46 protein-coding genes, 1 tRNA gene and 1 pseudogene are annotated in these 57,671 nt (G+C 57.5%); 25 read left to right on the forward strand and 23 right to left on the reverse strand.

What is annotated here, in order from left to right; genetic code table 11:
* Positions 1-38: 38 nt before the first annotated feature.
* On the forward strand, positions 39-292 hold a 254-nt coding region (locus ASE80_RS31335; protein WP_236708813.1), incomplete at its 3' end, for a transposase.
* A gap of 890 nt (positions 293-1,182) precedes the next feature.
* Complete coding sequence (locus ASE80_RS06025) at positions 1,183-1,668, forward strand: hypothetical protein (RefSeq protein WP_053253752.1); 486 nt, start codon at positions 1,183-1,185, stop codon at positions 1,666-1,668.
* A gap of 297 nt (positions 1,669-1,965) precedes the next feature.
* On the opposite strand, the pseudogene ASE80_RS29880 reads toward ASE80_RS06025, so the two are convergent.
* The 3 genes and pseudogenes from ASE80_RS29880 to ASE80_RS06030 form a co-directional block, all read right to left on the reverse strand.
* Positions 1,966-2,826 (reverse strand): annotated as a pseudogene (locus ASE80_RS29880) (IS4 family transposase); the annotation flags it as partial.
* A gap of 171 nt (positions 2,827-2,997) precedes the next feature.
* On the reverse strand, positions 2,998-3,423 hold the full coding sequence (locus tag ASE80_RS30645) for a hypothetical protein (RefSeq protein ID WP_111452832.1): 426 nt from the start codon (positions 3,421-3,423) through the stop codon (positions 2,998-3,000).
* A gap of 234 nt (positions 3,424-3,657) precedes the next feature.
* Positions 3,658-3,915 (reverse strand): hypothetical protein, encoded by a 258-nt coding sequence (locus ASE80_RS06030; protein ID WP_056858113.1) that lies wholly within the window; start codon positions 3,913-3,915, stop codon positions 3,658-3,660.
* 677 nt (positions 3,916-4,592) lie between these two features.
* On the opposite strand from ASE80_RS06030, the gene ASE80_RS06035 reads away from it, so the two are divergent.
* From ASE80_RS06035 to ASE80_RS06050, 5 genes are all read left to right on the forward strand, one after another.
* On the forward strand, positions 4,593-7,157 hold the full coding sequence (locus tag ASE80_RS06035) for an autotransporter family protein (RefSeq protein ID WP_056858114.1): 2,565 nt from the start codon (positions 4,593-4,595) through the stop codon (positions 7,155-7,157).
* Between the two features lie 324 nt (positions 7,158-7,481).
* Positions 7,482-8,024 carry an alpha/beta fold hydrolase gene (locus ASE80_RS29890; protein ID WP_082463570.1) on the forward strand — a complete coding sequence of 181 codons (543 nt, stop codon included), beginning with the start codon at positions 7,482-7,484 and terminating at the stop codon, positions 8,022-8,024.
* A 374-nt stretch (positions 8,025-8,398) separates the two neighbouring features.
* Positions 8,399-9,079: a CsgG/HfaB family protein gene (locus ASE80_RS06040; RefSeq protein WP_056858115.1), complete on the forward strand. Its 681-nt coding sequence runs from the start codon at positions 8,399-8,401 to the stop codon at positions 9,077-9,079.
* Between the two features lie 28 nt (positions 9,080-9,107).
* Positions 9,108-9,470: a DUF4810 domain-containing protein gene (locus ASE80_RS06045; protein ID WP_056858116.1), complete on the forward strand. Its 363-nt coding sequence runs from the start codon at positions 9,108-9,110 to the stop codon at positions 9,468-9,470.
* Complete coding sequence (locus ASE80_RS06050; RefSeq protein ID WP_017136674.1) at positions 9,467-10,117, forward strand: DUF799 domain-containing protein; 651 nt, start codon at positions 9,467-9,469, stop codon at positions 10,115-10,117. The genes ASE80_RS06045 and ASE80_RS06050 overlap by 4 nt, the downstream gene beginning before the upstream one ends.
* A gap of 81 nt (positions 10,118-10,198) precedes the next feature.
* Here ASE80_RS06050 and ASE80_RS31340 read toward each other — a convergent pair whose 3' ends face one another.
* The 3 genes from ASE80_RS31340 to ASE80_RS06065 all read right to left on the reverse strand — a co-directional run bounded on the left by ASE80_RS31340 (position 10,199) and on the right by ASE80_RS06065 (position 15,227).
* Entirely contained in the window at positions 10,199-10,939 is a 741-nt protein-coding gene (locus ASE80_RS31340; protein WP_236708807.1) for a M10 family metallopeptidase C-terminal domain-containing protein, read from the reverse strand.
* Positions 10,940-11,823: 884 nt separating this feature from the next.
* Positions 11,824-13,209, reverse strand: a complete 1,386-nt coding sequence (locus tag ASE80_RS06060) for a M10 family metallopeptidase C-terminal domain-containing protein (RefSeq protein ID WP_056858118.1) — start codon at positions 13,207-13,209, stop codon at positions 11,824-11,826.
* A gap of 101 nt (positions 13,210-13,310) precedes the next feature.
* Complete coding sequence (locus tag ASE80_RS06065) at positions 13,311-15,227, reverse strand: M10 family metallopeptidase C-terminal domain-containing protein (protein ID WP_165822992.1); 1,917 nt, start codon at positions 15,225-15,227, stop codon at positions 13,311-13,313.
* Between the two features lie 516 nt (positions 15,228-15,743).
* Between ASE80_RS06065 and ASE80_RS06070 the strand changes: the two genes are divergently transcribed.
* The 3 genes from ASE80_RS06070 to ASE80_RS06080 all read left to right on the forward strand — a co-directional run bounded on the left by ASE80_RS06070 (position 15,744) and on the right by ASE80_RS06080 (position 18,615).
* On the forward strand, positions 15,744-17,366 hold the full coding sequence (locus ASE80_RS06070) for a vWA domain-containing protein (protein ID WP_056858119.1): 1,623 nt from the start codon (positions 15,744-15,746) through the stop codon (positions 17,364-17,366).
* A 92-nt stretch (positions 17,367-17,458) separates the two neighbouring features.
* The gene (locus tag ASE80_RS06075) at positions 17,459-18,031 is read left to right on the forward strand and encodes an RNA polymerase sigma factor (RefSeq protein WP_056858120.1); all 573 of its coding nucleotides are present in this window, start codon (positions 17,459-17,461) and stop codon (positions 18,029-18,031) included.
* On the forward strand, positions 18,028-18,615 hold the full coding sequence (locus ASE80_RS06080) for a hypothetical protein (RefSeq protein WP_056858121.1): 588 nt from the start codon (positions 18,028-18,030) through the stop codon (positions 18,613-18,615). The genes ASE80_RS06075 and ASE80_RS06080 overlap by 4 nt, the downstream gene beginning before the upstream one ends.
* 518 nt (positions 18,616-19,133) lie before the next feature.
* On the opposite strand, the gene ASE80_RS06085 is transcribed toward ASE80_RS06080, so the two are convergent.
* A complete protein-coding gene (locus tag ASE80_RS06085) occupies positions 19,134-19,355 on the reverse strand; it encodes a hypothetical protein (RefSeq protein WP_056858122.1) in 222 nt (73 codons plus the stop codon).
* A gap of 2,311 nt (positions 19,356-21,666) precedes the next feature.
* Between ASE80_RS06085 and ASE80_RS06095 the strand changes: the two genes are divergently transcribed.
* The 3 genes from ASE80_RS06095 (at position 21,667) to ASE80_RS06105 (ending at position 29,088) form a co-directional block, all read left to right on the forward strand.
* Positions 21,667-26,541: an ATP-binding protein gene (locus ASE80_RS06095; RefSeq protein WP_056858123.1), complete on the forward strand. Its 4,875-nt coding sequence runs from the start codon at positions 21,667-21,669 to the stop codon at positions 26,539-26,541.
* Positions 26,490-27,941: a hypothetical protein gene (locus tag ASE80_RS06100; RefSeq protein ID WP_133257336.1), complete on the forward strand. Its 1,452-nt coding sequence runs from the start codon at positions 26,490-26,492 to the stop codon at positions 27,939-27,941. The genes ASE80_RS06095 and ASE80_RS06100 overlap by 52 nt, the downstream gene beginning before the upstream one ends.
* A gap of 247 nt (positions 27,942-28,188) precedes the next feature.
* Positions 28,189-29,088: a DUF4238 domain-containing protein gene (locus tag ASE80_RS06105; RefSeq protein ID WP_056858125.1), complete on the forward strand. Its 900-nt coding sequence runs from the start codon at positions 28,189-28,191 to the stop codon at positions 29,086-29,088.
* A 389-nt stretch (positions 29,089-29,477) separates the two neighbouring features.
* Here ASE80_RS06105 and ASE80_RS06110 read toward each other — a convergent pair whose 3' ends face one another.
* From ASE80_RS06110 to ASE80_RS06145, 10 genes are all read right to left on the reverse strand, one after another.
* A complete protein-coding gene (locus tag ASE80_RS06110; protein ID WP_236708808.1) occupies positions 29,478-29,687 on the reverse strand; it encodes a hypothetical protein in 210 nt (69 codons plus the stop codon).
* A 63-nt stretch (positions 29,688-29,750) separates the two neighbouring features.
* Entirely contained in the window at positions 29,751-30,593 is an 843-nt protein-coding gene (locus ASE80_RS06115) for a hypothetical protein (protein WP_056858127.1), read from the reverse strand.
* 98 nt (positions 30,594-30,691) lie between these two features.
* Entirely contained in the window at positions 30,692-33,580 is a 2,889-nt protein-coding gene (locus ASE80_RS06120; RefSeq protein ID WP_056858128.1) for a DUF927 domain-containing protein, read from the reverse strand.
* Positions 33,577-33,849: a DUF3077 domain-containing protein gene (locus ASE80_RS06125; RefSeq protein WP_056858129.1), complete on the reverse strand. Its 273-nt coding sequence runs from the start codon at positions 33,847-33,849 to the stop codon at positions 33,577-33,579. The genes ASE80_RS06120 and ASE80_RS06125 overlap by 4 nt, the downstream gene beginning before the upstream one ends.
* Complete coding sequence (locus ASE80_RS06130; RefSeq protein WP_017846196.1) at positions 33,846-34,130, reverse strand: hypothetical protein; 285 nt, start codon at positions 34,128-34,130, stop codon at positions 33,846-33,848. Before ASE80_RS06130 ends, ASE80_RS06125 begins: the two co-directional genes overlap by 4 nt.
* On the reverse strand, positions 34,127-34,612 hold the full coding sequence (locus tag ASE80_RS30650) for a hypothetical protein (RefSeq protein ID WP_133257337.1): 486 nt from the start codon (positions 34,610-34,612) through the stop codon (positions 34,127-34,129). Before ASE80_RS30650 ends, ASE80_RS06130 begins: the two co-directional genes overlap by 4 nt.
* A 47-nt stretch (positions 34,613-34,659) precedes the next feature.
* Complete coding sequence (locus ASE80_RS06135; protein ID WP_056858130.1) at positions 34,660-34,965, reverse strand: hypothetical protein; 306 nt, start codon at positions 34,963-34,965, stop codon at positions 34,660-34,662.
* The gene (locus ASE80_RS29895) at positions 34,962-35,279 is read right to left on the reverse strand and encodes a helix-turn-helix transcriptional regulator (RefSeq protein ID WP_082463571.1); all 318 of its coding nucleotides are present in this window, start codon (positions 35,277-35,279) and stop codon (positions 34,962-34,964) included. Before ASE80_RS29895 ends, ASE80_RS06135 begins: the two co-directional genes overlap by 4 nt.
* A 557-nt stretch (positions 35,280-35,836) precedes the next feature.
* Positions 35,837-37,072, reverse strand: coding sequence for a tyrosine-type recombinase/integrase (locus ASE80_RS06140; RefSeq protein WP_012721617.1), 1,236 nt, complete (start codon positions 37,070-37,072; stop codon positions 35,837-35,839).
* Positions 37,073-37,239: 167 nt separating this feature from the next.
* Positions 37,240-37,316, reverse strand: a tRNA-Arg gene (locus ASE80_RS06145).
* A gap of 369 nt (positions 37,317-37,685) precedes the next feature.
* Between ASE80_RS06145 and gabD the strand changes: the two genes are divergently transcribed.
* The 3 genes from gabD to ASE80_RS06160 all read left to right on the forward strand — a co-directional run bounded on the left by gabD (position 37,686) and on the right by ASE80_RS06160 (position 41,930).
* Positions 37,686-39,128, forward strand: a complete 1,443-nt coding sequence (gene gabD, locus ASE80_RS06150; RefSeq protein WP_056858131.1) for an NADP-dependent succinate-semialdehyde dehydrogenase — start codon at positions 37,686-37,688, stop codon at positions 39,126-39,128.
* A gap of 182 nt (positions 39,129-39,310) precedes the next feature.
* Positions 39,311-40,588 (forward strand): 4-aminobutyrate--2-oxoglutarate transaminase, encoded by a 1,278-nt coding sequence (gene gabT / locus ASE80_RS06155; RefSeq protein WP_056858132.1) that lies wholly within the window; start codon positions 39,311-39,313, stop codon positions 40,586-40,588.
* Between the two features lie 139 nt (positions 40,589-40,727).
* The gene (locus ASE80_RS06160) at positions 40,728-41,930 is read left to right on the forward strand and encodes an HDOD domain-containing protein (protein WP_056858133.1); all 1,203 of its coding nucleotides are present in this window, start codon (positions 40,728-40,730) and stop codon (positions 41,928-41,930) included.
* A gap of 215 nt (positions 41,931-42,145) precedes the next feature.
* Here ASE80_RS06160 and ASE80_RS06165 read toward each other — a convergent pair whose 3' ends face one another.
* On the reverse strand, positions 42,146-43,147 hold the full coding sequence (locus ASE80_RS06165; RefSeq protein ID WP_056858134.1) for a GGDEF domain-containing protein: 1,002 nt from the start codon (positions 43,145-43,147) through the stop codon (positions 42,146-42,148).
* 188 nt (positions 43,148-43,335) lie between these two features.
* Positions 43,336-44,520, reverse strand: a complete 1,185-nt coding sequence (desA, locus tag ASE80_RS06170) for a delta-9 fatty acid desaturase DesA (protein ID WP_017136693.1) — start codon at positions 44,518-44,520, stop codon at positions 43,336-43,338.
* A 166-nt stretch (positions 44,521-44,686) separates the two neighbouring features.
* On the opposite strand from desA, the gene dibA reads away from it, so the two are divergent.
* From dibA to ASE80_RS06200, 6 genes are all read left to right on the forward strand, one after another.
* A complete protein-coding gene (gene dibA / locus ASE80_RS06175) occupies positions 44,687-46,600 on the forward strand; it encodes a phosphodiesterase DibA (RefSeq protein ID WP_056858135.1) in 1,914 nt (637 codons plus the stop codon).
* 299 nt (positions 46,601-46,899) lie between these two features.
* Positions 46,900-47,082: a sulfur starvation response protein OscA gene (gene oscA / locus ASE80_RS06180; protein WP_003170956.1), complete on the forward strand. Its 183-nt coding sequence runs from the start codon at positions 46,900-46,902 to the stop codon at positions 47,080-47,082.
* A 75-nt stretch (positions 47,083-47,157) separates the two neighbouring features.
* Positions 47,158-48,168 carry a sulfate ABC transporter substrate-binding protein gene (locus ASE80_RS06185; protein ID WP_003170959.1) on the forward strand — a complete coding sequence of 337 codons (1,011 nt, stop codon included), beginning with the start codon at positions 47,158-47,160 and terminating at the stop codon, positions 48,166-48,168.
* A gap of 200 nt (positions 48,169-48,368) precedes the next feature.
* Positions 48,369-49,187: a sulfate ABC transporter permease subunit CysT gene (gene cysT / locus ASE80_RS06190; protein ID WP_056858136.1), complete on the forward strand. Its 819-nt coding sequence runs from the start codon at positions 48,369-48,371 to the stop codon at positions 49,185-49,187.
* A 13-nt stretch (positions 49,188-49,200) separates the two neighbouring features.
* A complete protein-coding gene (gene cysW, locus ASE80_RS06195; RefSeq protein ID WP_056858137.1) occupies positions 49,201-50,073 on the forward strand; it encodes a sulfate ABC transporter permease subunit CysW in 873 nt (290 codons plus the stop codon).
* Between the two features lie 3 nt (positions 50,074-50,076).
* Positions 50,077-51,057 carry a sulfate/molybdate ABC transporter ATP-binding protein gene (locus tag ASE80_RS06200; protein WP_056858138.1) on the forward strand — a complete coding sequence of 327 codons (981 nt, stop codon included), beginning with the start codon at positions 50,077-50,079 and terminating at the stop codon, positions 51,055-51,057.
* A gap of 126 nt (positions 51,058-51,183) precedes the next feature.
* On the opposite strand, the gene ASE80_RS06205 is transcribed toward ASE80_RS06200, so the two are convergent.
* The gene (locus ASE80_RS06205; RefSeq protein ID WP_056858139.1) at positions 51,184-51,711 is read right to left on the reverse strand and encodes an Mpo1 family 2-hydroxy fatty acid dioxygenase; all 528 of its coding nucleotides are present in this window, start codon (positions 51,709-51,711) and stop codon (positions 51,184-51,186) included.
* An 83-nt stretch (positions 51,712-51,794) separates the two neighbouring features.
* Between ASE80_RS06205 and ASE80_RS06210 the strand changes: the two genes are divergently transcribed.
* Positions 51,795-52,481 carry a Crp/Fnr family transcriptional regulator gene (locus ASE80_RS06210; protein ID WP_056858140.1) on the forward strand — a complete coding sequence of 229 codons (687 nt, stop codon included), beginning with the start codon at positions 51,795-51,797 and terminating at the stop codon, positions 52,479-52,481.
* A 38-nt stretch (positions 52,482-52,519) separates the two neighbouring features.
* The gene (locus ASE80_RS06215) at positions 52,520-52,879 is read left to right on the forward strand and encodes a response regulator (protein ID WP_056858141.1); all 360 of its coding nucleotides are present in this window, start codon (positions 52,520-52,522) and stop codon (positions 52,877-52,879) included.
* An 84-nt stretch (positions 52,880-52,963) separates the two neighbouring features.
* Here ASE80_RS06215 and ASE80_RS06220 read toward each other — a convergent pair whose 3' ends face one another.
* Positions 52,964-53,968 (reverse strand): AraC family transcriptional regulator, encoded by a 1,005-nt coding sequence (locus ASE80_RS06220; RefSeq protein WP_056858142.1) that lies wholly within the window; start codon positions 53,966-53,968, stop codon positions 52,964-52,966.
* Positions 53,969-54,069: 101 nt separating this feature from the next.
* Here ASE80_RS06220 and ASE80_RS06225 point away from each other — a divergent pair, with 101 nt between their 5' ends.
* Positions 54,070-55,140: a fatty acid desaturase gene (locus ASE80_RS06225; protein WP_056858143.1), complete on the forward strand. Its 1,071-nt coding sequence runs from the start codon at positions 54,070-54,072 to the stop codon at positions 55,138-55,140.
* Here the strand turns inward: ASE80_RS06225 and ASE80_RS06230 are convergent.
* On the reverse strand, positions 55,127-55,942 hold the full coding sequence (locus ASE80_RS06230) for an ABC transporter ATP-binding protein (protein ID WP_056858144.1): 816 nt from the start codon (positions 55,940-55,942) through the stop codon (positions 55,127-55,129). The genes ASE80_RS06225 and ASE80_RS06230 overlap by 14 nt on opposite strands.
* Positions 55,939-57,525: an ABC transporter permease gene (locus ASE80_RS06235; protein WP_056858145.1), complete on the reverse strand. Its 1,587-nt coding sequence runs from the start codon at positions 57,523-57,525 to the stop codon at positions 55,939-55,941. The genes ASE80_RS06230 and ASE80_RS06235 overlap by 4 nt, the downstream gene beginning before the upstream one ends.
* Positions 57,526-57,671: the final 146 nt, after the last annotated feature.

Below are 57,671 nucleotides of genomic sequence, written 5' to 3' on the forward strand. Positions count from 1 at the left end.
CTGAACTGTATGGCTGTAAAGTTCACGCATTGTGCTGGATGACAAATCATGTTCACTTGTTGTTGACTCCGACCTGCTGCGCGGGGGCTGGCCTGCTTATGAAGGGGCTGGGGCAACGCTACGTTCAATATGTCAATCGAACATATCAACGTACGGTCACGTTGTGGGAAGGCCGTTTCCGCTCCTATTTGGTTCAACAAGACAACTATGTTTTAGCTTGCTATCGATATATCGAAATGAACCCGGTCAGAGCGGGTATGGTTGCTCATCCGGGCGACTACCGTTGGACCAGNTTTGGTTCAACAAGACAACTATGTTTTAGCTTGCTATCGATATATCGAAATGAACCCGGTCAGAGCGGGTATGGTTGCTCATCCGGGCGACTACCGTTGGACCAGCTATAGGACAAACGCGCAGGGCGAGCTATCAGGCTTTATAAGCTCGCATGCAGTTTATAGCGACTTAGGTAGCGGCAGCGCGCAACGAGCCGAAGCTTACCGGTCTTTATTCAATGATCGACTTTCACCTGGGCTGATAGAACAAATCCGATCTTCTACAAACGGTAATTATGTTTTGGGCGATCAGAAGTTTGCGTCCGAGATCCAATGATCGACTTTCACCTGGGCTGATAGAACAAATCCGATCTTCTACAAACGGTAATTATGTTTTGGGCGATCAGAAGTTTGCGTCCGAGATCGCGCACGCATTAGGTAAAAGAGTTTCGCAGGGTGTGTCAGGACGCCCAAAAAAGTATGAGTTAAAAGAATAGAAGAATAGTGGTCTGACCCCTATTTTCCGTTGCAAAAGTTAATAACGGACGCAGCCCATATTCTGAGTTAAACGGAGCAATTGGGGAGGCTCGTGGCTGGAGTCAGGCTATTGAATCGGGGCAAACACCAATTTCCGGACCTGGGAAAGCGTCACTTCCAGGTGCAGATTACATTACGTATGATCCATCATCGCGATCTGTGATCGTCTGGGACGCCAAGTATCGTGCTCCTGGCGGAAGCTATCCGACTTCCTTACCAGATTCAAAGTTAAAGGCCTGGCAGTCAGAGATCATAAACTCCGTTAAAAATATGCCGGAGGGATCGGCCAAAGCAGCCGCGGAGAGCGCGCTTAAGGCTGGCAGGGTCGAAGGTCGAATATTCAAATGGCCACAGTAGGCTTGAGGTATTTAACATGAAAGAATGGTCATCGCTGTGCAAGTCAAAGGTAGGGGACGTCGTTGTTGAACGGGAGCAATGCGTTATCGCTATGGGCGACGGTGCATACAAAATTTCAGACGATCAGTATTTTTTAGCTGACGCTTTTTCTGATGAGGGAGAGGAAAAACTTCGTTTGCTATCCCTCTACTGGGCCTGCAGTGAGCCTGCATTTAGAAGAGCCTACTACAGGGATGTTGAAAATGATGACATGGCCGTATGCCGGCCGCCGCCTGAATTGCTTCCAGTTGGGGCGGGGGAGACCTATAGTCAGATAAAAAATGCTCTTGGCTCTCTTGGTTCTGACAAATTTATTGAGTACGCCTCCTATCGTGTTATGTCTGATGGTGCATTTGTTCATAAGGGCTTAGAAAGCTCATTGGCTGTTTATTATTTTCGCTTGCATGATATTGTTGATGAAGAGCTGCCTTACGCGATACTGTGGAAGCTTTCTAATGTGTGATTTGATGGAGGGGAAAGGGGACGGATTTATTTAATTTTACGAGTGCTTTGTTAATTAAATAAATCTGTCCCCTTTCCGCCCGTGGCAAGTACACCGGCACCATCGTGAAAGGCTGGGAGCAGATTTGCGCCGGGAGGAAATAGTGATCGATTGAAGGAATAAAGGTTTTGGACGCGAGGCCGTAAAATGAATAACTATGAGAGTGCTGTACTGGTTCTTGAGGAGATGGCTACCTTGCTCGATATGGCGGGAACTCGGGACTGAGAAGAATAGTGGTCTGACCCCTATTTTTTACTATTTTTTACGGCGCTTATAAATCGCTACGATTTTTGCTGGATTCCATTTGCCTTGCTTAAGATTGCTGGCAAGCAACCATGGCTCCCGTTCACGCCTGGCTGACTGTCGGCTGAGCTTACTTTTGGCGATTGAGCCGGTCACTCGTTGATGCTTGCGGCCCTTGGCTGAATGTCGCAAGCAGTACAAATCGATCAAGTGCGGAGCGCTACGTGTCATCTCGACCCGGCCAATCGACTTGGGTGACGAGATGGCCAACGCATACAAATTTTTCACGGGCAGCCACTCATTTTCGTCACCACGATATAGCTCACGATTTCGTATGCGAGCCACGTAGTACCAGCCCTGCGCAGCCACTGCTTTCATCCATGGTCGCCGGAAACCTGCATCGGTAACCATCACTGGAACACATCCATCGGGCAGTAGTTCAGCCAGTGTTTTGAGCAGGTGGTTTTGATATTTGGGGCAACCCTCACGCTCATGAACACTTTCATAAATAGGAAATGAGCGCCCCGCCAGCGGTATCGCGGCTCTCAACAAAAAAGCGTTGCCGGGAGCATCAATCCGGGACCAGTCAACCAAGACTAATGGGTGCTTCACCGACCCCAGCAATGCCCGCAGGATCACCCAGTAGAACAGCGGGCGCTCTGCTCTGTGGTGTTGATTGCCCAGCAACCGATCAACCCGCTTGATCGCATGTTTGGGAAACGCCTGACCTGGCATAAAACGTCCGAGCGCTGTCAGCGTCAAGCGGCGGCCTTGCAGTAACGAACTGACACAACTCATCAGTGTTGTCAGGCGACGAGAATGGATTGAAGGCAGTGCTTGAGCGAGCGCTCTGTGTAAAAATCGGATGGCTTGCATGGGTCGGGGATCTTGTTTTTGTGTGGTGCAAACCAAGTTGCCGACTCATGCAGGCTTCTTCAATAATTCCAACTTCTTGATTTTTCGTAAGAAAAATCGGGGATCCCTCAGGGTCTGACCCCTATTTCCCTAAGGGTCTGACCCCTATTTCCTTCCTATTTTCTCCATCTATTAGTGCCCGCTTGTACTACCAAGAACGGTGTCCCAATACCAAGTCCACCAAGAGTTTTCTTTATATTCTGGTTTTTTATCTTGAGGTTTTAGGTAGGGTTTCCACGTCATCATTAGTTCAAATCGCCGGATTGTGCCTGGCACCTCATCAATAACTTCCATACGGTAGAATTGGTTCTCGGATAAGTTTTTTGACACGTGCTGCAAATATTGCTCTAGTGTGGTTGTTAAGTTTGCGCTTCCGCCAGGTTCCATTGAGAGCAGCCACAAACGGCTATCTCCAGTTGTTACTATTTGTGCATTACGCCTCCAACCACTTTCATGCATCTTCTGTGGGTCGTCGGCAAGGTCCGTATGTACTTTTCTAATGAATGAAATAGCTTCCGGCAACAATGTGAATGATTCTTCGCCAAAGTACTTGTCCATTTATGAGTCCTCATATCTACTATGTTTGCTATCCGGCTCACCGGTGTCGTATGAAAGACTATGGAACTCTGCGTTTTTATAAACCTGTGAGAATTGACAGTTTTTTAGAGTTTTTTGTTATAGCTGTTATACAAGAACTGTCGCGAAAATCCTGATGTAAAAAATTGATTGGTCAAGAAAGCCCCCACGCCTATATCCGCAAGCCGGGCGGCATGCGAGCCGCCCGGTTGTTACTCAGGATGGATCGGCATTGAGCCTGCGAATGATGACATCCAGCAAATCACACCCATCACGCAGCGGTATAGCCAGTAGTTGGGCGAAGTCTTGAAGCACCACAGCATCGCTGCTTAGCTGTTCGCGGAAGGCAAGGTTTTCCAACAGTTGGGTGACGGCTCGAATCCGGTACGCGGCGGCGTCGTGGAGCACGTCGAGGGGCGCGCGGGTGTCGATAAGCAGAGCGGGGACGGTGCAGTCGTGGCCCGTTAGGGGCATGTATTGGTTCATTTTCAGTACTCTGTTGGTGGATTAAGCCACCACGCATTCGTCGCCAAACGAATGGGTGGCAGCTGTACGCAGGTTGGCGAACCGGAACAGAGTAACCGGCAGACCCGAGGGTCTCCCGCGCACAGCCGCCATAACATGCACAGCTTTGCGGGTGCAAAAACACCTGCATAGAAGCGGGTTGCTTTTGCACTCTGTTGTCAGGTCGCCAAACCTGATCGCCATATGGGCGACGGGCCGGACTATAAGCCCCCCACCCAAACCCACGCAAGGCACCAACGCCCTGACTTAACCCCCTTTCGCCTATTCCCAACCCCACCATCCCCAACGCATTCCGCCGTCTGCTCACGGATATCAGGCAAACCCTCGGTAATTTGGGGAGGTTTCCTACCGCAAAAGGAACCATTTCCCTCAAACCCGGGTCTTTACCCCGCCCACCCGCAACCGGTCGGGCTGCATGGACTGCAGCGTTTTAAAACGACATTAAGGATTAATGTGAACTTCGCCTCCCCATTCCCTTGTCTGCCACCGGCTGCGGTGCGATTGCCCGCGCCTGTGGTTCAGCAAAGTGCCTTGGGGAATGCATTCGGATCATCTGATCCCTCGCTCAGCACACCTACAGCCGCCGGGCGTATTGGCGGCTTTGACTGTAGTTCATGGAGTTTGAAATGAAGCGTAAGCCGTTCCAGAAAACCCTGCTGGCCCTGATGGTCAGCGCAGGCGCCGCGCATGTTGCAGCGGTGGAATTCGACGTGAGCAGCGGCCAGAACAAGTGGAAAGGCCAGGTGTTCAACGAGCCTGTCACCTTGGTCGGGTCGCGCAATGTGGTGGCCACCCAGCGCAATGTCGATGGGGCCAGTGTGGCCGAGACCAATGTTCAGGGTTCGCTGATCAACCGCGCCGACTACAACATTGATGGCAGTGGCCTCAACATCCGTGGTTTTGTGGTGGATGGCGCGCTGGACTCTGATCTGCGGGCCCGTGGCGGCACGATCACCGGTGATGTGATCCAGGCCGGTACGATCAGGCTTACCAACCAGACCTGGGCCGAAGGTTTTGAGGTGGGCGCCGCGAACATCGGCGGCAGCGTGATCAACTCCGGAACTATCGTCGCCGTTGACGTGCCGGGGTCGGACAGTGACGGCGAGGGCATGTACCTCAATGGTACGACCGTTGGTGGTGACGTGATCAACTCCGGCCTGATTGATGTCACTTCCATCTACGGCTACGGCCTGATCCTGGATACCCATAACAACATGCCGGTGACCGTCGGCGGCAAAATCCTCAACTCCGGCACCATCCGCGTCACGGGTGAAGAGGCGTTGGGCATTGAAGTTGAAACCGACACCAGTGACCTGCGCATAGAAAACAGCGGTGTGGTGACGGTTAACGGTGGCATGGCCAGGGCCGTACAGTTCAACTCCGGTACCTTCGATTACTTGCTCAACACCGGCACGATTGAAGCCAACGGCGCCAATGCGGTGGCTGTGCATCTGACCGGGGCGACCTTTACCCAGAACCCGCAGCCGGGCGCGCGCGGGGTTATCAACCGTGGCCTGATCAGTGCCGACAGCACCGCGATCCTGGTCGATGCCCGTGACCAGACTTCGCCGTTCGAGATCAACCAGCAAGCAGGCGAGATCCGCAGCAAATCCGGCACGGCCATCGACGCTGCCAACCTTGCCACGCTGAACTGGACGGGCGGCAAAATCACCGGCGACCTGCTCAACCTGAGTGCGGTGAACGTCGCTGGCCAAGCTGATTTTGTCGGCCAGCGCATCATCGCGCCGGTCTCGATTAATTCCGGCTCGTTGAACCTGGCCGCGCCCGGTACCACGATCAGCGGCAACCTTAACGTCGCCAGCGGTGCGGGCATTGATATGCACCTGGCCGACAGCGTGGTGCCGACCACGCCGTATCTGTCGGTCAACGGTACGGCTAATTTCGCCCAGGCGTCGAAGCTCACGGTGAGTGCGCAGCCAGGCGACTTTGCGCGTACTAATAACGGCACTCAATACACGCTGTTGCAGGCTACCAGTGTGCAGAACAACGGCTTGTCGGTTGCCAGTTCGTCATCGCTGCTCAACGTGCTGAGCTACTCGGCGGATGCGCAAACGGTCAAGGCTGTCGTCGCAGTTAAAGACAACCAGCAAGTGCAGCAGGAACTTGCCGGTGCAGGTGCCAGCGCCGCAGCGGCCACGGCGGTGAATACGTTCAAGAACGATGTGCTCGGCGGCCTGAACCAGAACGACCCAGTGTTCCAGTCCCTCGCCAACGCCGGGACTGCGCAACAGCTTGCTCAGGTGAGTGAGCAACTCAAGCCGGACGTGAACCGTGGCGCGCTGGATGTGGCGTTGTCGGGGCAGACTGTTATCAATGGCGCGATCTTCAACCGCCTCACTGATCAGCGCGAAGGCCATCAAACCGGCGGCGTGTGGGTGCAGGGTTTGAGCAGCAACATGGACCAGGACGGGCGCGGCGGTAACAACGGCTACTCGGCCAACAGCAGCGGCATGGCCGTGGGTGTGGATGGGCGTTTGAACGACACCACCACCTTGGGCGTGGCTTACAGCTACCTCAATTCCAACATCCATTCGGACCTGGGCAACAAGACCGATGTGGAGGGCCACGCGCTGTCGTTGTATGGCAACTGGGCGCTGCAAAACTGGTTTGTGGATGGCAGCCTCAGCTACGGCCACAACGACAACGACAGCAAGCGCCATGTGGCCGGCACCACGGCCAAGGGCAGTTACGACAGCAACGTGTTGGCAGCCAGTGTGATCGGCGGCTACAGCTTCAAGCCATCGCAGGCGGTGGTGATCGAGCCACGCGTGGCGGCGCGTTATGCCAATGTGCGCATGGACGGTTTTGACGAGAAGGGCTCGGCCGCCGCGTTGAGCACGCGCTCGCAACGTTATGAAGTGGGTGAGCTGGGCGCGGGTGTGCGTTTGGCCGGCAACTTGCCGATGGGCGCAGGCAGCCTGCAACCGGAAGCGACTTTGATGGCGTATCACGACCTGATGGGTGATCGCGTCGCGCAAACCTCCAACTTTGTCGCGGGTGGTGCGGCGTTCACCACCACCGGCGCGTCGGTGGCGCGTGACAGCTACGAGGCGAGTGTGGGCGTGAACTACCACGTATCGGACTTCACCGTGGGCGCCAGCTACACCCGCCAGGCACGCAGTGGCTTTGACGCCGATGGCGTGATGCTCAAAGCGCGTTACGCGTTCTAAGCCCCAGCGCTGATCGTTCCCACGCTTTGCGTGGGAATACCGCCCTGGACGCTCTGCGTCTGCTTTTAAGGCCGTGACGCAGAGCGTCACCGGATGCATTCCCACGCGGAGCGTGGGAACGATCGGTAACACCGCCGAACCCCTGTGGGAGCGGGCTTGCTCGCGAAAGCGGCAGGTCAGTCGATACATGCATTGGCTGACACACCGCCTTCGCGAGCAAGCCCGCTCCCACATGTGGATGTGCGGCGCACCGTAGCCCCGGAATAATCCCCGCCCCTCAAGTGTTCATCTTACTGAACAGACCATTCTCCGAGGCCTACCTGCATGAACCGACGTCCTGATAACACCTACGTGCTGGTCGCGGGGGCGTGGCATGGTGCCTGGGTTTGGCGCGATGTGATACCGGTGGTGCGCGGCATGGGGCACGCGGCGAGCGCACCGACGTTGAGCGGTTTGGGCGAGCGTCGTCACACCGCCGATGCGTGCGTGGGCCTGGGTACGCATATCGAGGATGTGGTGGCGCACATCGAGATGGAGGACTTGCACGCGGTCACGCTGGTGGGCTGGAGTTATGGCGGCATGGTCACCACGGGTGTGGCGGCGCGCTTGCCTGGGCGGATCCAATCGCTGATCTACCTGGATGCGTTCGTACCCGAGCCGGGCAAGGCACTGGTGGATTACGTGCCCGCCGAGCGCCGCCGGCGCACATTCCGACCAGCAATGTGTATTGCGAAGGCTACCTGGGCAGTGACTTCGGGCAGTTTTACAACCGCTTCAAAAATGACCCGCACGTGCGCACGGCGGTGCTGGGCAGCGGGCATCACTGTATGTTGCTCGACCCTTTGGCCACCGTCGAAATGCTCGTGAGCCTGGCCTGACCTGGCAGTAAAGGGCCGCTGCCGTTGGGCGGGGAACGCCCCCGCAGCAACGAAACCGCTTGAGTACACAGGGCAACCCCGTAAAATACCGCGCACTGGATACAAGGCATTTTTCAAGGACGAATCAAGCAATGCGCCTCTCTGCTTTTCTCCCTGCCACCCGCCTCACCGCGGGCCGCATGTTTCAACCGCACTGCTGCATGGCAGTCACTCTTCCTGATACCGCTATTGGCGGGCTCGACACTATTGATGTTGAGGCCGTGTGCAAGCATTCGCGCTTTTTCAGCAAAATCTGATCGCCGCCACTTGGTTGATAACGTACACCACAGCCCTTTCCGTTGGTTTCACCTCTAGGAGCACCCTGTGAAAACACTGTCCAAAATTCTGCTGTCGGGCTTTGCCGCCGCAGCGCTGCTGAGCGTGGCCGGTTGCGCCACCGAGAGCAACCGTGCGATGCCGGTGGAGCAAGTTGCCAGCGCCCACGTCGCTTATTCCGGCGTGCGTGTGCCAATTGCCGTGGGCAAGTTCGATAACCGTTCCAGCTACATGCGCGGCATCTTCTCCGACGGCGTTGACCGCCTTGGCGGCCAGGCCAAGACCATCCTGATCACCCACCTGCAGCAAACCAACCGCTTCAGCGTGCTGGACCGCGACAACATGGGCGAAATCTCCCAGGAAGCCGCGATCAAAGGCGCCGTGCAGAAGCTTAAAGGCGCCGACTATGTGGTGACGGGCGACGTCACCGAGTTCGGCCGCAAAGAGACTGGCGACCGCCAGTTGTTCGGCATTCTCGGCCGTGGCAAAACCCAAGTGGCCTACGCCAAGGTTGCGCTGAATATCGTCAACATCAGCACCTCCGAAGTGGTGTATTCCACCCAGGGCGCCGGTGAGTACGCGCTGTCAAACCGTGAAGTCATCGGCTTTGGCGGCACTGCCAGCTACGACTCCACCCTCAATGGCAAGGTTCTGGACCTGGCCATGCGCGAAGCGATCAACCGCCTGGTAGACGGCATCAACGCCGGCGCCTGGAACCCGCGCAACTAATAACAAAACGCCAAGGAGCACTACACGGATGAGCAAGGCAGTTAAGTTGGCGCTGATGCTGACAGCAATCGCGACGGTCGCCGGGTGCCAGACGGCGCCCCAACCCCTGTATCAATGGGAAAGCTACCAGCCGCAGGTTTACGAGTACTTCAAGGGCGAGCCCAAGGAAGCGCAGGTGGAAGCCCTGGAACGCGACCTGCAAAAGATCAACGCCAGTGGCCGCAAGGCCCCGCCGGGTTACCACGCGCACCTGGGCATGCTGTACATGAGCATGGGCAAGGATGACCAGATGGTGCAGGAGTTGCGCACCGAGAAGGCGTTGTTCCCTGAGTCCGCTGCGTACATGGATTTTCTGCTGAAAAACGCCAAGGCTGGAGTCGCCACTAAATGAACCTGTTAAAACTCACCGGCGCCTTGCTGGCCCTGGCGTTGCTCGGCGGTTGCGCAGCGCCCAAGACCATTGATTACACGGCCTTCAAACAGGCTCGGCCGAAGTCGATCCTGGTACTGCCACCCATCAATGAATCGCCGGAAGTGCAGGCGTCCTACAGCCTGGTTTCGCAGGTCACCTACCCGTTGGCCGAAGCCGGTTACTACGTGCTGCCGATTGCCCTGGTGGACGAGACCTTCCGCCAGAACGGCCTGACCACCGCCAACGATATCCAGGGCGTGGCACCGGGCAAGCTGCATGATATTTTTGGTGCGGACGCGGCGCTGTACATCACCATCAGCGACTACGGCACCAAGTACATGCTGATCTCCAGCGACACCTCCGTGACGGCCTCGGCCAAGCTGGTGGACCTGCGCACCGGCACCACGCTGTGGACCGGCTCGGCACGCGCTTCCAGCGAGGAAGGCAACAACAATGGCGGCGGCCTGGTGGGCATGCTGGTCTCGGCAGCGGTGAAGCAGGTGATCAACAGCTCCACCGATGCGGCGCACCCGATTGCCGGTATTGCCAGTGTCCGACTGCTGTCGGCGGGGCAGCGTACCGGCATTTTGTATGGCCCGCGTAACCCGAAATACGGCACCGACTGAGTGCCTGTTCAACCGTGAACAACCTTTGCTGGCCGCTCGGGTCCGCAAAGGCTTCGCGGGTTTGGTATCCGCGCGTTGCAGTCAGTTTACAAGCACGTCCGGTGGCCTGATCACTTGCGTACTGGTCACCACGAAGTCTGCTGTGCGGTTGCCGGTCAAGTCGATGGCGATGAAATGGCGCTGGGTCTGGGGGTTGAAACCCACGATCGCGTCGCCAATGCGCCCGCTGAATGCCTTGACGGGCTTGAATTGCGTATTGGTTCTTCGCTCCAGCCCGCGCAGGTCAATCTTGTCGGTGCCGCTGGTGAAGTCCATGATTTCATCCGGGTTGGCAGGTGTGGAGTCGCTGGCGTAGTTGTAGACGAAACTGTCGGCGCCGCCGCCGCCGCGCAAACGGTCTGCGCCCGCCCCACCGGTGAGCCGGTTATCGGCCTCGTTACCGATCAGCACATCGTGGCCCGAGCCACCGATCGCGTTTTCGATGAGGCAGTTGCGGGCGATAGAGACGTTGCCTCGCCCGTTGCCCACATCGGAGAACGAGCCCGCCCTCAGGTTAATGACTTGGTTGGTGTGATAACCCGATACGTCCAGTGTGTCGTTGCCGGCGCCGTCCCATATGCAAAAATAGGCGGAGTCCTGAGGGTTTCTCAGGGAGTAATAGTCCCTGCCGGTATTGGAGTTGAAGCCATAGGTGTTGTTTTCTCTACGCGTTTGGTAATTGGCACCGTAAAAATGTTGGATTGCACTGATGTCGTCCATCATGCCGGCCAATGGCCTGTCTTTTGCATTTTTGCCACTTTCAGCAGCCGTGTAATAGCTCATGAGGGTATGGGCTTTAGAGTCTTGGGCATATACGCGCGTAGAACTGTGGGGGTCCCCCCTGTTGTAATCGCCAGGGTGAGTCAGGCCGAGCGCGTGCCCGATTTCGTGGGTTAGGACTGGGCGCTCCACTGCGTGCGGTCGGTAACGTGTATCACCGGCCTCACTGTCCAAATTGTGTGTGTAGGGGTATTGGCCAGCGGCATAGTCGACGGTGTTGGACATTCGGAAGGTCAACCGTCCTTCCGCCGGGCCACCGTTTTCAGTAAAGGTCAGGTTGGCCACGTCGGCCCAGGATTGGAGGGAGCGACGGGCTTCTTGTCTCTGGTGGTCATTGAATCCCATGCCTCGCTCGTGAGTGAAGTAGTAGGAAACCTCAGTCTTATTGTTTCGGTTCCTGTCCTCCCATCTTCTTGTTCCTCGCGTGAGCTGCCTGACGGCCTGCTCTTTGTTAAAAGACGGGCTATTGACGTTGCGTATGTAGGGGTCGTCCGGGCGTTGAGTCGCGTCATAGCTGCCCCCGTTGGTGTCGTGTTGGCGACGTTGGGCCAGTGGGGCGGTACTCGGATGAGGGTGATAGAAGGGCGTACTCGGATTTATTCTCAAGGTCGTTGTTCTCACTGGGTAATAACACTTGTCCTTCTAGATGACGCAGGCAGATTCCATGTTGCTAAGTGTGAAGTTGCCAGTGTTGGCGTTACTTTCCAAAGCTCGATGTGTGTCCGAGTGAGTCGGTTTTCTGGTAGGTAAAGTGTTCCTACACAGGCTTAAGCCAATGCCCAGTCCTGGGCTGAATTTTCGCCCTGCATCAGAAAAAACGGCCATCGCCGATGGCCGTTTTTCACACGTGTTCAGGTACAATGTTGAACCCTGGCGCGACCGCGTGCTTAACCGGAGGCATACCGTGAGGTCGTCAGCCCACTGATATCCTGGGGCCTTATCAACCGCGTGCTTTTCAGCAGAAAGTCCGTCTGGCCGTTGCCGGTCAGGTCAATGGCGACAAAGTACCGATTACTGTAGGCGTTGAACCTCACTACCGTATCGCCCGCGCGACCTGTATAGGCGTGCACCAGCCGCAGTTGAGTGCGGGTGTCCTGGCTCAACCCGGTAAGGTCGATCCTGTCTCGGCTGCTGACAAAATCGGTGATCAGGTCGGCGTTCGCTACGGTCGAGTCGCTCGCCTTGTCGTATACAAAAACATCCGCGCCCCCGCCGCCCCTTAAGGTATCTGCGCCGCCCCCGCCCTTGAGGCGGTTGTTAGCGTGGTTGCCGATCAACGTATCGTCATGGCTGCCGCCAATGGCATTTTCCATGATCACGCCCTTGGCGATGGAAACATTGCCTTTCATACCGCCCACATCAGAGAAGGCCTCGGCGTTCAAGTTGATGGTTTGTTTCTGACTGAAACCGGAACAGTCCAACGTATCGTTGCCGCCGCCATCCCATATGCAAAAAACCGGCGCGTCCTGCGAGGACGTCAGGCTGAAATAGTCGCGCTCGGTGTTGGAGTTGAAACCGTAAACGGTATCGCCGCTACGGGTCTGGTAGTTGGCGCCGTAGGCGGCCTGTATAGCGGCAATGTCATGCATCAAGGGCGCCACCGAATAGTGGGTCCACTGTGCGTTTTTTGCGAAGTTTTGCCCGCTGCTGATTTCGGGGTTATAGCTCATCAGGCTGTAGGCTTGAGAGTCTTCAACGTATCCGCGCTTGGCGGGTTGCCGGTTATAGTCACCGCTATGGTCAAGGCCCAGCGTATGCCCAATTTCGTGGGCCATGACATGTTGGTCGTAACGGTCAGTCCTCGGCTGTGCGTGCCCTGAGTCCAGCCATGCCTCACCGCCTTTTTTGAAGCTTCTGGGAAAGGGCAGGGTTGCATAGGATTCCTCGTTGCCCTCGTAAAGACCCAGGGTCAGCCGCCCCTCGGTACTGGCGCTTTTGTGCGAGAACTTTATACGGGCGACATCCGCCCAGGCTTGCATCGACGTAAGCGCCCGTTTCTTTTGTTGTTCATTCAACTCACGGGCACCCTGGGGCACATGACTGACCCGGTGCGGCTCATCCTGCGTAAAGAACTCATAGGCAATATCAATGACGCCGTCGCGGTTGTGGTCTTGCCATTTCAATCCCATTTCCCGGCTGGCGCGTAGCAGGTGCCTGGCGGCTTGGGCGCTGGTGTAGGACACCAGTGGCGTGTCCTTGACGCCACCGGGTAGTTGATACACAGGTTCAAATAGTGCAAGCGCCGTATAAGGCTTGTTATTAACGGGGAGCATCTACTTGAATCCTTTTAATAGGCGAACGGAGGCGTGAACGTTAAAGCTCATGGGCAATTAAATTTCTCAGTGGGGCGGGTGGGGTTAAACCTTTGGAAGTGCTACCCGCGTGAAAATAACTTGGTGGGTGTTTGAATGTTTGCAGTCAAACCCATAATGTCCTCGGGTTTTATCGGTTGAGTGCTTTTGACCAGGAAGTCGGTGCGGCGATTGCCCGTAAAGTCCACGCCCACAAAGTATCGACCACTGCGTGCATTTAACTTAACGACGGTATCGCCAATGCGGCCTGTATAGTTATCGACAAGCCGCAGCGGTGTGCCGGTATTCTTGGCCAAGGCAGTGAGATCGATCTTGTCTTTGCCACTGACAAAGTCCTCAATCAAGTCGGCATTCTGATAGGACGAGTCACTGACCTTTTCGTAACTGTGTGTCATTGAACGATGGGAGGGGCGGGTGGGTGTGAGTGTGGATCGAGTAGTGGGGGTGTCAGGCTGTTGATGATGGGCTGTGGTGTTTGCGGAGGCGACAATATCGTCTGCTTTGACTTGCCCATAAGTGCGGATCAGCAGGTCGGCTTTGCCGTCGCCCGTCAGGTCAATCGCCACGCTGCCCTTGCCGCTTTGTTGATCGTAGGTGAGCACGGTCTGACCGGCCTTGCCTGTCATCTCACTGACGAAAGCCAGGGCGCCGACATTGGCGTGCTTCATGGCCACGGACACATTGATTTTGTCGGTGCCGCTGACAAAATCCATAATCGTATCGGGGTTGTCGGGCGTGGAGTCACTGGCACTGTTGTAGTCAAATGTATCCGCGCCGCCGCCTCCGCGCAGCCGGTCTCCACCCGCGCCGCCGGTGAGCCGGTTATCGACATCGTTGCCGATCAGCGCGTCGTCGCCTGAGCCGCCGATGGCGTTTTCCATGACGACACCCCGGGCAATGGACACGTTGCCCCTGAGCCCGCCGACATCGGAGTACGAGCCAGCCTTGAGATTAATGGTCTGGTTGGAACGGTAGCCGGAAACGTCCAGGGTATCGTTGCCACCGCCGTCCCATATGCAGAACACGGCAGTGTCCCGGTTGGAATTGAGGGTGTAGTAGTCGCGCTGGCTATTGGAGTTGAACCCGTAGGTGGTGTTGTCCTGACGGATCTGGCGGTTGACGCCATAGAGCGCCTGGATGGCGGAAATATCATCCATCATGGCTGACGCTGGTTCGGCGCCGCCATGGCTTTTGCCGCTCAGTGCCGCCCCGAAATAGCTCATGACGCTATGAGCCTGGGAATCCTGTACGTGACTCCTTCGGTTCTCGTCATAGCCGCCATCGTAGTTTCCGGTATGCGACAAACCCAGGGCGTGACCCGTTTCATGAATCAAGTCGTAGCGCGTGACCCTGGTGGGGTTATACAGAGTGTTACCTCCATTGGGATGGTTACTTGGGAAAGCGCCTACGGCGCTGGGGACTGCGCTCGATATGCCAAATGACATTTTGCCTTCTGTGCGTGGCCCATTCTTCTGAAAGGTGAGATTGGATACATCGCTCCATGACTGCATGGCCCGTCGTGCCATTTCTCTCTGGCGCTCATCGAACCGCCGGGCGGCGCCGTCGAACGAGTAGGAAACAGAGACTTTGCCATCGCCATTTCGGTCATGCCATTTAGCGTTTGCTCGAGTGAGATTCTCGCTTGCCTGGCGTTCATCGAACGAACGCACATTAATGTTGGCCGCGTAGGGGTCGTTGGCGCGCAGGGTTGGATCCTTGCCGTCCCAGTAGCGTTTGGTGGCGGTGTCGAATGTCGTCGGGTTGGTTGTTGTGGTTGGATTAAATGGCCGCCGTGTGGGTGGCTGAATAAAGGGCTGTACGAACTTACGCACGAATGGGTGTTTGAGAAATGGCTGCACGAAAGGTCTGAAGACCGGGTGGTTGAGAAAGGGTTGGGTAAAAGGCTGAATAAACGGGCGCAGAAAGTTTTGGCTGTAGTCGGGTTGCTGGAAGATAGACGGGCGCGAGTCGATTCTCATAAGATTAATCCTGGTTCTTGTTGTTGGGCTATTCCTTGTGTAGGGAAGTGCATGTCCGTGTGCTGGAAATACCTTCGCACCCTATAAGTTAATTTCCAATAGGGTATTTATTTCTAGTGTGTGTCAACAGGCCGGTATGACATGGTTTGCAACGGCTGTTTTGTTTATCCGGTTTTTAAATTTAGTATCGAAGAGGCGGGTTCCCCAAGTATTACTCGTCTTGTTGAAAGCTGATATGTCGTTTGTGTTTAACGTGTTTTTTTTGGAAATATAGAATTGCTTACAGTGTGAGTATTTTCGTTAAGACCTTTCTGGGGTTTCTCCGTAGTCGTCAGTTATTTCGGGCTCGGCATCGTTGAGTGACCTACAGGGCTCGATGCTTCCAGCTGACGCCCGAAGGCTTGGTGCTCTGTAGGGGAAGCGTGTCGTATGCGTAAATTCCGGGATTTAACCCGAACCCGAAGTGCTTTGCGTCTGAGCCTATGAACGGATTATTCACTGTTGAGGTTCTGCGCCATGTCACATGCTCGTTTAGTGCTGCGTCCCCTTGTCTGCAGCGTTGCGGTTGCCGTACTGGCTTCGCTGGCCGGCTGTGGGCTTTCATCGTCCCGAGAGGCGGCCAAGCCTCCCGTGCCAGCGGCCGCCGAGCCTCAGGCTGAGGGTGCCTTGAGCAAGCAGGCCGCGATGCCTGTGCTGATGGCCGCGCCAATGGCCATGCGCGACGCCGTGGCCTATCGGGCCGAGCCTCAGGAACGCTACCAGGACCTGCCCGACAACCCGGTCCACAGCGTTGCGCAAACCCCGGTCTCGACCTTCAGCGCCGACGTCGACACCGGCAGCTACGCCAATGTGAGACGTTTCCTCAACCAGGGGCGGCTGCCACCTGACGGTGCCGTTCGACTGGAGGAAATGCTCAACTACTTTCCTTATGACTACGCGTTGCCCACTGACAGCTCGCCTTTCGGCGTGACCACCGAAGTTGCCACCACACCCTGGAACCCGCACACACGACTGCTGCGCATCGGCATCCAGGCCTCTGACCGTGCGGTGGCCGACCTGGCACCGGCTAACCTGGTGTTCCTGGTGGATGTGTCGGGCTCCATGGACCGCCGTGAAGGCTTGCCGCTGGTGAAAAGCACGCTGAAATTGCTGGTGGATCAGTTGCGTGATCAAGACCGTGTGTCGCTGGTGGTTTACGCCGGTGAATCGCGTGTGGTGCTTGAACCCACCAGCGGGCGAGACAAAACCAGGATCCGCAACGCCATCGACCAACTCACCGCCGGCGGCTCTACGGCAGGCGCCTCCGGCATCGAGCTGGCTTACCAGATGGCCCGTGCCGGCTTTATAGAGAAGGGCATCAACCGCATCCTGCTGGCCACCGACGGTGACTTCAATGTGGGCGTCAGCGACTTTGACAGCCTCAAGCAGATGGCCGTCGACCAGCGCAAAAGCGGCGTGTCCCTGACTACCCTGGGTTTCGGTGTGGATAACTACAACGAGCACCTGATGGAGCAACTGGCCGACGCCGGCGACGGCAACTACGCCTACATCGACAACCTGCGTGAAGCCCGCAAAGTCTTGGTAGACCAGCTCAGCTCGACCCTGGCGGTAGTGGCGCGGGACGTGAAATTACAGGTGGAATTCAACCCGGCCCAGGTCAGCGAGTACCGCTTGCTGGGTTATGAAAACCGCGCACTCAACCGTGAGGATTTCAACAACGACAAGGTCGACGCCGCAGAGATCGGCGCAGGGCACACCGTGACCGCCCTGTACGAAATTGTGCCCAAGGGCGAAAAGGGCTGGTTGGAGCCGTTGCGTTACGCCGCCGCGCCTGCGGCCGAAAACACCTCCGCTGAGCTGGCCATCCTGCGTGTACGCTACAAACCGGCCGCGGGCGGTGCCAGCCAACTGATCGAACGGCCCATCCGCAACGAAACCACCCCAGCCAGCGCCGACCTGCGCTTTGCGGCAGCGGTGGCCGCCTTCGCCCAACAGCTCAAGGGCGATGGCCGCTACACTGGCAGCATGAGCTTAAAGGACACCGCCGCACTGGCCCGCTCGGCCCGCGGCGATGACCCGTTCGGGTTGCGCAACGAGTTCGTGCAACTGGTGGAACTGTCGCAGAGCCTCAAACACTGATCCCGAACATGGCACCAATCAACTGTGGGAGCTGGCTTGCCTGCCCCCACAGTCAATGTGCATCGATCCATCGAAAGGAGTTCGCGACCTACATGGCCGTAACAGATGACTCACCCAGCGACGAATCGCTGCTGGCCCGCTACCGAACCGGCGACGCTGCCGCGTTCGAAGTGTTGTACGCGCGGCACCGCCAAGGCCTTTACCGATTCCTGGTATCACTGAGCAACAAGGCCGAACTGGCCGAAGAGGTGTACCAGGAAACCTGGCTCAGCCTGATCCGCAGCACCACCCAGCCACAGGGCCGGGCGAGTTTTCGTACATGGCTGTTCCAGATTGCCCGCAACCGCCTGATCGATCACTGGCGCAAGCACGGCACCCACAAACCCTTACATGACAGCTACGACGAACAACTGCACGCCCAGGCCGACGACAGCGCCGGCCCTGAACAGCAACTGAGCCTGAGCCGCGACCAGGCGCGCCTCGACGCCGCTTTGCAAGACTTGCCCGAAGACCAGCGCGAAGTCTTCCTGCTACGCCTGCACGGCGACCTCGAAGTGCCGCAAATCGCCGCCCTCACCGGCGCCCCGCTGGAAACCGTAAAAAGCCGCCTGCGTTACGCCCAGCAGAAACTGCGCCGCCTGCTGGCCGAGGAGATACTCGTATGACCCACTCCCCACACACACCTGACGACGAGCTGATCCAGCATTTGCGTCAACACAGCACCGGCGAACCGCCTGCGTCCCTCGACGCCTTCCTCCTCGCCACCGCCCGCCGCGAAGCCCCCAAGCCGCAACCCAGCCTGTGGCAACGCTGGCTGCAAGCCTGCCGCCAACCGCGCTGGCAGATGGCATTCGCCACCGTCGCCGGTGTGGCACTGATGATCGGCGTGGTGATGCGCGTGCCCGTGTCGCAGCCGGAGATATCCACCGCCACGTTTTCCGCGGCGCCGGCGCCACAGATGTATGCCGCGCCTGCGCCTGCGCCCATGGCGCGGATGGCGATTGCGCCGAGGGTAGAGTCTGCACCGGTTCAGGCTGAAATCGCCGGTGCGACGGCGGATGCACCCGTGGCGAAGCTGAGCAAACGCGCACCGGTCGTTGTGCCTTCGTTGGAGGAAGGGTTGCAGGAGATTGTGAATCTGCGCGTGGCGGGGCAAGCCAAAGCGGCGGATGAAAAGCTGTTGACGCTGCATGAGCGCTTTCCTGAGGAGGATTTGCCGGCGCGGTTGGAGGCGTTGCAGAAGCGGTAAATGCCTTCAAAAAAAGCCCGCCACCGACTACTCGGTGGTGGGCTTTTTAATGGAATCTTGAAAACAACTTTGCCAAAAATGTGGGGCTTGCCCGCGAAAGCGGTGTATCAGTCATACCTGTATTGGCTGACACGCCGTCTTCGCGAGCAAGCCCGCTCCCACATTTTGATCATCGTTTGCCTGGAAAGGCGCTGGGGGGGAATGGGCACAGATTTATTGACACCCGCAAGTCAACTATTCAGACATTGCGGATACTCGAAACTCAAGACATACAAAAACTCGCCCACAAAAAAGCCCCAAATCTTTCGACCTGGGGCTTTTTCATCTGTATCTGGTGCCCCGGCGTCGTTTGAACTGGGCAGTAATATGCCCGTATTCATTGGGTGTCTTTGGTGGTGCTTCGGTTAGGCATACATGTGGGCATACACGGCGCTTCCGTCTGGCCACTTTTTTCGAGGTATCCCGTAGGGTAAAGCAACACCAAATGGTTGCTGATGTGTTGCCATCCGGCTTAGTGGTTACTTCTTCGTTCGACCTTCTGCTGCCAGTGAGGCGAGCGCAAGGGTGATGAATCCTGCATTTCCATCCAGGGTATCCAGTGCCCCTCGAATGTTCTGTGCCACTTCTGTAGATCCTCTTTGCTCAACCCAGTTTGACAGCTCCTCGATAGCTGCCCCCAGGGCCAGTTGGTTTTCATTCATGCGCTTGAGCAATGACGCAAGCAAAGGGGTGTCTTCCATGATGTTCTCCCGCCCTGTTATCAGGTAGTCAATCTACCTCTAGTCAGTAGCATTGCATATCAGCTGTCCTTACCACCTGGTGATCAGAAATCACGCCGACCATCTTGATTCCCTAGATGCGTAGTTGCATGGACTTGTCCACCCATTTGCATTCGACTTGACCAATCGTTTGCATCGGATTTGACCAGCACACTGGGTGGCCTTGATCGGCAGAAAACGGCCAGGAGCAGACCTTCCTTAAATCTCCAAATAGGTTTACAAACCAGATACGTTCACAAGTTTAGGCAAGACGGTATGACCCTTTCCAAGGGCAGTATAATAAAACTGATCACTATTGACCGGGCAGCGGTGGTACTCAGGGACTGGATGAACTCTCGGGAGGCGGCTCCTGGAGATATCGCCGTGGTGGAAAGGGTTTCAATGGGGGAGGCTGGATGTACCGTTCTCTTGTTGTGCGAGCCAGAAGTAGGATTCCTTGAGTGGAGAGCGTCATATTTTGAGGCTGGGTTGACCTATGAGGTGCTTAGTAGCAGTCCCACTGACGTCGCCTCTTGAATGTCTGCTCAGGGCCGATTTCTACCTGCCGCCACCGTCAGCTTTGGGTCGTCTTCTGCCCGTCGCGAGACGGAAGAAAACGACCCAATACAGCCAGTCGACACTGGCAGAAGTGGGCCAAAAGCGGAATTTATCTGCTATGACACCAATGACGAGTTGGCCTGCGAGGCAGGCTGTAAAAATATGATCACTACAGTGAACCAAGATGATTGCTTAAGCTATTTCGTCGTCGTGCATGGCATTGACATTGAGACCTTCGAACGACTGGCCGTTCACTTCGAATGTCGTCGTGGCGGCATACGAGTGACGGACGGAAGCCGGTATATCTCTATCCCAGTCACGATGGCTGCCGTAGGGGGCACCCTTGCTTGGGTCAAAACCGAACTCGGGGGGCGCTACTGTGAGCTGTATTTAATAGTGTCCGTCGCAACCAAATTGTCTTGGAGCGAGGTTGTCATCAACTCTGAGATAGCTTTGCTCGCTGGTCAAGCTGGTGCGGCGATTAAGGTTGCTTTTAAGCTTTCATCTCTGCAGTATCCACATTGGGTCGACTTCTGCCAATCAGGGCCACCCAGGGTGCTGGTCAAATCCGATGCGAACGACTTGCCAAGTCGAATGCAAATGAGTGGGCAAGTGCAATGCAGATGGGTGGTCAGGTTGAGTGCAATTACCCACCCTAGAGGCCAACCATGTGGTGTAGGGCCAATTTGGAAAGGCAGCATGAGAGCACGTATCCAGCCCCCATCCAAAACTGGTGTAACCGGTGTTACGAGTGTAACGCTCTTCACCAAACGCCCGGTTTCATTGGCTTTCATGCCTGTTACACAGTCGGGCGACATAGCGTACCTCCGATGTAACGCTGCCACTGCGTGTAACGCTAAAGTCAGCATCCGGGTGTTGTGGGCAGGCGCTTTGCGCTCAAGCCTACCAAGCGAATTTCGCGGGCTCCGCCTTTCGATGAAAGGAAATCACGCTGGGGACCCTGAGAGCTTTAGCTTCACACGGGGCATGAAACCCGCGGGATCGAGTTAGTGGGAGGCGTGGGAAGTTACTGAAATTTCAATCGTTGAAATTGAAAGGATCTTAAAGAAATTAGGTCATCGTTACCGTCCTGGTAACGATGACCTCAGATCGCCCAAACGGTAGGGCAAATGCACAGGTGAACTGGAGTTCACCAGGTTCACCTGTTCACTAAGCTGGGAGGCTCCCCGCTAACACGATTCCGCGGGTTTCCTACCCCGTACCTTCAAGAATACGCCAGGGTCCCAACCATCGAACCAAAGCTAATAGCATGACCGACCTCGCTTCGCTGGAGGAGCAATAATAATGGGGCTTGGGGATGCCCTAATAAAACCGTGTTACAGGTGTTGCGCGTGTTGCGTCTTTGTATAAGTCTTTGATTTTAAAATTTTCATTATTAGTTGCATAGCTGTGACTTGTTTGCCGATTTACGTGTTACATGGCAAATAGGTGTTACATCAACGAATATTCTGGAGGAGCGGTTTGTGATGATTTAGAAGGGAGTAATCGACCTAGGGGCTTTCGCTTATTAGGTCGCTACCGGACTCAAGTAGAAACTGAGTCAAGCTTAAGCAACACATTGAAGTGGATATGGTGCTTAAAATGGGGCAGTAATGGGAGATGTGCCGCAGATTCAAGTCCGGTAACTTTGGGCAGTCTATGACCAAACGGGTTGCTAATGCGAGTGAACCCAGCTATCACTAACCAATTATCAGACGTTGAACGGAAACGTGCCTTGAGCCACACACCGCAAAATCCCTTCCCCAGTGACCGAATAGGTGGTGGTGGCGCTGCGACCAGCGCCGGGATACGTTTCGAACAACAACTCGGGGCGCTCTTCTCATCATGGATTCTCGCTGGCGACAGGCTAGACGACAGCTTTCGTCTTGGCGCCGCTACTCCTGAATGGGTCCGTTTTGAAACAGAGGCACCCGTCGACGATCTTCTGATCAAGACCAGCGTCGGCGGCTACATCGCAGTTCAGGCTAAGACAACTGCAAATCTTAGTGACGACCCTAGCTCCCCGTTAGGGAGGACAATCTCGCAGTTCGTTCGCCACTGGCTCGTCGCTCAGCAAGGTGATGGCACTATGGGGTGGAATCGCCCCCTCGATCCGGTCCGAGACCGATTGGTGCTAGCTGTAGGCCCTCAAGCCTCAGCCCAGATTAAGAACGATTTACCGACCGCGCTACGCCTCATTTCACAGCCAGGTGGAGGCGCACTCAACCAGGCACAGCAACGCGCTTATCAAGTGTTCTCAAGTTTGGTCGAGCGTGCTTGGTCGAGCGTTACCAAAAGTCCATTTGATGATGATCTGCTGCTGGAGCTAGCGAAACTTGTAGACATATTCACCTTTGACGGAGACCAAGGGTACGCGTTAGCGAGGGGCTCCCTTATCAAAGTCTTTGGGCCAGACGTAGATGCTGCGGCAGCTTTCGCTTCCTTGTCCGATTTAAGCGGTCAACTAATGACGAAGCGTGGCGGCGGTGACCTACCCGTCTGGCGACAACTTCTCGCCAGCCGTGGTATCGCGCTCAATGCACCTCCCGAGTATCTCAGTGATATCCAGGCGCTCAAGCGACATTCCAAGCAAATCGCAGAAGCGCTCGCCAGCTATGAAAAGATCGATGTAGGCAACGGCGAATCGTTGTCCGTACGTCGCGACTGCCAAACCGCGATTGAGACGGCAGTGCGAAGCGGTCCCTTGCTCATTATTGGTGAGCCCGGTGCTGGCAAGAGCGGGGTTCTGAATGCCCTGGCGAAGAAATTGGACGAGGATGGTTTAGATGTTCTTCAACTCGCCGTGGATCGTTACTCAATTGAGAGCCTCGAAGGCTTATCCCGTGAGGTCGGATTAAAGCATCCTATTCTTGATGTCCTTGAAGCCTGGGACGGACCGGGCGAGGCCTATTTGATAGTTGATGCATTGGACGCGACGCGCGGCGGTCATGGCGAGAAAATCTTTCGAACTCTTATCGAGCGAGTCCTTGAACGGAAGGGGCGCTGGAACGTTGTGGCATCGATTCGTAATTTCGACCTGCGTATGGGGCAACAGCTACGTGCTCTGTTTCGAGGGACGCCGCCGCAGACGTCGCTCGCAGATCCAGCTTTTTCAAACGTTTTACATATTCAGGTGCCCTCTTGGTCAGAAGCGGAGTTTGAGCAACTTCTCCAACAGTCACCTACCATGGCTACGTGTCTTGCAAACTCGCCGCCGCGTCTGCGTGACTTGGCTATGGTGCCCTTCAATACCAGACTTCTGAGCGAATTGATCTCGGGGAACGCGGTCAAGGAACTTTACGCAGTCGCTTCCCAAGCCGACTTATTAGGCCTTTATTGGGAGCACCGTGTGGAAGGCCACGGTTCACCAGCAACGAATAGCCTCAGCCGCGTCGTTCAATCCATGATCAAAGCGAGGGCGCTTCGCGCATCAAAATCTGAGGTGGCGTTCGATGCTCCCGCAATGATCGACACCCTCTGTAGAGAAGGTGTACTTGTTGTCGTTGATAACGAAAGGTGGGTACAGTTCCGACATCATCTCCTATTCGATTATGCAGCCGCGCGGCTTTACCTAGACCCCGACGCCATAAGCAACAGAACTTATCGATTCGCTAAGGTTGAGGCGCTGGGGATGATGCTATCACCAGCACTTGGATTCGTACTTCGCGAAATTTGGGAGTCTGATCCTGCCCACGTGCGGTTTTGGGGGACCCTAGGCAACCTCATCAATGAAAAAGATGGCGACCCAATCATCCGCAGCACTGCTGGCAGATTGGGTGCAGAGTTTCCAACTTCGGCGAATGACTGCATTCAACTCGGGAATCTGGCTATCGCGGGTGACAAGGGGGCTCTAGAGACGCTCTCCCATGTGACAGGTGCTTTTGCTGTGCGGCTGGAAGATGAGAAGGAGATAGTTTTGGGGCCATGGGTTTGTCTCGCCGATCGATTGGCTACCTCTCCGAGCAACGTTAGTAATATCCTTCGATTTCTGCTCCACAATCTTATTGGAAGAGCCGAAGACGACGCGTTCAAGCCGATGCTTGGCCAAGCCGCACGCGAACTACTGACTTACGGACTTAGCCAGCCCGAACCGGGGTTCATTGTCAGGAGCGCCATTGATTTCGTCATCGCCACATACGGAAGTGACATTACTGCTTCTCGGGGCTTGATAGCCCGGTTGTTCGGCCGTGATCGGCTAGACCGTTTCGGGCATGCCGAGGTACCAGCGGTCTGTTACAAAATTGCAGCAATCGGAGAAGCCGATCCAGAGTTCGTCGCTTCAGTTATCTACCGGACGGTATTTGATTACGAAGTGACGGACGATCAGCAAACCAGGATCAACAATAGCCAAATCCTTAGCCTTACTTCCAATGCTCGGCAGGATTACGAAATGGCGCGATGGTCCCTAGGCGAGTACCTGCCAAAATTTCTAAAACTGCATCCAAGAGCTGCGATCACTGCTGTCGTCTATGCGCTCGAAGGATACGTCGCACGTGAGCATGCAATTTCCGACGAAGCCCTAAACATACGGTTTCAGGCTGGAGGAAGATCAATTCATCTGCGAGAAGACCACAGCTACGTGTGGGCTCATAACCCCGACGGCACTCACGAGCGTGATGCAGAGCGCCTAGTGGCCAAGTTGCGCGAGCACCTCAAAGTCGCAACTGAGGCTGAGGCTTTGGCTTTGATCGACATCCTAATGGATGAGGCTTCTTTAGCGATCCTCTGGTCTCGAATGTTCCTCTGCGCCGTCGAGCGCTCCGACGGTCTAGTAGACCTGCTCTGGCCCATAGCAGTGACCGAGCCCTTTCTCGTTCTTCCCGACACCCGAAAAGACGCAATTGATCTCGTTGCGAAAGGCTATGTTCGACGTTCAAAGCAAGAGCGGCAGGCACTAGAAGAGGGTGTGCTTCACTTCGATTTTTCAAAGTTTACACATCACGTCGACGCTCGCTTTTCCTTCTTAGAGCGTCTTTTTGGTGCGCTAGGCAGAGACAACTTGGTCACTGAAGAAGCTCGCCGAATCTGTAACACGTCTGTCCAAGGTCCGACACCAACAAATGACAGGCTATTCACAGTTCATACCGGCTGGAGCAATCCGGATGACTTTTTCTGGATGCGAGATCTAGACAAGGATGCGCCTGAGAACTCGCGTGTCATAACCGCGATCAAAGCTGCGGAGACACTGCTTGGACTTGAATCGAAGTCTGAAAACGCCTCAGTGGCTTCGCTTAAAGACTCGCTTGCAGCACTCAACCGCATACAAAACCTACTAGACGATGCGGCACACTTTGGTCTTAAGCGGCATGCGGAGGGGGTCATTGGTCAAGGCTGCGAAGCCATCGTATCGCGACAGTTGCTGGTATCGAAGGACGTGCCTCCTACGCCTGAAGAAGATGCAGAATTTATAGCATTGTTGGAAGTCGCTGCTAGATCCGAGAGTCCGGTGCTTGAAGCCCACACGGAGACCGAGTTCGAAAAGTCTGCTGCATGGGGGAGCCCAGCAGCACGGGTTGAAGCAGCGCAAGCTTATTGGGATCTCTTTGCTCAACGAGCAGATCTCTACCCAAAGCTGGGTGCTCAGGCGGAGGAACTGCTTTCTGATACTCACCCTGCGGTCCGGCTGAGTGCTTCGGTGCGCCTTGTCCGAATTTGGGACTTAGATCGTGACCGATTCTGGAGCCTACTGAATGGACACTTTACGAACGAACCTAACCTAACTGTCATCGAGCATCTTCTCGGTGGGGTCGTCTCACGCTTGATACATTCAGATCAGCAGCGAACTCTAGAGCTCTTACTGATGCTGTCACAGCGTGAGACATCGGGGTCAGATCGACAACGGCGTCTGTATAAAGCCATCGCAGGTAACCTTACAGTTCTTTGGGTTACCTACAGTTTTCCGGGGGCAAAGGCTGTTATCGATAAGTGGGTAGAAGAGCCGTGGAAGCACTCCGAAGCAATAATTAAGATCTTAGCCACACTACGCGACGCTATTGTTGCCGGGATCGCTGAGACCCCCGGCAAGTATGTCGGCATCCGCCAGCGCTCCCAAGCGCTTGTCTCCGACATTGTAAATGCTGCAAATACCCTGCTTGCCAGGTATGTGATGGCTCAAGATTTGGACGTAACAGCAAGCGAAGAGGTTCGGGAATGCGCGCGGCTGATTGACACTGCAGGAATGCAGATGTTTTTTGCGACTGACGAGAGCCGCAATAGCTGGGCTGACAACGCATTAGGTTTCCGCTCAGGTCTGGGGGTATTCCTGCAAGAAAACGCAGATATCCTAAAGCGGATCGGCGAGTATGCTCAACCGCACACTACATATTATCTGCTTCAGCTCGTTGAGCGGTTAGTCGATGTAGACGCGGGTATGGCCTTCGATTTAGCAATTAGCATTCTTCAATCTAGTACGCGACTAGGCTATCAAAACGATACTTTGGGTGTAGACCTGCTTGTCAAACTCATCGGGATCTTTCTTGCTGACCATAAGGAAATCTTTGAGGACGCGGCCAGGCGCGCGCAGCTAATTGATTGCCTAGAAATATTTATGGATGCCGGGTGGCCGGCGGCACGGCGCTTGCTTTATCGCTTGCCGGAATTTATCCAGTGAATCGGTCTGCGTTACAAAACCTATTTAAGCGGGGGCTCAGCGACCTCCTTACTGAATTGGAGCGGGAGCTGGCAAGACCGCAGCGTGATCCTTACGCAGAGCTCGACCTCAGTCGCCGCCCCCACGAACACGATACGCGTCTGCTATTCGTGGATGAATTACTCACTCACCTTGGGTGGCGACTCGGCGCATTGGGCAATGTCCTTGAAGAGGCTCGCCTACAGGCGAACACTACGAGGTTCATGGACTATTTAGGTGTGTCCGACATTAATGGGACACCACTCCTGCTGATAGAAGCCAAAGCTTGGGACAAACCTGCGATCTCTGCTCGAGGGGACGGTCAACACGATAGTGAAGCCGCACTACTTGTTGCCGCGATCCAACATATAAGGGGCGGAAAGACCGAGGCTACTTCGCCGATCATTGGAGAATGGGACAAGTATCTGCGGCAAGTCAGCGGCTATGTCAAAACGCTCAAAGAACGGTACAGTCACAACTTACCCAGAGCCGTCATCATCAGCGGGGAGTGGATGGTGGTGTTCAAGGCGCCAGTTGAAACTTTCCTGGGAGCTGCTCGGCCTGACGATATCGCGATCTATGCACGCGCACAGCTTAAGGAGCATGCTGAGGAGATCTTCGACCTTCTTCATCGTTCGATGTTAACCATAGACGCACCAGTGCCTTTGCGTCCGGCGCAACTGACGCGTTACTTAGAACTGGGCGAAGTCTCTAGCGCCTTTCAGGGTATGCATGTCCACTATGAGCGAACTGGCAGCAAGCTATTCACACCTATGCCGCGGATCCTGATCTACCCAGCACTATTCGTTATCCGCACAGATGGCGCTCTATTCACCGTGATCCACAATGAGACCCCGGTCGAACTCGACTATCGAAGGAATGATGATGACATCGAAACACTTGCGCCGCACCTGGATGAAGTGCGCGCCCTTGGCGCCACGCTTGTTGCAGCATGCGCTAGGGAGCTTGGTGGAGAACTGACCCTCGCTGAGCTTTCAGCCTTTCCGGGATTTCGTAATGATCGTTTGTCGAAAGCACCGGTGGATACACTACCAGAAGCGGACGAATGGCTCGTCGCAACTGGTAGTGCAACGCACTTTCTCCTCGCGGACCCCCGCGTGCAAGAATGTAAATATCATACTTGGGCTGAATGCGGAGCTAATGCCACAATGAATTCCGCAATCAGCGTTCGTACGGTCAATCCTCCAGCGTTTTTTGTTGATACTCAGCGCCACCACTGTGCACACCAAATTGTTCAAGACCGTCGAGAAGCGCGCTGCCTCATCCAAGCAATTGACAGCCGGACCTGCTGCCAAGCATGTGTATTTCTGGAGCGGTGCTGGACAGAGGATGAGCGGGCGGCTTTGCCTTGTGGTCTATAGCGATACCTCTAACAGTATTTAATGTCCGCAATACTTCGTAATTAGCCTTTGTAAAGGGCAGCTATTGGCCGTTGCCCGTCGGTCGCGAACGACCGATTAAACCCACAGGTAGGAGCGGGCAGTAAAAAAGGTTGGTGACATTAACGCTTCTCAGGTTAACTTTTGGCGATGTTAAAGTGATATGGCTCTATTGAAACGTTTCTGCGGCTTAGTGTGATGCCCCTCAAACCAGGACTTGGATCGATTCATGAAGAAACAGATGACCATCAACCAACACTACGTTCCGCAACACTACATGAAGCTGTGGGCCGATACGAGCGGGAAAGTCTGGTTGCATGACCTAGCCCACAATATAAAAGGCAAAGTGGGAACAAAGAGTGTTCTTTCAGATGAGTACTTTTACGAAGATGACAAAAATAAGCCAACCAACGAAATTGAAGATATTCTAGGAGAAATTGAAAATAAGGCAGCTCCTGTTCTTAAGGCAATCGCTGAGCTGAAGCCGGATGAGCTGCTAAAAAATGAAATGGACATTCATAAAGAAATTTGCCAGCGCGCAGCACTCGTCTTAGCAAAAGCAGGGGCGTTAGAAAAATTATTGAACTTCATCTCTGCGCAGTTAATACGCACTCCCAATATTGTCCAGCAGATGGCGAAAATTATTAAAGAGGCCCCACTGTCGAGTGAAGAGAGAGAAATCTTCACCATGCAGAACGAGCCAAGTCAGCTAGTCAGGCTTGGGCTAGAGCGAATACCTAGACACCTACAGTCGAGTTATGAAGTTGTTCTTGGGTTTTCCAGTGATACGCCTTTCGTCACTAGTGATCATCCTGTTTCCGAGTTTTTTACTAGTACAGCCGAAGTTCTTCCGCAGCCTGTATATAACCTTTTGCATGAGACCCAAATCATGGTACTTTTCCCCATATCGCCAACGTTTCATTGCACCCTGATCCATAGAGATAATAAGCAAAGGCTCGGGACTCCCTACCATTCTAGAGAATTGAGTTCAGATAGTCTGAATGGCTTGCCAATTTCATGGATGTGGATTGACGAGGCGCTCATCTATTTTTTCAGAGGCATGCATTCACGCTTTGGCAGGAAACATATGATCAGCAATCGTGACGAAGCGGCCCTATTGAATAACTAACTGCGCTTTGCAAAGAAGAAAGTTCAGTTGCGTATAGTCTAATTTTGCGCGCTGATATAGGGCTTTATATAAAACGAGCCCCGTAAAGAGCGCTACGAAAACTAGAAGGCGATGTTATTCCCTGTTCTATGATGTCCTTTGGATGTTTTGTTTTGGTGTTGCGTTTCGTGGCGTGCATTTGCGTTTGGAACCGTCACTGGTCCCGAATTCGACGTAATCAAGGCATGTTCAACTCTAAGATTGAAAATGAATGGCCTTGAGGGTCTGCTTTTGGCCGAAAGCGGTTATAAGTCCACAGCCGTCACGGATCGGAAACCGAAAAATCTGGAGCCTTGCTTGTAATGAGAGGGTCTGACGAAGCGGAAGCTGCTTAAGCTTCCGCTTCTTCATCAACCGCTCTTTCTTTTGAGCTTGAGATCTATGAAATCAATCTCTGCCTTGATTGCATCAATCGTGAGCGTCGCGACTTTAGTATCTTTGTTTGCTCTTGCATTGAGCTTTTTTATGCCGCCCAGGACGACAATTATTTCGTTCAAATGAAGCTTCCGCGCTTTTAGGTGATCGGGCATCTCAGCGCTGTTCTGTGGTGGTTTATTCATGATTAGACCGTTGGTTGGCCCGAAGCAGCCGACCCTCGCCGGTTGCTTCGGGGAGGGTTCAGGTTAGGCCGCCAGTAGGTCAATAAGGCTGTGTTGGCCTGAGCGATCTATGAGCTCTCGCCAGGTCCAGCTTCCAAAGTGCTCGCCCTGTTCAGGGATATCCAAGTTCATCAGTGCAACCGGGTCACGATTAATCAGATTGCATGCGGCCCACAGCTTACCGCCAGTTTCCAGCAACTCTTTCGCGGCCTCGTTCCACTTTTCCTCTAACACGGTGTTCGCCAGATGTGCCGCTTTGTTCTCGATCTTGGCGCGTTCTTTTTGTGCCTCCGTGATATGCAGGTCAATCGTCTCCAGCTCCTGCTCCAGGGCGGTGATGAGCAATTGTTGGCGGCGGTGATGTTCAATCGCAGTGGTGAGGTTTTTTGCTGCTTTTTGAGCTCCGGCGTTGGCCACTTTCTCGCCCTCCACATCGCCCCAAGCGACCGCCTGCGCATAAGCGGTGGCTGCGTCCGTTTCAGCTTGTCGCGCTTTTGCCATGTCCTCCTGATCGCTCTGGCGGACCTGCTGCAATCGTGTCTCGATGCTGTTGCGCTTCTCGTTGAGTTCCATTTCGTCTGCTTTCCAGTTCGCCATATCGCTGAGATAGCCCGCAGCCAAGCTCTCACGGTTTGCCAATGTCTCAAGGCGATCAATCTTCTGGTTCAGTTTACTGATCTCCAGATCTCGCGAGTCGATGCGCCTTTTGTGATCGTTGATTTCATCCTGCACGGCCCGTTGACGGCCCTGCTGGATAACCTCGGGACTTTCCAGCGCTTCTTCGAAGGGCGCCAGGTCACCCTGAATGCTCTTCATTTCGAGGGTCAGTGTGTCGCGGCGGTCTTTCAGTTCTTGGATAGTGTTCATCTGTATTGTCTCTGGGTATTGCGGTTGATAGGGATGGTTGTCGAACGGCTGGCGAGGCCGGTAATGAGCCGGCGCTACCTCGATCAGCAGGCATGCCGTCAGGCAGCCCCGGCCTCGCTCTCTTCCGTGCCCGGAATCGTCTTCACGATGTAGCAGCGTTGCTGACCCAGACCGGGTAACCGAACCAGACTCGACGCCTTGCCGTCGCTGGACGGTTCCAGCACGCCCCGTTGCAGCAGCTCCTTGTTCACCGCACTGATATTCATGCCCTTGAAGATCTCGGCCCTCCAGGCTTCCGGTAACACGTAGTAGGTGTTGGTGGTGTGCAGGGCATCACCCATGCCGTGCTCCATCGTCTTGCGAAAGCCCAGTCGATCAATCGTGCGTGGGCCGTGTTCATCGATCTTGGCGGCGGCAGATTCCCATCGGGTGAAGCGGCTCTCTCCAAACCGCTCGATGACCTGGTGCAATCTCGCCAGAATCGCATCACCCTCGAAGTTACCGGCGCCGCCGCGCTCGGCTAGCCATGCATGCAGGCAAACCCGTGCAGCCGTCGTGGCCGTACCATCCGGCCAACCAGTGACCCCGAAGGCGGTGGCCAACTCTCCGGCCGCTGCTGCGAGGCCAAAGCGAAGGGCTGCACGTTGGGCTTGACCACTGGCCGAGGCGGGTAGGTTTTGGGTGATGAACTGCTCCACCGTGCGGCGAATGATCACCGTCCATCTGAGCATCTCGCCAGGCGCGCACAGTGCGTGCAGGAAGGCGGTGAGGGGTGTGCCGTAGTATTTGGCTACACGGGCCTTGAGTGCGTCAGAGAGGGCCGCAGCGTCCTCAAAACCGGTCAACACATCGAACATGCCGAGGCCTTTGCTGGCATCCGCAGGCACGGCGAGCATGCGCACCTCCATACCGGCTTTCAACTCCTTGTTGGCATCCGCCATGTGCTGCGCCAACGTCTTCTCGCCGGTCGAGAGAAACAGCAAGCGCCACTCCTGCACCTGTCGGCCCGCTTGTCCTCGATCATTCGCCCGGGCCTTGCCGGTGCCATTGCCGAGCATGTACACCGTTTCTCCAATAATGCGTGGGTCGCACATGCCGATTTCGTCCAGCACCAGGAGGCCGTCTGAGTGAGCGGCGGCGATGGACTCCAGGGCGTTGTCTGTCGAACGCCACGAACGCACTAGGCGCGGCCCGCCATAAACCGATGCAGCGACTTGTAGGTGAGTGGTCTTGCCTCCGGAGCTGTCGCCATACAGGTGGAAACCGCCCGACTCATGCCCCAGCATGTTCAGCAGAGGCCCTGCAAACGCCACAGAGACGACAAACGCCAAGCGATGGTTACCAACGCATAGCGCGCCGATTTGCTGCTGCCATTGCTCCAGAGAACCCGCCTCGCTGATCGGCGGCAACTGCGCGCCGGCCTCATAAAAATGCAGATGTTCGGAGTGCGAGCCGATTTGTTGTTCGGGCAATAGGAACGCATTGTCGTGCCAGCCCAAGCGCGTCACTAATCGTGCGCGCTGGGCGCTATCGAAGCCGCCGAGATAACTCTGCAGGTCATTGCGTGCGTTACGTCCGGATCGGCTTCCTGCAAGGCGCAGGCCCATGTCGACCAGTGGGCCGAGTACGTCCTTGCCGAAGTCGCCGGTCATGGTCCTGGCTGGAATATTCCAGCGTTTTTTGGCGCCGTCCGGGTCATCGAACTCGACCAACAACCCCCAGTTGTGGCCCTTGTCGTCGCGAGTGCGGGCGATGATTTCCAAAGGCGAACACACGGGACGCGCCTCGCCATCATCGCCGGAATAAAACACCCCTTCAGGCGTCAGGCGAAAGCCGCCCGGCAACAGATCATTTTTCGATTTCGCGGGGCGTTTGGCGGGCGCATTGGCCTTCGGTTGTTGAGGTTCAGTTGGCTCAGCGGCACCGCCGAAAAACTCACCGCTGCGCATCAGCTCGGCTGCGTGGTCAGCGGTCCAGCCTTTGGCTAATGCGTCTGCTGCATCGTCGCCGTCTCCCCATTTCCCACCTTTGACGAGTGTCGGCTTTCCGCCTTTGCTGCTGGGCTTGAGCTTGAAGACGTCGAGCGAGATTCGTTGTACCGAAGCGGCGCCCAGCTCAATCACCTTGAGCTCAATGGCGTCCATGCAGGCCTTGCCGCTGGCATCGTTATCCGGCCACAGCACAACGCTTCGCCCTTTGAGTGGCGTCAGATCGGCCTTGTGCCAAGAGTTAGAGCCGTTCGGCCAGCAGGTGGCTACGTGGTCGGGCATGAGTTCAGCAGCGGCTTCAGCGGCCTTTTCGCCTTCACACAACACCACAGGCGCGTCGGCGCGCTTTGCCAGCTCATCCAGGCGCAGCAATGGCCGAGGTTCCGGCAACCCTTGCCAGCGCCATTGTGTGGTTTGCCCATCGGAGCGCTTGCACCAGGTCAGCGGTGCAAAGACCTTCCTCGGTTTTCCTTCTTCATCTGGGCCCAGGTCGAAGCGATACAGCGCCATGACTGGCTGACCCTGAGCATCGCGATAGATCCACACCTTTGACGGAACACCGTGTTGCCGGTGCTTGGTCGGACACTTGTTCATGGCCTCGGCCGGGATCGGCTGAAGAGCGATCCATTCCGGCGCTGCGGGCTTGGTCGGTGCGTTATTGGTGGTCGCAGAGCCAGCGGAAACGCTGAGCAGACCTGCCAGTTTTTTACAGGCCTCAACGTCCGTGCCGCCGTCGATGTAACGCACCAGGTCGATCAGATCGCCGCCCTTATCGCCGGTGGCAAAATCCGCCCAGGTGCCTTTGCTCAAATTGACCTTGAGTGAGCCCGCACGTTTGTCCGTGCGTGTGGGATTCGGTGCGGTGTATTCCTTGCCGCCATCAACACGTTTGCCGTTTGGCAGCCAGTGAGCAAGCACACGGTCGATGTTCTTCAGGGCTGCGCTTTTTACGTCGGCAAAGCTGGGGCGTTTTGAGGTGTTGCCGGTGCGTTGAGTCATTGGGCGGTCCTCGACTCCAGCAACGCCTCGTTCAAGTCATCGATCAGCGCTTTGGCCATCTCGCCGAGGTAGAACGCAGGCCAACTAAAACGCTCGCCCGCATCGCTGATGGCGGCGTCGAGGATCAGTTGATTGGCGTGGTGCAGAATTTGGGAGACGGCTTCAAGTGCGTCTTCCAGCGGGATACCGGCATTCACCCGAAACAGGTTTTGGCCGTTACCGTTGGCAGGGGAGAACTCGGAGCGTCCACGCGTGCTGGAGTGGGTCACAGCGCACCGCCTTTCTGGCCCATCGGCACAGAGGAGGCATCACCGTACATGGTGAGTGTTTTGATCAAGCCCAATGTGCCGCGCACGTCCCAAATAACAGACGACAGCACGCGGTTGGACAGCAGGGGTTTATCCCCGTCTAAGTGGTCTTCCAGCAGCATGAGAACGGAGTCGGCACGGTCGAGCGCGCAGGTGATGGCGTCTATAGGAAGACCGGCTTCGGCGTCTTGGCTGACGCAGAGTAGGTCCTCGGGCAGTGCAAAGCCTGGGAGCATGCTCATTGGGCACCCCCTGCGGCTTCCAGGGCGCGAGCCTTGGACATATGGGCGTTGTAACGGGAGAGGCGTGTAGCGAGGCTGGAGTTTGCGTGTAGAGCGGCGAGAGCCATTGCTCGATGAGCAGCAGCGCGAATTTTGGACGGATTGAAGGCGTGTTTCATCTGTGTAGCTCCTTGATTTGAGGAGCTGCCACGTTCGTTACCAAGCGAATGGGTGGCAGCTGTGCGCAGGTTGGTAAACCGGGAATCAAGGAACCCGGCAGGCACGAATGCCTCCCACGCACAGCCGCCATAACACGTAACTGCGGGCACAAAAAAAGCGCCTGCAATCGTAATGGGGGCGCTGTTGCGCCTTGATTTCGTCGGGTTACCAAGCCCGGTCGCTGAATTTGCAGCGACAGCCAGAGAGTAACGCCCGTTTTTTGAAAGTGCAACTGTGCAGATCACTTGCGGATTTTTTCGATGCGGCATAAATTGATCAGGCATGTAGATTTACCTCAACGCCTCCGGTTGCCGCCGGGGGCGTTTTCGTTTCAGGCATGGATGTCCCAGCGCAGGGAGACAAAGGGCAACAGGTCGTCTTCGAGGCACGCGCGCGCATCCTCGTAGGCATCGATTTGTTGGCCTTCGTCGACGATGATTGCTTGAGGGGCTTGGCAGGGAACTGACAATGCGCACCAGATGCCATCTCTCCATCGCATAACCATCACGTCCCGGTTCAGGCGTTTTTGCTCTGTGCGGTAACGTTCAAAACGCTGCATACCGCGTGATGAGAATCCGACTGTTCTGAGTACAGAAAAGGGCTGCAAAATGGCGTTGCTAGCGGCTCGATTTTTCATGCCGCCACCCTGTCTCGAGCTGCGATTCGTGCGCGCGTCCAATCTAAAACTTCAGCCAGTACCCATGCGACGGGAGCGCTACGTGCGCTACTACCGCTTAGTTTTACTGGAATTGGGAAGCCGCTATCCGCTTGCTGCATAAGTTTGTAAATCGTTGGACGTGCTAACCCGACTATGCCCATTACTTCCGGCATACGGATCAGAATCGCTGAAGGATCTGCAGCAGGGTGACTGGTTCGCTTGGCGCTCAGATCGCTCGTTTCGTAAGAGCGGATTTCGGTGGGATTTGCGTACTTGCGGGTATGGTCTTTCATGGATAACCCCTGGTTATGGATACAGGGGTATCTATCTATACATTTATCTAGACGAAGAAAACCACTTTTCCCCTAGACCGATCAATGTGTAGTCAATATGGGGGCAACGCAGGGTGAACGCGGCGGTTTAGTAATTGCGCAGCTAGCACTGTTCGATCAGGTGGCAGGCGTCAGCGACCTGTCCACGGCAGAGATCATAGAGCGGTTGCGCTGAGAGAGATTTGAGCAGACCGGTGGTTAGCGCCGAATGCAGTAGGGTTTGGCGATCAGTCATTGCCAAGTGTCTCCTGCGCTGTGTAACCGAAAGTCCCACGCCCTGCGCTTGAAGGGCGGAGCCAGCGAAGGTAGCTTGGTAGGGCTCGGGTGAAAAGCGGCTGCCCGCAGCACCCGAGCGCTGACTTTTGCGTTACACGTTGGGGCTGCGTTACATCGGATGTACGCTATGTCGCTCAACTGTGTAACGGGTGTGAAAGCCAATGAAATCGGGTGCTTGGCGAGTGGCGTTACACGAGTAACGCCCGTTACACCGGTTGTGGAGGGGGGCTGGGTATGTGCTCTCATACTGCCTTTCCAAATTGGCCCTGCACCACATTTCCACTCACTAGGGCATCAAGATGATCGGCGTACCACTGCATCATCACTCTACGCTGAGGCAGGTACACCGCTTTGTTATAGACCCCGGCAATACCCTCTTTTGCATGAGAGAGCTGGGCCTCAATGTGATTCTCATCGAAACCCTGCTCATTGAGTATGGTGCTCGCGATGTGACGAAAGCCGTGGCCTGTTTGCCGACCGGCATATCCCAGTCTGCGGAGCGCCATTAGAAAGACGGTGTTACTACGAGGGATTGTCCTGTCTTTCCTGCCTGGAAATAGGAGAGGGTACGCACCTGTAAGTGTTCGTAATTCAGTGAGCGCTTCGATCGCCTGTCGAGAGAGGGGCACCACATGTTCGCGACGACGTTTCATTCGCTCGGCTGGGATCGTCCATAGCTTTTTGGAGAGATCAATTTCTGACCAGCGTGCTTCTCGGATCTCGCTCGGGCGCGATGCTAATAAGGAAAGCAAGCGAAGCCCTATGCGAACGTCCTTTGCGTGAGGGTAGGAGTTGATCGCCCGAAGTAGTGCAGGCAGTTCTTCAATCGAAACGTGTGCATAGTTTTCAGCGCTACGTGATTGCAGGAATTTGCTGAGACCTTCAAGGGGGTTGTGGACGGCTCGTCCTGTTACGCGGGCCAGGTCATAGATCTCTTTGCAAAAGGCGCGAACTCGGCCCATTTGTTCAATGATCCCCTTCTGCTCCATGCCACGTAGAAACTCCATCCATTCCAGGGGCAATATTTCTGTGTACACGCGCTTGCCGAAGACAGGGAACACATGAAGCTCCAGTGCTCCCAGTACTCGTCGGGACGTACCTGCTTCCCAGCTTGTGCGTCTGGCTTCAAACCACTCACGGCCTAACGCCTCAAAAGTGTTGTTGGCAGCAACCTGGTCGGCAACCTTGCGAGCTTGCTTGCTCACTAATGGGTTTTTGCCGGTCGATGCGTCTTCCCGCAGTTGAGCTGCTTTCTGTCTCGCTAATGAGCCACTGATATCGGGGTAGCCGCCGAGGCCCAGCCACGACCATTTCCCGTCTGGCTTTTTGTAGCGCAGCTCCCACGATTTTTGCCCGTTAGGTTTCACTCGGAAGTACAGGCCATTCCCGTCCTGCTCACGATACGTAGCGTTCTCCGGCTCCAGCCCTGCAAGTGTGGTGTCTGCTAAGGGGCGGCGTTTGATTTCAGTGCGTTTCACTGCATGTATGCCTCCAGTTATAGGAATCTCAAAGCATACACGTGGGCATACACGGCGGGAAGTTATAGGGGTAGACAGGGATGGATAGCCAGAAACAAGAAAGCCCGCACGGGGCGGGCTTCTTGGGGTGTTTCGTAGACTGTCTGAGACAGCCCGAGACTGCTATATGGTGCACCCGGCGGGATTCGAACCCACGACCCCTGCCTTCGGAGGGCAGTACTCTATCCAGCTGAGCTACGGATGCTTGTGCGGGCGACATCATACCCATGTCGACCTTGGGCGTCCATGCTGGTCTTTGGCCGTTTATGGGTAGGAATTTGCTGCCAGGAGGCTCTGCGCCGCGTACCAGTGATCGAAAGGTTGGAACCCGGCCGAAACACGCTGATCAGAAAGATTCGGCAAATGCGCCGTTTTCGTTCTTTTTTTCGAACAGACTATTGCCCTTTACCCCCATTGATCCTAGGATTCGTTTGAGATTTCAAACGCTCTGTCTCCCGTGCGCTATTCCACTTATCTCTCGCACTGGGTGATTTCCCTGACGGCAGCCCACAAGGCGCCTTTCAACAACTCTAATTCGCTCCGCGTGCGCGCGGTGCTGTTAAGGAAAGCCGACATGCAGCTCAAAGATACCCAGTTGTTCCGCCAACAAGCCTTTATCGATGGCGCTTGGGTCGATGCGGACAACGGTCAAACCATCAAGGTCAACAACCCGGCCACGGGCGAAATTCTCGGCACTGTGCCGAAGATGGGCGCGGCTGAAACCCGCCGCGCCATCGAAGCCGCCGACAAGGCCCTGCCGGCCTGGCGTGCGCTCACCGCCAAGGACCGCGCCAACAAGCTGCGTCGCTGGTTCGAGCTGATCATCGAGAACCAGGACGACCTGGCGCGTCTGATGACTCTGGAGCAGGGCAAGCCGCTGGCCGAAGCCAAAGGCGAAATCGTCTACGCCGCTTCCTTTATCGAGTGGTTCGCCGAAGAGGCCAAGCGTGTCTACGGTGATGTGATTCCTGGCCACCAGCCGGACAAGCGCCTGATCGTGATCAAGCAACCGATCGGCGTTACCGCGGCCATCACGCCGTGGAATTTCCCAGCTGCGATGATCACCCGTAAAGCCGGCCCGGCCTTGGCCGCCGGTTGCACCATGGTGCTCAAGCCGGCTTCGCAAACCCCGTACTCTGCGTTCGCCCTGGCTGAACTGGCCCAGCGTGCCGGTATTCCAAAAGGCGTGTTCAGCGTGGTTTCCGGCAGCGCCGGTGATATTGGCAGCGAGCTGACCAGCAACCCGATCGTGCGTAAGTTGTCCTTCACCGGCTCCACCGAAATCGGTCGCCAGCTGATGGCCGAATGCGCCAAGGACATCAAGAAAGTCTCGCTGGAACTGGGCGGCAACGCGCCGTTTATCGTGTTCGACGACGCCGACCTGGATAAGGCCGTCGAAGGCGCGATCATCTCCAAGTACCGCAACAACGGCCAGACCTGCGTGTGTGCCAACCGCCTGTATATCCAGGATTCGGTGTACGACGCGTTCGCCGAAAAACTCAAAGTGGCCGTGGCCAAGCTCAAGATCGGCAACGGTCTGGAAGAAGGCACCACCACTGGCCCGCTGATCGACGAAAAAGCCGTGGCCAAGGTTCAGGAACACATCGCCGATGCCCTGAGCAAAGGCGCCAAGCTGTTGGCCGGTGGCAAGGTGATGGAAGGCAACTTCTTTGAGCCGACCATTCTGGTCAACGTGCCCAAAGATGCTGCTGTCGCCAAGGAAGAAACCTTCGGGCCACTGGCGCCGCTGTTCCGCTTCAAAGACGAAGCCGAAGTGATCGCGATGTCCAACGACACCGAGTTCGGCCTGGCTTCCTATTTCTATGCCCGCGACCTGGGCCGTGTGTTCCGTGTGGCTGAAGCCCTGGAATACGGCATGGTTGGCGTCAACACCGGGTTGATCTCCAACGAAGTGGCGCCGTTCGGCGGCATCAAGGCTTCGGGCCTGGGCCGTGAAGGCTCCAAGTACGGGATCGAGGATTACCTGGAAATCAAATACCTCTGCCTGGGCATCTAAGCTCGGCACGAGATTGCAGCAAACGCAGAGGGCACGAGAGCGCTGACCCTTTGCGTGTTTCAAGACGTTATTCGTAGTGGCCGGGAAAGCTGTGGCAGTCGATCATCGCATGCTGCCGTAGTTGCCTCCCCGCCACGTATTCCTTGGACCACGCCACCCGATGAGTGGCGAATGAGGACTTTATGAGCAAGACCAACGCATCCCTGATGAAACGCCGCGAAGCCGCTGTACCGCGCGGTGTTGGCCAGATTCACCCGATCTTCGCCGAATCCGCGAAGAACGCCACCGTGACCGACGTTGAAGGTCGCGAGTTCATCGATTTCGCCGGCGGTATCGCCGTGTTGAACACCGGCCACGTGCACCCGAAAATCATCGCGGCCGTGACCGAGCAACTGAACAAGCTGACTCACACCTGCTTCCAGGTACTGGCCTACGAGTCTTACGTGGAGCTGTGCGAAAAGATCAACGCCAAGGTGCCAGGTGATTTCGCCAAGAAAACCCTGCTGGTCACCACCGGTTCCGAAGCGGTCGAAAACGCCGTGAAAATCGCCCGCGCCGCCACTGGCCGTGCTGGCGTAATCGCGTTTACCGGTGCTTACCACGGCCGCACCATGATGACCTTGGGCCTGACCGGTAAAGTCGTGCCGTACTCGGCCGGCATGGGCCTGATGCCAGGCGGCGTGTTCCGCGCACTGTTCCCGAACGAACTGCACGGCGTGAGCGATGATGACGCTATCGCCAGCATCGAACGCATCTTCAAAAACGATGCCGAGCCGCGTGACATCGCTGCGATCATCATCGAGCCGGTGCAGGGCGAAGGCGGTTTCTACGTCGCGCCTAAGTCCTTCATGAAGCGCCTGCGCGAACTGTGCGACAAGCACGGCATCCTGCTGATCGCCGACGAAGTGCAAACCGGTGCCGGCCGTACCGGTACGTTCTTCGCCATGGAACAGATGGGCGTGGCTGCCGACCTGACCACTTTTGCCAAATCCATCGCTGGCGGCTTCCCGCTGGCCGGTGTGTGCGGCAAGGCCGAATACATGGACGCCATTGCGCCAGGCGGCCTGGGCGGCACTTATGCCGGTAGCCCGATTGCTTGCGCTGCTGCGCTGGCGGTGATGGAAGTGTTCGAAGAAGAGCACCTGCTGGACCGCTGCAAGGCGGTTGGCGAGCGCTTGGTGACGGGCCTCAAAGCCATTCAAGCCAAGTACCCGGTGATCGGCGAAGTGCGTGCCCTGGGCGCGATGATCGCGGTGGAGCTGTTCGAAGATGGCGACAGCCACAAGCCGAACGCGGCTGCCGTGGCTTCCGTGGTGGCCAAGGCGCGTGACAAGGGCCTGATTCTGCTGTCCTGTGGCACCTACGGCAACGTGTTGCGTGTGCTGGTGCCGCTGACCTCGCCGGACGAGCAGTTGGACAAAGGCTTGGCGATCATCGAAGAGTGCTTCTCCGAGCTGTAAGCGGATGCTGACTTGATCGACAGAAAAAACCCGCCTCGGCGGGTTTTTTTGTGCCCGGTGCAGCACATTCAGGCCATGTTCATTGTACGCAGGCGGGGTGATTGACTAAGGTGCAAGCATTGCCGATGGAGCGTGCTGGATGACTGCTGTTGATTTACCCGCTGTACCCCGCGTGTTAATTGCCGAGGCGGACCCTTGGTCGCGGGACCTGCTCAAGCAAGTGTTGTTGAATGTGCGCTGTGACGCGCGGCTGGATGTGTGTGCCGATGGCCAGGAAGCGGCCACGCTGTTGCGAGACAAAACCTACGACCTGATCCTGGCAGATTGGGAGTTGCCGGGCATCGATGGCTTGAGCCTGCTGCGCAGCGTGCGCCAGAAGCACCGTTCGCTGCCGTTTATTCTGCTGAGCAATCGCAATGACAGCGCCAGTGTGCGCGAAGCCTTGCCCCTGGCGCCCACGGCGTATCTGACCAAACCCCTGAACATGGAAGGCCTGACCCAGCGCCTGCAAGACCTGCTGCTCAATGAGGGCGAAAGTGTGTATTGCGAGATACCGCCGCTGGCCCCGGGCATGGCCTTGCCCATGTTCCTGGAACGCCGCCGCGACGTCTGCGATGGCGCGCCGCTGCGGGTTGATGTGAAGGCCGCCGTGCAACACAGCCTGGCGCCGGACGGCCTGGACCTCAGGCAACTTGAAGAACAGGTAAAAACCGACCCGCAAATTACTGCTGTACTGATCGCCGCCGCCAACAGCGCCGGGCATCACGGCACGCCGGTGCAGACCCTGGCCGCGGCACTGCAAAAGCTCGCCGCCGGGAAGAGCATGAATCTGATTCTGGGCCTGGCGCTCAAGCACAACGTGGTGCTGGGTGACCCGGCGCTGGTGGCCTACGCCGAGCGCCACTGGCAGTTGTCCCAGGACACCGCCGACTATGGACGCCGCCTGGCGCGCATGTTGGAGCTGGATCACGAACGCTGTTACTGCGCCGGCATCCTGCATCGGCTGGGTGATTTGGCGTTGTTGCGCTGCCTGGAAGACTGGCGCCTGGGTGGCGGGGCGCTGGATGACGAAGTGATTGGCGAATCCCTGTTCACCTTCGGCGCCGCTTACGGCTCGGCGTTGCGCACGCGCTGGCGCTTGCCGCTGGAGTTGCGGCAGTTGATTGCGGCGACGTACTCACTTGAAGGCGGAGTGTATTCGCGCGACGCGCTGGTGGTGAACCTGGCGGCGCAGATGGCACGCCTGACTGAGCATGAGGGGCTGGAAGCGCTGGCCAAGGGCAAGACCGCGCGGCTGCTCAAGGTAGGCTTGTCGGAGCTGATGCGGGTGCGCAAGGCCTAATCAGCAACGAGGTTCAGGTCTGGGAGTAGGCTTGTGTGGGAGCAGGTTTGTGTGGGAGCCGGGCTTGCCCGCGATAGCATCGACTCGGTCCCTCTGATAGACCGAGGTGCCGGCATCGCAGGCAAGCCAGCTCCCACAAAAGCCAGCTCCCACACAGGCATGCTCTCAGGCAAGCCAGCTCCCACACAGGCCGGTTCCCACTGGTTGATCGAGTGCTAGCCTTCTATGACGCGGTTCTTGCCTTGGCGCTTGGCTTCGTACATCGCGGCATCGGCCCGTGCGAACAGGCCGTCCAGGGTTGAGTCGTCTTCGCGCAGGTTGGCCAGGCCTTGGCTGACGGTCACGGTAAAATCCCGGCCTTCAAAGCTGAAACTCAGGGCCTGGATTTCCTTGCCCAGCCGCTCGGCCACCTGTAAGGCCATCTGCGGGGCGCAGCCAGGCAGCACGGCGGCGAACTCTTCGCCGCCAATGCGTCCGAACAGGTCGCCACGGCGCAGTACGCCGCGACCGCTCTCGGCGATACGCCGCAACACCTGATCGCCTTCCAGGTGGCCGTAGCTGTCGTTGACGTCTTTAAAGTCATCGATGTCCAGCAGCAGGAACGCCAGTGGGGCGCCTTGGGCGCAGGCGCTGTCGAAAGCCTGGTTGGCGCACTCGAAAAAGTGCCTGCGGTTGCTGCTTTGGGTCAGCACATCAGTGGTGGCGAGTCGGTGCAGCTCCAACTCCATGTGCTTTTTTTCGGTGATGTCTTCGGCCATGCCGACCACAATCACCGGCTTGCCGGGTTCGACCTGTTGGTTGATGTAGCACTTGTCGCTCAACCAGCGAATCTGACCGTCGGCGGTGATAATGCGGTACTCGCGGTCCTCCACGGCGCCGTCTTCGATCACGCGGGCCAGGCTGTGTTCGGCGTAGTCGAGGTCTTCGGGGTGAATGCTGTTGCGCCATTCGCGGTAGTCGGCAAGCAGTAAACCGGCGGATCGGCCAAATACCCGATCGTAGGCCGGGCTCACGTACAGCACACGCCGGGTTTCCCAGTCGATGGCCCACAGCACGGCATTCACGCTGACCAGCAGTGAACTGAGCAGTTGTTCGCGCTCACTCAGCCGTTCGACTTCACCCTGGGCATGCATCAGCGCCAGCAGAGTGGCCGCCGCAGCCGGGCGTGGGTGCTCAGCGACAGGGGCATCGGTTGAATAGGGCTTTTCGGGAACCATCGGCACAACTCTCTCTGGGCTCGCCGCAGGATGGAGCAGCGGTCAGTACAAGGGCCACCATGATGGCGAAGTGTTCCTTGAGAGAGGGGATTTGCGGTGAAGTTCCGTGAACGGGCTGACTAAGAAATGGCGTCAGAAACCAGTTTGTAGTGAGCGGGGTTGCCCGCTCACTACAACAAGCCAGCCTGTCAGACCGCTGCAGGGCGCAGCGAGTAGGTCTTCAACTGGTGGGCAAAATCGCGCAGGGACTGAATGCCGCTGGCCTCAGCCTCATGCACCCATTCCTTGATTGCCGCCAACATGTCGTGGCCATTGGTGCTGGTCTTCAGCCAGATCTGCTGCAGCGCCAGGCGCTTCTCGTAGATCACGGTCAGCGCGTGGCTGTGTTCGAGCATGCTCTGGATGCGCACGTGATGGCGGTCATCCAGTAGGCTGGTTTCACGCGACAGCAGGCGCTTGGCACGGTGGAACTGGTGGCGCACCGAATGGTCGACCTTTTCCAGCTCCTGCTTGACCAGTGGGCCGATCACCAGCTTGCGGTACTGGGCCATGATCTGGAAGCGGTTGTTGAGGATCGCCATGGCGGTGTCCATGTCCAGGTGGCCCTTGCCTTCCACGCGATGCGCGATGGGCGCGACGCGTTGCACCTTGGCCAGGCGCAGGAAGCTGAACACCTTGATCCAGGCCCAACCCAGGTCGAATTCCCACTTCTTCACCGACAGCTTGGCCGAGTTCGGGTAGGTGTGGTGGTTGTTGTGCAGCTCTTCGCCGCCGACGATGATGCCCCACGGCACCAGGTTGGTGGCGGCGTCACGGCACTCGAAGTTGCGATAACCGACCGCATGGCCCAGGCCGTTGATGACGCCGGCGGCCCAGAACGGGATCCACATCATCTGGATCGCCCAGATGGTGATGCCGATGGTGCCGAACAGCAGCAGGTCGATGACGCCCATGATCGCCACGCCCAGCAGCGGGTAAGGCGTGTAGATTTTGCGTTCGATCCAGTCATCCGGGCAGTTTTTGCCGTAGATGCGCAGGGTCTCGGGGTTCTCGGCCTCGGCGCGGTACAGCTCGGCGCCTTTGCGCAGCACGGTGGACAAACCCTTGATGACCGGGCTGTGCGGGTCGTCGACGGTTTCGCACTTGGCGTGGTGCTTGCGGTGGATGGCGGTCCACTCGCGGGTGTTCTGCGCCGTGGTCAGCCACAGCCAGAAGCGGAAGAAGTGTTTCAGGCCGGCATTGAGCTCCAGGGAGCGATGGGCTGAATAACGGTGCAGATAGACCGTGACCCCAACAATGGTCACGTGGGTCATCAACAGCGTGACTGCCACCAGTTGCCAGGCTGACAGGTCAAGAAAACCGTTGTACCACATAGGCTGTATGGCCCTCAGATAAAGAAAAAAACAGCTCACGCATTATCACTAAGCCTACAGAGAAAACCAGCCGCCCTTTCAGATAGGAGTGACTGGATGTTTCTTATTCTATAATCCTCAGCCTTTGTAGGGCGATTTTGTTTTTTGGGTAAGGATTACTGACCATATGCTGTTTTCGTACCGAGGTGCCCTGCGTGTAGGGTTGGTATACCTGCTGGTTTCCATTGTGTGGCTCCAGCTCAGCAACCAGCTATTGATCAACTTTCTCGATGACCCGAGGCAGTTAGGGCGTTGGCTGCAGGTGCGCGGCTATGTGTGGGTGGCCCTCAGCGCGTGGGTCATTTACCTGATCTGTGCCCGTTTTGCCCGCACCCACCGGCTGCAGCAACCCTTGAAAGAAAACCACGAACGCCTGCAACAGGCTGCCGCCGTGTTCGATTGCACCCGTGAAGGCGTGTTGGTCACCGACGCCCAGGGGCTGATCGTGCATGTGAACCGGGCGTTCATGGAGATCACCGGTTACAGCCGTGAGGACGTAATGGGCGAACGGCCGAGCCTGTTCAAGTCCGGGCGCCATTCGTCGAATTTTTATCAACAGGTGTTTCAGACCCTCGAGCGCACGGGCGAATGGAGCGGCGAAATCTGGAACCGGCGCAAAAGCGGTGAGATTTATCCACAGTGGCAAACCATCCGGGTTATCCACAATGACCAAGGCCAGGTCAGCCATTACGTCGCGGTGTTTTCCGACATCAGCGCCATCAAGGACTCCGAGCACGAACTGGCGCACCTGGCCCACCACGACCCGCTCACCGACCTGCCCAACCGCCTGCTCTTTACCGACCGCGCCGAGCAGGCGCTGGCCTCGGCGCAAGTGCACAAGCGCGGCTGCGCGCTGCTGTTGATGGACCTGGACCACTTCAAGATCATCAACGACAGCCTCGGCCATAACGTCGGCGACCAGTTGCTCAAGGCCGTCGGCGAGCGGCTAAAGGGCTTGTTCGGCCCCGGCATGACCCTGGCGCGCCTCGGCGGCGATGAGTTCGCCGTGCTGGCCGAAAGTTGTCCACAGGTGGTGCAGGCTGCCGCGCTGGCGCAGCGCATGCTCGACGCGATGAAAGAGCCGTTTGTGTTCGACGGCAACCAGTTATTTATCAGCGCCAGCATCGGCATCAGCCTGTTTCCCAGTGATGCCCTGAGCGCCGAACAACTGCTGCGCAATGCCGACTCCGCACTGTTCAAAGCCAAGAGCGCCGGCCGTGAAGGTTATGCGCTGTACACCGAAGAGCTGACCGCTCACGCCCAGCACCGTGTGGAAATCGCCAGCGAACTGCGCCGCGCACTCGATCAGCAGGAGCTGCGCGTGTACTACCAGCCCGTGCACGACCTGCAAGACCGCCGCCTGGTCGGCGTCGAAGCCCTGGTGCGCTGGCAACACCCGGAGCGCGGCCTGGTGCCGCCGGGCGAATTTATCCCGATTGCCGAGCGCACCGGGCTGATCGCCGATATCGATGCCTGGGTGATGGACCAGGCCTGCCGCCAGATGGGCCAATGGCTGGCCGATGGCGCGCCGTTGAGCTTTATTGCGGTGAACGTCTCCAGCCGTTTGTTTGCCCGGCGTGAGCTGTATGAGCAAGTCGCCCAGGTGCTGCACACCACCGGCCTGGACCCGGCTTATCTGGAGCTGGAGGTCACCGAAAGCGCGGTGATGGAAGACCCGGAAGTCGCCCTTGAACAACTGCACCGCCTGCGCGAGCTGGGCTTGCGCCTGGCCATCGATGACTTTGGCACCGGTTATTCGTCACTGCTGCGCCTCAAGCGCCTGCCGGTGCAGAAGCTCAAGATCGACCAGGGGTTTGTCGCCGGGTTGCCGTGGGATGAAGACGACGCCGCGATTGTGCGCGTGGTGATCGCCTTGGCAAAAAGCATGGGCATGCAGGTTCACGCCGAAGGCATTGAGCAGGTGGAGCAGGCGCGGTTTTTGCTGGAGCAGGAGTGTGATTTGGGCCAAGGGTATTGGTTTGGCCGGCCAGTGCCGGCGCAAGAAATGGATTGGGCCAGGTCACCGACCATCATGACTTGAAATACAGGCCAATGTGGGAGCCGGGCTTGCCCGCGATGACGGTGTGTCAGGCACTGATGTTTCGACTGACACTGCCTCATCGCGGGCAAGCCCGGCTCCCACAGGGTTCAGCGGTGCCTGGGTCTCAGTATTTTCCAGGCCAAAACCTTCGCAACCCCACGTCCTGTCAGAAAATTCTTTCTGGTTATATAAACATTCTTAAATAGTATTTTTAAGAATATCCGCGCTTATCTACTATCGCCCTCACGCCGCAAGCAGTGCCGCCACTGCCAGGCACTATTTATTTCAGGAGCGAGACCATGAGCGCATCTCTACGTAGCGTCGACGGCCAGGACGAAGCAGCCATTTTGCGTGAGATCCAGAGCGCCTTGCGCGACCTGCGGTTTGGCGCGGTGGAAATCACTGTGCATAACGCCCAAGTGGTACAGATCGAACGCAAGGAAAAATTCCGTTTGCAGAACCCCGGTAACAAACCGAGCTAAGCACCGACGGCGATTCGCATGCTAGACCCGCAACTATAAGAAAAAGCCAACACCCAAGAATTTTCAGGAGCTTCTATGTCGTCGATTCGCCGTTATGCCCTGGCTGCACTGGCCAGCGCCGTGTTTGCCGGTTCCGCCGTTGCCAAGGACTACGAGTTGCTCAACGTCTCGTATGACCCGACCCGTGAGCTGTACCAGGACTACAACGCTGAGTTCACCAGCTACTGGAAACAGTCCCACCCTGGCGACAACGTCAAGATCCAGCAATCCCACGGTGGCTCGGGCAAACAAGGCCGGGCGGTGATCGACGGCCTGCGCGCCGACGTAGTGACCCTGGCCCTGGCCGGCGACATCGACGAAATCGCCAAACTGGGCAAAACCCTGCCGGAAAACTGGCAAACCCGCCTGCCGGATGCGAGCACCCCGTACACCTCGACCATCGTGTTCCTGGTGCGCAAGGGCAACCCTAAAGGCATCAAGGACTGGGGCGACCTGATCAAAAAAGACGTTTCCGTTATCACGCCTAACCCGAAAACCTCCGGCGGTGCGCGCTGGAACTTCCTCGCCGCGTGGGCCTACGGCCTCAAATCCGGCGGCAGCGAAGCCAAGGCCCAGGAATACGTAAAAGAGCTGTTCAAGCACGTGCCGATCCTCGACACCGGCGCTCGCGGTTCGACCATCACCTTCGTCAACAACGGTCAGGGTGACGTGTTGCTGGCCTGGGAAAACGAGGCATTCCTGGCACTTAAAGAAGACGGCGGTGCCGACAAGTTCGATATCGTCGTGCCGTCCCTGTCGATCCTCGCGGAGCCGCCGGTTGCCGTGGTCGACAAAAACGCCGAGAAAAAGGGCAATACCGAGATCGCCACCGAATACCTCAAGCACCTGTACAGCCCGGCTGGCCAGGAGATTGCGGCGAAGAACTTCTACCGCCCACGCGATGCAAAAGTGGCCGCCAAATACGCCCAGCAGTTCCCGAAACTGGACCTGGTGACTATCGACAAAGACTTCGGCGGCTGGAAAACTGCCCAACCGAAATTCTTTAACGACGGTGGCGTGTTCGACCAGATCTACACGGCGCAGTAAGCCAAATTAAACTGTAGGAGCCTGACTTTCTGTAGGCGCTGGGCTTGTGTGGGAGCTGGCTTGCCTGCGATAGCATCACCGCAGTGTGTCTGACACACCGAGGTGCCTGCATCGCGGGCAAGCCCGGCTCCCACAGTAGAACCAGCCCCCACAGAAAGCTCGCTCCTGCAGTGGTATCTACCCGCTAACCAAGGACTCTTATGTCGCGTCGTATTTCCCCCGTCATACCCGGCTTCGGGCTGACGCTGGGCTACACCGTGGTGTACCTCAGCCTGATCGTACTCATCCCCCTGGCGGCGATGTTTGTACACGCCGCTCAACTCACTTGGGATCAGTTCTGGGCCATCATTACCGCACCGCGGGTGCTGGCGGCGTTAAAACTGAGCTTCGGCACCGCGTTCGTCGCGGCGATCATCAACGGCGTGATCGGCACACTGCTGGCCTGGGTGCTGGTGCGTTACACCTTCCCCGGTCGCAAGATCATCGATGCAATGATCGACTTGCCGTTTGCCCTGCCGACCGCCGTGGCCGGTATCGCGCTCACCGCGTTGTACGCTCCGGCCGGTCTGGTCGGGCAGTTCGCAACCGACCTGGGCTTTAAAATCGCCTACACCCCACTCGGCATCACCCTCGCACTGACCTTCGTCACCTTGCCCTTCGTGGTGCGCACGGTGCAGCCGGTGCTGGCCGACATCCCGCGTGAGATCGAAGAAGCCGCCGCGTGCCTGGGCGCCAAACCCTTGCAAGTGTTCCGCTACATCCTCGTACCCGCATTGCTGCCCGCCTGGCTGACCGGCTTCGCGCTGGCGTTTGCCCGTGGGGTGGGTGAGTACGGCTCGGTGATCTTCATCGCCGGCAACATGCCGATGAAAACCGAGATTCTGCCGTTGCTGATCATGGTCAAGCTCGACCAATACGACTACACCGGCGCCACCGCCATCGGCGTGATGATGCTGGTGGTTTCCTTTGTTCTGCTGCTGCTGATCAACTTGCTGCAGCGGCGCATCGAAACCCCATAAGGAGGCGCGGAACATGTCCCAATCGTCTATTTCCGCTGCGTCCTCGGCCAACGCTGCCCGTCGTGGCAGCGCGGTGTCGCGTCGCATCCTGATCACACTTGGCTGGCTGGTGTTCGCGCTGTTCCTGCTGCTGCCGCTGTTTATCGTGGTGTCCCAGGGCTTGAAGAACGGCCTCGGCGCGTTCTTCGCGGCGATCCTTGAGCCGGACGCGCTGTCGGCACTCAAGCTCACGGTGATCGCCGTGGTGATTTCGGTGCCGCTCAACCTGGTGTTTGGCGTCAGCGCCGCATGGTGTGTGAGCAAGTACTCGTTCCGTGGCAAGAGCATTCTGGTCACGCTGATCGACCTGCCGTTCTCGGTGTCGCCGGTGATCGCGGGCCTGGTCTATGTGCTGATGTTCGGCGCCCAGGGCTTCTTCGGCCCGTGGCTGCAAGACCATGACATCCAGATCGTGTTTGCCCTGCCGGGCATTGTGCTGGCGACCATCTTCGTGACGGTGCCGTTCGTGGCCCGTGAACTGATCCCGCTGATGCAGGAGCAGGGCACCCAGGAAGAAGAAGCTGCACGCCTGCTGGGCGCCAACGGCTGGCAGATGTTCTGGCATGTGACCGTGCCGAACATCAAGTGGGGCCTGATCTACGGCGTGGTGCTGTGTACCGCGCGGGCGATGGGTGAGTTCGGCGCGGTGTCGGTGGTGTCCGGCCACATTCGCGGGGTGACCAACACCTTGCCGCTGCACGTCGAGATCCTCTACAACGAATACAACCATGTCGCCGCGTTTGCCGTCGCGAGCCTGTTGCTGATCCTGGCGCTCTTCATCCTGCTGCTCAAGCAGTGGAGCGAGAACCGTATCAACCGCCTGCGCAACAGCGCCGGTGAGGAATAAGTCATGTCGATCGAAGTCCGTAATGTCAGCAAGAACTTCAACGCCTTCAAGGCCCTGAACAGCATCAATCTGGACATCCAGAGTGGCGAGCTGGTGGCGTTGCTGGGCCCGTCCGGCTGCGGCAAGACCACCTTGCTGCGCATCATTGCAGGCCTGGAAACCCCGGACGCCGGCAGCATCGTGTTCCATGGTGAAGACGTGTCCGGCCACGACGTGCGTGATCGCAACGTCGGCTTTGTGTTCCAGCACTACGCGTTGTTCCGCCACATGACCGTGTTCGACAACGTTGCCTTCGGCCTGCGCATGAAGCCGAAAAACCAGCGCCCGAGCGAAAGCCAGATCGCGGTCAAGGTGCATGAATTGCTGAACATGGTGCAGCTCGATTGGCTGTCGGATCGCTACCCGGAACAACTCTCCGGCGGCCAGCGCCAGCGTATTGCCCTGGCGCGCGCTCTGGCGGTGGAGCCCAAAGTGCTGTTGCTGGACGAACCCTTCGGCGCCCTCGACGCCAAGGTGCGTAAAGAGCTGCGCCGCTGGCTGGCGCGCCTGCACGAAGACATCAACCTCACCTCCGTGTTCGTGACCCACGACCAGGAAGAGGCCATGGAGGTAGCCGACCGTATCGTGGTGATGAACAAGGGTGTGATCGAGCAGATCGGCTCACCGGGCGAAGTCTACGAAAACCCGGCCAGCGATTTTGTCTATCACTTCCTGGGTGATTCCAACCGCCTGCACGTGGGCGAAGACAAGCACGTGCTGTTCCGCCCGCATGAAGTGTCGCTGTCACGCCACGAGCTGGAAGACCACCACGCGGCGCAAGTGCGTGATATTCGCCCGCTCGGCGCCACCACGCGGGTGACGCTGAAGGTCGAAGGCCAAAGCGAGCTGATCGAGGCCGAAGTGGTCAAAGACCACGACAGCCTGACGGGTCTGGCGCGTGGCGAGACCTTGTTCTTCAAACCCAAGGTCTGGCAAAAAGCCTGACCCTCCGATCGTTCCCACGCTCTGCGTGGGAACGATCATGTGGGAGCTGGCTTGCCTGCGATAGCATCACTACGGTGTGACTGATACACCGAGGTGCCTGTATCGCAGGCAAGCCAGCTCCCACATTCAGATCTTGCTCGGCTTTAGATCGCGGCGTTCTACCGGGCCAGACCGCGCCTCAATCTGCTCTTTAAGGTCATGCCGCAACCCCAGCCCAAACGCCAACTCCGCCACCACAAACAACGGCCCCACAATCAATCCCGACACATCGTCCACAAACGCCGGCTTCCTGCCTTCGTAATAGTGCCCGACAAACTGAATCACCCAACCCACCACAAACATCCCGATGCCGCTGCTCAGCCACACCAGTGTGCTTTGCGCCGCCAGCGCATGCCCGGCCCACACCGACAAGCCCATCAGCACCGTCATCAGCACGCCCAGCGCCAGTTCCAGGCGCAGATAAAACCACGCCGACAACAACGCGAGTACCACCGCCGGAGATATCCACAGGCTGCCGACGGCCCATTCGGGGCGCGACAACAGCACCGCCACGGCGACGACGATCAACGGGATGCCGACAAAGTGGCTGGCGATATTGCGCGGGTCGCGGTGGTAGGCGGCGTATTGGCTGAGGTGGTCGACGAGGCTTTTCATTGTTGTTCCTCCTGTAGGATGCTTGATCATGCCCTGCCAGCCTGGGATTGACTGTCAACTGGGCGACAATCTTCGGAGTGCTCATGGACACAGAGAAATGGCGTACTCGCTTGGCCACCGGCCACTGGTTCAGCCACCTGCCTGCGCCTTTTCAGCATAGCCTGCTGGCCCACGCCCGACAGCGGCAGCTGGCGGCGGGGCAAACCCTGTTCAAGCGTGGCGACCCGCCCTGTGGCCTGTACGCGGTGCTCGACGGCGCCTTGCGCATCAGCGCGGTGAATGAGCACGGCAAGGAGGCACTGTTGAGCCTGGTGGAATCACCCTTTTGGCTGGGTGAAATTTGCCTGTTCGATGGCCTGCCCCGCACCCACGACGCCTGCGCCGTTGGCCCGTGCACGTTGTTGCAGGTGCCGCAACAGGCGCTGCTGAATATCCTCAATGAACACCCGCAGTACTGGCGTGATCTGGCGTTATTGATGAGCCAGAAGCTGCGCCTGAGTTTTATCAATATCGAGCAACTGAGCCTGATGCCGGCCTCGGTGCGCCTGGCGCATCGGTTGTTGATGATCGTTGAGGGTTACGGCGAGGCCGAGTCTTCAAAAAACGTGCTGCAACTGCCCCAGGAAGACCTGGCCGCCATGTTGAGCCTGTCACGCCAGACCACCAACGCCTTGCTCAAAGACCTGCAGGCCCAAGGCGTCGTGCGCCTGGGCTATGGCGAGATCGAAATCCTCGATGCCCGGCGACTGCGTGAGGCGGCGCACACCTGAGGGTGTTAGCCTGCAAACCTGATTAATCGAGGTGTGTTATGCGCGTGCTGTTAGTGGAACATGAATCCGAAGAGGCACAGCGGATGGCCCAGGGCTTGAACGAGGCCAGTTACAGCGTCGAAGTCGCGGCCAATGGCATGGCGGCGTTGCGCCTGGTTGAAAGCGCTGAGTACGACCTGGTGATCCTGGATGTCATGCTGCCGGGCCTGAATGCCTGGAAGTTGCAGCAGGCGATCCGGTTGAAGGGTGAGACGCCGATGTTGTTCCTGACCACGCCGGGCGGGATTGAAGACCGCTTGCGTGGGTTGGAACTGCATGAGGATGATTATTTGCTCAAGCCGTTTGATGCCAAAGTGCTGGTGGCGCGGGTGAAAAAACTCTTGCGGCGTGGTCGCTGAGCCACCGCTATCGCAGGCAAGCCAGCTCCCACAGTTGAAATGCATTCCCCTGTGGGAGCTAGCTTGCCTGCGATGAGGCCCTACCTAACGCAGCCCGTCGCGAAACTGCCCCGGCGTCATCCCCGTCCAGCGCTTGAACGCTCGGCTGAAACTGCTGGTATCGGCAAACCCAAGCAAATAACTGATCTCGGCCAATGAGCAGTGCGGATCGCGCAAGTGCAGCAGTGCCAGGTTCTCGCGGCACTCGTTGAGCAACGCATCAAACCGACAGCCTTCATCCGCCAGATGCCGCTGCAGGCTGCGCAGGCTCAGGTGCAAGGCCTGGGCGATGCGCTCGGCGCTCGGCTCACCCTCGGGCAGTTGTGCCTCGATGGCCGCGCGCACCTTGCGCTCCCAAGTCAGCGGTTGCAGTTGGGCCAGGGTGCGCTTGAGCACGGTTTCATTGTGCTCGGCCAACTCGGGGTTGGCGTCGTCCAGGTGGCTGTCGAAGTCCTGGGCGGAAAATTCAAGACGGTCCTCCTCGGCAGCGAAAAACACCGGTGCGCGAAAGACCGTGTGCCAGGGTTTTGGATCCGCCGGTTCCGGCCGCCGCAGGTACACCGCCAACGGCGCGTAGTCACGGCCCAGGCGATTACGGCAGGTGCGCACATAGATCGCTGCAAACGCATCAATCGCTTCCAGCGCGGGTGCCGGACTGTCCGCAGGTCGCAGCAGACGAAAGCGGTAACGCTCGCCATCTCCGCTAAGCTCCAGCGTCAGCGCATCGCTGACCACCTGGTGATACCGCACGATGCGCTCGAACACCTCACGCAAGCTGCCGCTGGCCACCAGCGCATAACCCAGCGCATGAAAGGTGGTCGGGCTCACAAACCGCGACACGCGCAAGCCGATCGCCGGGTCGCCACTGGCCTGCACTGCCAGCGCCCACAGACGCGTGGTGGCCGACAGCGGGTAACGCGCATTGGGGTCGTCCATCTGCTGCGGGTCGAGCCCGGCCTCGATGCACAGCGCGGCGCTGTCCAGGTTCAGGGCGTCGAGCTGCTTGCGCAGGGCGCGGGTCCAGCTGGCGAGGGAGGTGGGTTCAGTCATGGTGATTGGCGCTTGCGGTCAACAGGTTGGCGTCCGGGGCTAGCGTCCCGCCCGATCGCGTGGGGCAGGATGGACGTATCACTGAACAAGAGGATGGGAGCATGGACGGTACTTCTGCAAGTCCCCAACAGATGAACGCGCAACAGCGCTCGGCAAAAATCCGCGAAGTGGTACTCGCCGAAGGCGTGCGGTTGCGCCAACAGCACCCCTGGCTGCTGCATCAGGACGCGTTGGGCACCGGGATCCTGGCCTTTGCCTTGCTCGGCATGCTCGGTTCGGCGACGCTCTATATCACCGGCCATATGGCCTGGTGGGTGTGCCTGCTGCTCAATGCCTTCCTCGCTTCACTGACCCACGAGCTGGAACACGACCTGATCCACAGCATGTATTTTCGCAAGCAACGTGTGCCGCACAACCTGATGATGGGCCTGGTGTGGCTGGCGCGGCCGAGCACCATCAACCCGTGGATTCGTCGGCACTTGCACCTTAACCACCACAAGGTGTCCGGCACCGAAACCGATATGGAAGAACGCGCCATCACCAATGGCGAGCCCTGGGGGGTCGCGCGGTTGCTGATGGTGGGCGATAACGTGATGTCGGCGTTTATCCGCATGCTGCGCGCCAAAACCTGGCGTCACAAACTCAAGATTCTCAAGCGCTCGCTGCTGGTGTACGCACCGCTGGCGCTGCTGCATTGGGGCGCGTGGTATGTGTTCCTGGGCTTTCATGCCGCCAATGGCATCGCCAGCCTGATGGGTGCGCCAATCCAGTGGTCCGCCGGTACCTTGCAGATGATGCAGGTGATTGATATTGCCGCCGTGGTGATCATCGGCCCCAACGTGCTGCGCACTTTTTGCCTGCATTTTGTCAGCTCCAACATGCACTATTACGGTGATGTGGAACTGGGCAACGTGATCCAGCAAACCCAGGTGCTCAACCCGTGGTGGATGTGGCCGTTGCAGGCGTTCTGCTTCAACTTCGGCAGCACTCACGGCATCCACCATTTTGTGGTGAAGGAGCCGTTCTACATCCGTCAGATGACCGCCAAGGTCGCCCACCCGGTGATGCGCGAGATGGGCGTGCGCTTCAATGATATCGGCACGTTTGCCCGCGCCAATCGGCTGGAGCGCCAGGAACGGCCGGACGCCGAATTGGCGTTCAGCAAGCAATAAACGCCAGCGGCAGGTCGCGAATCTGTTCGCGCAGCGGCGGCTGATAGTGGTCGTCGCTGATCAGCTCATGCAGCAGCTCTTCGCGCAGTTGGTGGAACTCGAAGCTGCTGCGCTGGCGCGGATGGGGCAGGGCGATGTCCACCACCTGCTTGATCCGCCCGGGTCGCGGCTCCATCACCACCACGCGGTCAGCGAGGAAAATCGCTTCTTCCACATCGTGGGTCACCAGCACCGTGGTGATTTTGGCGCGGGCGCGAATGGCCAATAGCTCGTCCTGCATTTGCTGGCGTGTCAGCGCGTCGAGGGCGCCGAACGGCTCGTCGAGCAACAGAATGCGCGGGCTGGCCACCAGGCCACGGGCGATAGCCACACGCTGCGCCATGCCGCCGGACAGCTGATGCGGATAAGCGCGGGTAAAGTCGGTAAGGCCCACCAATTCGATAAAGTCACCGATGCGACGGTTGCGCTCGGCCTCGCTCAACGGCTCGTTGACCAGGCCCAGGCCGATGTTTTCTGCGACGGTCAGCCAGGGGAACAAACGATGCTCCTGGAACACGATGCCTCGCTCGCCGCCGATGCCGCTGACAGCTTTGCCATCCACTCGGATCTCTCCGCGAAACTGCGTGTCCAGCCCCACCAGCAGGCGCAGCAGGGTAGATTTTCCACAGCCGCTGGAGCCTACAATCGCCACGAACTCGCCTTCGGCAATGTCCAGGTTGAATTCGCGAATCGCCTCCAGCTCAAAGCCGTCGACGTCAAAGGTCTTGCCCACATGGTTGAAGCTGACGATAGGTGCGTTCATGCGTGTCTCCAGCGCGTGGCGCGGGTTTCGATGCGTTGGCCGATAAGGTTGAGCGTGGCGCCGGTAAGGCCGACCAGCAGCATGCCGCTCATGATCAGGTCCATGCGCAGCAACTGTTGGGCGCCGATCATCAGGCTGCCGATGCCGCCATTGGACGGCATGAAATATTCCGCGCCGATGGTGCCCAGCCAGGCATAGATCAGGCTCAGGCGCAGGCCGGCGAAGATCCCCGCCGCCGCGCCCGGCAGCACCAGGCGGCGCAGGCGCTGGAACAGGTTCAGGCGCAGCACTTGCGCGGCTTCGCGCAGCTGTGGCGACAGGTTCAACACGCTGCGCTGCGTGGCGATAAACAGCGGAAAAAACGCCGCCAGGGCGATAAACACCCACTTGGCCAATTCACCCAGGCCGAACCAGGCGGTGAGTAATGGCACCCAGGCGAAAATTGCGATCTGGCGCAGTGCGGCCAGGGTCGGCCCGAGCACTCGCTCGCTGCGTCGCGACAAACCCAGCCACAAACCCATGGCAAATCCCAGGCTGCCGCCGAGCAACAAGCCTCCCAGCGTGCGGCCGAGGCTTTTGCCCAAGGCGCCGGACAGGCTGCCATCCAGCACGCCGGCGGCGGTGGTTTGCAGCACGGCCCATGGGCTGACCAGAATATTGGGGTCCACCCAAGCGTGATCCGTCGCCACCTGCCACAACGCCAGCAACAGCAGCGGCAACAACCACGGTTGCAGGCGTTGCCACCCCTCATAACGCGGGCCGCGGCGAATCTGCGCGGTGGCCGGGTGCGGCCAGTGCACCCATTTGCGGTCCAGCCAGCCGATGCCGCGATCCATCACCACGCCCAACACGCCGATGACCACGATGCACACGAAGACAATATCGAGCATGAACAACTGGCGTGCCCAGACCATCAGGTAGCCGATGCCTTCGCTGGACGCCAGCAGCTCCACGGCCAGCAACGAGGTCCAGCCCGCCGCCAGCGCCAGGCGCACACCGGCCATGAAGGCCGGCAATGCAGCGGGCAGTATCAACCGACGAATCAGCAGGTGAGTGGGCAGGCGCAGCACGCGGGCGGCTTCACGCAGGTTGGGTTGCGCGTCACGCACGCCGACCAATGTGTGCAAGGTGACGGGCACCACAATCGCCTTCACCAGCACCACCAGTTTCAAGGTTTCGCCGATGCCGAAAAACACCATGAACAACGGGATCCAGGCCAGGGTCGGCACTTGCGACAACGCGCTGAAGGTCGGGAACACCAGGCGTTCGGCGCGCGCGCTGAAACCCAATAGCGCACCCAATACAGCCCCCGCGCCGATACCGGCCAGCAGCCCCCAGAACAAACGCTGCAAGCTGATCGCCAGGTTGCTCCATAACTCGCCGCCGGCCAGTTCCATGGCGCTGCTCCACACCAGTGAAGGTGCGGGCAAAATTTGTTCGCTCATCCACTGATGACGGCTGGCCAACCACCACAGCCCGAACAGTGCCAGCGGCAACAGCCAGGGCAGCAGACGCTCACCGAGCAAGGGCCAGCGCGGCATGGAGGCTGAAAGAGGCAGGCTCAACTGTGAAGTGCGGGCCATGGTGGACCTCCCTCGGCGTTATGTTATTTCGATCTTATAAAAATGGAATCAAGATGATTGTGAGATAAGAAAAATCATTTAAAGCCTCTGTCCGACACGCATCCAATGCATTCGAAGAATATTTTTGATGCTGTTTATGCATACGC

This window comes from Pseudomonas sp. Leaf15 (assembly GCF_001421425.1).
Lineage (GTDB): Bacteria > Pseudomonadota > Gammaproteobacteria > Pseudomonadales > Pseudomonadaceae > Aquipseudomonas > Aquipseudomonas salomonii.

Excerpts from the sequence above, each read along its gene's own strand:
- ASE80_RS06025 (WP_053253752.1), top strand. The coding sequence starts at position 1,183 with ATGAAAGAATGGTCATCGCTGTGCAAGTCAAAGGTAGGGGACGTCGTT.
- ASE80_RS30645 (WP_111452832.1), bottom strand. The coding sequence starts at position 3,423 with ATGGACAAGTACTTTGGCGAAGAATCATTCACATTGTTGCCGGAAGCT.
- ASE80_RS06030 (WP_056858113.1), bottom strand. The coding sequence starts at position 3,915 with ATGCCCCTAACGGGCCACGACTGCACCGTCCCCGCTCTGCTTATCGAC.
- ASE80_RS06035 (WP_056858114.1), top strand. The coding sequence starts at position 4,593 with ATGAAGCGTAAGCCGTTCCAGAAAACCCTGCTGGCCCTGATGGTCAGC.
- ASE80_RS29890 (WP_082463570.1), top strand. The coding sequence starts at position 7,482 with ATGAACCGACGTCCTGATAACACCTACGTGCTGGTCGCGGGGGCGTGG.
- ASE80_RS06045 (WP_056858116.1), top strand. The coding sequence starts at position 9,108 with ATGAGCAAGGCAGTTAAGTTGGCGCTGATGCTGACAGCAATCGCGACG.
- ASE80_RS06050 (WP_017136674.1), top strand. The coding sequence starts at position 9,467 with ATGAACCTGTTAAAACTCACCGGCGCCTTGCTGGCCCTGGCGTTGCTC.
- ASE80_RS31340 (WP_236708807.1), bottom strand. The coding sequence starts at position 10,939 with ATGAGCTATTACACGGCTGCTGAAAGTGGCAAAAATGCAAAAGACAGG.
- ASE80_RS06060 (WP_056858118.1), bottom strand. The coding sequence starts at position 13,209 with ATGCTCCCCGTTAATAACAAGCCTTATACGGCGCTTGCACTATTTGAA.
- ASE80_RS06065 (WP_165822992.1), bottom strand. The coding sequence starts at position 15,227 with ATGAGAATCGACTCGCGCCCGTCTATCTTCCAGCAACCCGACTACAGC.
- ASE80_RS06070 (WP_056858119.1), top strand. The coding sequence starts at position 15,744 with ATGTCACATGCTCGTTTAGTGCTGCGTCCCCTTGTCTGCAGCGTTGCG.
- ASE80_RS06075 (WP_056858120.1), top strand. The coding sequence starts at position 17,459 with ATGGCCGTAACAGATGACTCACCCAGCGACGAATCGCTGCTGGCCCGC.
- ASE80_RS06080 (WP_056858121.1), top strand. The coding sequence starts at position 18,028 with ATGACCCACTCCCCACACACACCTGACGACGAGCTGATCCAGCATTTG.
- ASE80_RS06085 (WP_056858122.1), bottom strand. The coding sequence starts at position 19,355 with ATGGAAGACACCCCTTTGCTTGCGTCATTGCTCAAGCGCATGAATGAA.
- ASE80_RS06105 (WP_056858125.1), top strand. The coding sequence starts at position 28,189 with ATGAAGAAACAGATGACCATCAACCAACACTACGTTCCGCAACACTAC.
- ASE80_RS06110 (WP_236708808.1), bottom strand. The coding sequence starts at position 29,687 with ATGAATAAACCACCACAGAACAGCGCTGAGATGCCCGATCACCTAAAA.
- ASE80_RS06115 (WP_056858127.1), bottom strand. The coding sequence starts at position 30,593 with ATGAACACTATCCAAGAACTGAAAGACCGCCGCGACACACTGACCCTC.
- ASE80_RS06120 (WP_056858128.1), bottom strand. The coding sequence starts at position 33,580 with ATGACTCAACGCACCGGCAACACCTCAAAACGCCCCAGCTTTGCCGAC.
- ASE80_RS06130 (WP_017846196.1), bottom strand. The coding sequence starts at position 34,130 with ATGAGCATGCTCCCAGGCTTTGCACTGCCCGAGGACCTACTCTGCGTC.
- ASE80_RS30650 (WP_133257337.1), bottom strand. The coding sequence starts at position 34,612 with ATGCCTGATCAATTTATGCCGCATCGAAAAAATCCGCAAGTGATCTGC.
- ASE80_RS06135 (WP_056858130.1), bottom strand. The coding sequence starts at position 34,965 with ATGAAAAATCGAGCCGCTAGCAACGCCATTTTGCAGCCCTTTTCTGTA.
- ASE80_RS29895 (WP_082463571.1), bottom strand. The coding sequence starts at position 35,279 with ATGAAAGACCATACCCGCAAGTACGCAAATCCCACCGAAATCCGCTCT.
- gabD (WP_056858131.1), top strand. The coding sequence starts at position 37,686 with ATGCAGCTCAAAGATACCCAGTTGTTCCGCCAACAAGCCTTTATCGAT.
- gabT (WP_056858132.1), top strand. The coding sequence starts at position 39,311 with ATGAGCAAGACCAACGCATCCCTGATGAAACGCCGCGAAGCCGCTGTA.
- ASE80_RS06160 (WP_056858133.1), top strand. The coding sequence starts at position 40,728 with ATGACTGCTGTTGATTTACCCGCTGTACCCCGCGTGTTAATTGCCGAG.
- ASE80_RS06165 (WP_056858134.1), bottom strand. The coding sequence starts at position 43,147 with ATGGTTCCCGAAAAGCCCTATTCAACCGATGCCCCTGTCGCTGAGCAC.
- desA (WP_017136693.1), bottom strand. The coding sequence starts at position 44,520 with ATGTGGTACAACGGTTTTCTTGACCTGTCAGCCTGGCAACTGGTGGCA.
- dibA (WP_056858135.1), top strand. The coding sequence starts at position 44,687 with ATGCTGTTTTCGTACCGAGGTGCCCTGCGTGTAGGGTTGGTATACCTG.
- oscA (WP_003170956.1), top strand. The coding sequence starts at position 46,900 with ATGAGCGCATCTCTACGTAGCGTCGACGGCCAGGACGAAGCAGCCATT.
- ASE80_RS06185 (WP_003170959.1), top strand. The coding sequence starts at position 47,158 with ATGTCGTCGATTCGCCGTTATGCCCTGGCTGCACTGGCCAGCGCCGTG.
- cysT (WP_056858136.1), top strand. The coding sequence starts at position 48,369 with ATGTCGCGTCGTATTTCCCCCGTCATACCCGGCTTCGGGCTGACGCTG.
- cysW (WP_056858137.1), top strand. The coding sequence starts at position 49,201 with ATGTCCCAATCGTCTATTTCCGCTGCGTCCTCGGCCAACGCTGCCCGT.
- ASE80_RS06200 (WP_056858138.1), top strand. The coding sequence starts at position 50,077 with ATGTCGATCGAAGTCCGTAATGTCAGCAAGAACTTCAACGCCTTCAAG.
- ASE80_RS06205 (WP_056858139.1), bottom strand. The coding sequence starts at position 51,711 with ATGAAAAGCCTCGTCGACCACCTCAGCCAATACGCCGCCTACCACCGC.
- ASE80_RS06210 (WP_056858140.1), top strand. The coding sequence starts at position 51,795 with ATGGACACAGAGAAATGGCGTACTCGCTTGGCCACCGGCCACTGGTTC.
- ASE80_RS06215 (WP_056858141.1), top strand. The coding sequence starts at position 52,520 with ATGCGCGTGCTGTTAGTGGAACATGAATCCGAAGAGGCACAGCGGATG.
- ASE80_RS06220 (WP_056858142.1), bottom strand. The coding sequence starts at position 53,968 with ATGACTGAACCCACCTCCCTCGCCAGCTGGACCCGCGCCCTGCGCAAG.
- ASE80_RS06225 (WP_056858143.1), top strand. The coding sequence starts at position 54,070 with ATGGACGGTACTTCTGCAAGTCCCCAACAGATGAACGCGCAACAGCGC.
- ASE80_RS06230 (WP_056858144.1), bottom strand. The coding sequence starts at position 55,942 with ATGAACGCACCTATCGTCAGCTTCAACCATGTGGGCAAGACCTTTGAC.
- ASE80_RS06235 (WP_056858145.1), bottom strand. The coding sequence starts at position 57,525 with ATGGCCCGCACTTCACAGTTGAGCCTGCCTCTTTCAGCCTCCATGCCG.